49 protein-coding genes and 3 pseudogenes (2 of these 52 only partly in view) are annotated in these 57,671 nt (G+C 53.3%); 13 read left to right on the forward strand and 39 right to left on the reverse strand.

What is annotated here, in order from left to right:
- The 4 genes from AC0LWT_RS14295 to AC0LWT_RS14310 all read right to left on the reverse strand — a co-directional run.
- Positions 1 to 885, reverse strand: the beginning of a protein-coding gene (locus tag AC0LWT_RS14295) for a X2-like carbohydrate binding domain-containing protein (protein ID WP_474681929.1). 1,581 nt of this gene lie to the left of the window's left edge; the window shows 885 of its 2,466 coding nt (coding positions 1-885); its start codon is at positions 883 to 885; the stop codon falls past the left edge of the window.
- 209 nt (positions 886 to 1,094) lie between these two features.
- On the reverse strand, positions 1,095 to 2,180 hold the full coding sequence (locus AC0LWT_RS14300; RefSeq protein ID WP_474681930.1) for a response regulator: 1,086 nt from the start codon (positions 2,178 to 2,180) through the stop codon (positions 1,095 to 1,097).
- On the reverse strand, positions 2,158 to 5,238 hold the full coding sequence (locus tag AC0LWT_RS14305; RefSeq protein WP_474681931.1) for a hybrid sensor histidine kinase/response regulator: 3,081 nt from the start codon (positions 5,236 to 5,238) through the stop codon (positions 2,158 to 2,160). Before AC0LWT_RS14305 ends, AC0LWT_RS14300 begins: the two co-directional genes overlap by 23 nt.
- Before the next feature lie 80 nt (positions 5,239 to 5,318).
- The gene (locus tag AC0LWT_RS14310) at positions 5,319 to 6,236 is read right to left on the reverse strand and encodes an AraC family transcriptional regulator N-terminal domain-containing protein (protein WP_474681932.1); all 918 of its coding nucleotides are present in this window, start codon (positions 6,234 to 6,236) and stop codon (positions 5,319 to 5,321) included.
- A 207-nt stretch (positions 6,237 to 6,443) separates the two neighbouring features.
- Here AC0LWT_RS14310 and AC0LWT_RS14315 point away from each other — a divergent pair, with 207 nt between their 5' ends.
- From AC0LWT_RS14315 to AC0LWT_RS14330, 4 genes and pseudogenes are all read left to right on the forward strand, one after another.
- Positions 6,444 to 6,701 carry an Atu4866 domain-containing protein gene (locus AC0LWT_RS14315; protein ID WP_474681933.1) on the forward strand — a complete coding sequence of 86 codons (258 nt, stop codon included), beginning with the start codon at positions 6,444 to 6,446 and terminating at the stop codon, positions 6,699 to 6,701.
- Between the two features lie 31 nt (positions 6,702 to 6,732).
- A pseudogene (locus tag AC0LWT_RS14320) lies at positions 6,733 to 7,895 on the forward strand (MFS transporter).
- Positions 7,896 to 7,933: 38 nt separating this feature from the next.
- Positions 7,934 to 8,779: an SDR family NAD(P)-dependent oxidoreductase gene (locus AC0LWT_RS14325; protein WP_474681934.1), complete on the forward strand. Its 846-nt coding sequence runs from the start codon at positions 7,934 to 7,936 to the stop codon at positions 8,777 to 8,779.
- An 803-nt stretch (positions 8,780 to 9,582) separates the two neighbouring features.
- Positions 9,583 to 10,134 (forward strand): hypothetical protein, encoded by a 552-nt coding sequence (locus AC0LWT_RS14330; RefSeq protein WP_474681935.1) that lies wholly within the window; start codon positions 9,583 to 9,585, stop codon positions 10,132 to 10,134.
- 118 nt (positions 10,135 to 10,252) lie between these two features.
- Here AC0LWT_RS14330 and AC0LWT_RS14335 read toward each other — a convergent pair whose 3' ends face one another.
- On the reverse strand, positions 10,253 to 11,272 hold the full coding sequence (locus tag AC0LWT_RS14335) for a LacI family DNA-binding transcriptional regulator (RefSeq protein WP_474681936.1): 1,020 nt from the start codon (positions 11,270 to 11,272) through the stop codon (positions 10,253 to 10,255).
- Between the two features lie 156 nt (positions 11,273 to 11,428).
- Entirely contained in the window at positions 11,429 to 12,469 is a 1,041-nt protein-coding gene (locus tag AC0LWT_RS14340) for a YeiH family protein (RefSeq protein WP_474681937.1), read from the reverse strand.
- 130 nt (positions 12,470 to 12,599) lie between these two features.
- Between AC0LWT_RS14340 and AC0LWT_RS14345 the strand changes: the two genes are divergently transcribed.
- The gene (locus AC0LWT_RS14345; protein ID WP_474681938.1) at positions 12,600 to 13,493 is read left to right on the forward strand and encodes a LysR family transcriptional regulator; all 894 of its coding nucleotides are present in this window, start codon (positions 12,600 to 12,602) and stop codon (positions 13,491 to 13,493) included.
- 465 nt (positions 13,494 to 13,958) lie between these two features.
- Here AC0LWT_RS14345 and AC0LWT_RS14350 read toward each other — a convergent pair whose 3' ends face one another.
- The 8 genes from AC0LWT_RS14350 to gucD form a co-directional block, all read right to left on the reverse strand.
- Positions 13,959 to 14,846, reverse strand: coding sequence for a carbohydrate ABC transporter permease (locus AC0LWT_RS14350; protein WP_474681939.1), 888 nt, complete (start codon positions 14,844 to 14,846; stop codon positions 13,959 to 13,961).
- A 30-nt stretch (positions 14,847 to 14,876) separates the two neighbouring features.
- Positions 14,877 to 15,770, reverse strand: a complete 894-nt coding sequence (locus tag AC0LWT_RS14355; RefSeq protein WP_474681995.1) for an ABC transporter permease — start codon at positions 15,768 to 15,770, stop codon at positions 14,877 to 14,879.
- 142 nt (positions 15,771 to 15,912) lie between these two features.
- Positions 15,913 to 17,442: an extracellular solute-binding protein gene (locus AC0LWT_RS14360; protein WP_474681940.1), complete on the reverse strand. Its 1,530-nt coding sequence runs from the start codon at positions 17,440 to 17,442 to the stop codon at positions 15,913 to 15,915.
- A 40-nt stretch (positions 17,443 to 17,482) separates the two neighbouring features.
- Positions 17,483 to 18,652, reverse strand: a complete 1,170-nt coding sequence (locus tag AC0LWT_RS14365; RefSeq protein ID WP_474681941.1) for a mandelate racemase/muconate lactonizing enzyme family protein — start codon at positions 18,650 to 18,652, stop codon at positions 17,483 to 17,485.
- Positions 18,649 to 19,734 carry a glycoside hydrolase family 88/105 protein gene (locus AC0LWT_RS14370; RefSeq protein ID WP_474681942.1) on the reverse strand — a complete coding sequence of 362 codons (1,086 nt, stop codon included), beginning with the start codon at positions 19,732 to 19,734 and terminating at the stop codon, positions 18,649 to 18,651. Before AC0LWT_RS14370 ends, AC0LWT_RS14365 begins: the two co-directional genes overlap by 4 nt.
- 61 nt (positions 19,735 to 19,795) lie before the next feature.
- A complete protein-coding gene (locus AC0LWT_RS14375; protein WP_474681943.1) occupies positions 19,796 to 20,701 on the reverse strand; it encodes a dihydrodipicolinate synthase family protein in 906 nt (301 codons plus the stop codon).
- A 27-nt stretch (positions 20,702 to 20,728) separates the two neighbouring features.
- Positions 20,729 to 21,409: a GntR family transcriptional regulator gene (locus tag AC0LWT_RS14380; protein ID WP_474681944.1), complete on the reverse strand. Its 681-nt coding sequence runs from the start codon at positions 21,407 to 21,409 to the stop codon at positions 20,729 to 20,731.
- 40 nt (positions 21,410 to 21,449) lie between these two features.
- Positions 21,450 to 22,913 (reverse strand): alpha-ketoglutaric semialdehyde dehydrogenase GucD, encoded by a 1,464-nt coding sequence (gene gucD / locus AC0LWT_RS14385; RefSeq protein WP_474681996.1) that lies wholly within the window; start codon positions 22,911 to 22,913, stop codon positions 21,450 to 21,452.
- Positions 22,914 to 23,237: 324 nt separating this feature from the next.
- On the opposite strand from gucD, the pseudogene AC0LWT_RS14390 reads away from it, so the two are divergent.
- Both AC0LWT_RS14390 and AC0LWT_RS14395 read left to right on the forward strand, forming a co-directional pair.
- Positions 23,238 to 23,400: pseudogene (locus AC0LWT_RS14390) on the forward strand (IS1595 family transposase); the annotation flags it as partial.
- Between the two features lie 443 nt (positions 23,401 to 23,843).
- On the forward strand, positions 23,844 to 24,212 hold the full coding sequence (locus AC0LWT_RS14395) for a hypothetical protein (protein ID WP_474681945.1): 369 nt from the start codon (positions 23,844 to 23,846) through the stop codon (positions 24,210 to 24,212).
- A gap of 22 nt (positions 24,213 to 24,234) precedes the next feature.
- On the opposite strand, the gene AC0LWT_RS14400 is transcribed toward AC0LWT_RS14395, so the two are convergent.
- From AC0LWT_RS14400 to AC0LWT_RS14420, 5 genes are all read right to left on the reverse strand, one after another.
- Entirely contained in the window at positions 24,235 to 24,510 is a 276-nt protein-coding gene (locus AC0LWT_RS14400) for a hypothetical protein (protein WP_474681946.1), read from the reverse strand.
- 251 nt (positions 24,511 to 24,761) lie between these two features.
- Positions 24,762 to 26,186 carry a DUF1254 domain-containing protein gene (locus AC0LWT_RS14405; protein WP_474681947.1) on the reverse strand — a complete coding sequence of 475 codons (1,425 nt, stop codon included), beginning with the start codon at positions 26,184 to 26,186 and terminating at the stop codon, positions 24,762 to 24,764.
- 127 nt (positions 26,187 to 26,313) lie between these two features.
- Positions 26,314 to 27,387: a sensor histidine kinase gene (locus tag AC0LWT_RS14410; RefSeq protein ID WP_474681948.1), complete on the reverse strand. Its 1,074-nt coding sequence runs from the start codon at positions 27,385 to 27,387 to the stop codon at positions 26,314 to 26,316.
- Entirely contained in the window at positions 27,384 to 28,076 is a 693-nt protein-coding gene (locus AC0LWT_RS14415; protein ID WP_474681949.1) for a response regulator transcription factor, read from the reverse strand. Before AC0LWT_RS14415 ends, AC0LWT_RS14410 begins: the two co-directional genes overlap by 4 nt.
- A gap of 67 nt (positions 28,077 to 28,143) precedes the next feature.
- Positions 28,144 to 28,470, reverse strand: coding sequence for a metal-sensitive transcriptional regulator (locus AC0LWT_RS14420; protein ID WP_474681950.1), 327 nt, complete (start codon positions 28,468 to 28,470; stop codon positions 28,144 to 28,146).
- A gap of 144 nt (positions 28,471 to 28,614) precedes the next feature.
- Between AC0LWT_RS14420 and AC0LWT_RS14425 the strand changes: the two genes are divergently transcribed.
- Positions 28,615 to 30,228: a multicopper oxidase family protein gene (locus AC0LWT_RS14425; protein ID WP_474681951.1), complete on the forward strand. Its 1,614-nt coding sequence runs from the start codon at positions 28,615 to 28,617 to the stop codon at positions 30,226 to 30,228.
- An 85-nt stretch (positions 30,229 to 30,313) separates the two neighbouring features.
- On the opposite strand, the gene AC0LWT_RS14430 is transcribed toward AC0LWT_RS14425, so the two are convergent.
- The 12 genes and pseudogenes from AC0LWT_RS14430 to glgB form a co-directional block, all read right to left on the reverse strand.
- Positions 30,314 to 30,643, reverse strand: a complete 330-nt coding sequence (locus AC0LWT_RS14430) for a LytTR family transcriptional regulator DNA-binding domain-containing protein (protein ID WP_474681952.1) — start codon at positions 30,641 to 30,643, stop codon at positions 30,314 to 30,316.
- A gap of 26 nt (positions 30,644 to 30,669) precedes the next feature.
- A complete protein-coding gene (locus AC0LWT_RS14435) occupies positions 30,670 to 30,801 on the reverse strand; it encodes a hypothetical protein (RefSeq protein ID WP_474681953.1) in 132 nt (43 codons plus the stop codon).
- On the reverse strand, positions 30,779 to 31,321 hold the full coding sequence (locus AC0LWT_RS14440; protein WP_474681954.1) for an accessory gene regulator ArgB-like protein: 543 nt from the start codon (positions 31,319 to 31,321) through the stop codon (positions 30,779 to 30,781). The genes AC0LWT_RS14435 and AC0LWT_RS14440 overlap by 23 nt, the downstream gene beginning before the upstream one ends.
- Entirely contained in the window at positions 31,314 to 31,967 is a 654-nt protein-coding gene (locus AC0LWT_RS14445) for a hypothetical protein (RefSeq protein ID WP_474681955.1), read from the reverse strand. The genes AC0LWT_RS14440 and AC0LWT_RS14445 overlap by 8 nt, the downstream gene beginning before the upstream one ends.
- Before the next feature lie 164 nt (positions 31,968 to 32,131).
- Positions 32,132 to 33,586 (reverse strand): cardiolipin synthase, encoded by a 1,455-nt coding sequence (gene cls, locus AC0LWT_RS14450; protein WP_474681956.1) that lies wholly within the window; start codon positions 33,584 to 33,586, stop codon positions 32,132 to 32,134.
- A gap of 238 nt (positions 33,587 to 33,824) precedes the next feature.
- Positions 33,825 to 35,462 carry a hydroxysqualene dehydroxylase gene (locus AC0LWT_RS14455; RefSeq protein ID WP_474681957.1) on the reverse strand — a complete coding sequence of 546 codons (1,638 nt, stop codon included), beginning with the start codon at positions 35,460 to 35,462 and terminating at the stop codon, positions 33,825 to 33,827.
- A gap of 67 nt (positions 35,463 to 35,529) precedes the next feature.
- Positions 35,530 to 35,718: a hypothetical protein gene (locus AC0LWT_RS14460; protein ID WP_474681958.1), complete on the reverse strand. Its 189-nt coding sequence runs from the start codon at positions 35,716 to 35,718 to the stop codon at positions 35,530 to 35,532.
- A gap of 578 nt (positions 35,719 to 36,296) precedes the next feature.
- Positions 36,297 to 36,434 (reverse strand): annotated as a pseudogene (locus AC0LWT_RS14465) (Cys-every-fifth RiPP peptide CefA); the annotation flags it as partial.
- A gap of 407 nt (positions 36,435 to 36,841) precedes the next feature.
- Positions 36,842 to 38,278 (reverse strand): glycogen synthase GlgA, encoded by a 1,437-nt coding sequence (glgA, locus tag AC0LWT_RS14470; protein ID WP_474681960.1) that lies wholly within the window; start codon positions 38,276 to 38,278, stop codon positions 36,842 to 36,844.
- Positions 38,279 to 38,308: 30 nt separating this feature from the next.
- Positions 38,309 to 39,418, reverse strand: a complete 1,110-nt coding sequence (gene glgD / locus AC0LWT_RS14475; protein ID WP_474681961.1) for a glucose-1-phosphate adenylyltransferase subunit GlgD — start codon at positions 39,416 to 39,418, stop codon at positions 38,309 to 38,311.
- 7 nt (positions 39,419 to 39,425) lie between these two features.
- Positions 39,426 to 40,574 carry a glucose-1-phosphate adenylyltransferase gene (locus AC0LWT_RS14480; RefSeq protein WP_474681962.1) on the reverse strand — a complete coding sequence of 383 codons (1,149 nt, stop codon included), beginning with the start codon at positions 40,572 to 40,574 and terminating at the stop codon, positions 39,426 to 39,428.
- A complete protein-coding gene (gene glgB, locus AC0LWT_RS14485) occupies positions 40,517 to 42,514 on the reverse strand; it encodes a 1,4-alpha-glucan branching protein GlgB (RefSeq protein ID WP_474681963.1) in 1,998 nt (665 codons plus the stop codon). The genes AC0LWT_RS14480 and glgB overlap by 58 nt, the downstream gene beginning before the upstream one ends.
- A gap of 155 nt (positions 42,515 to 42,669) precedes the next feature.
- Between glgB and AC0LWT_RS14490 the strand changes: the two genes are divergently transcribed.
- Genes AC0LWT_RS14490 through AC0LWT_RS14500 form a run of 3 tightly spaced genes read left to right on the forward strand, consistent with a single transcriptional unit; the run spans position 42,670 to position 45,444 of the window.
- Positions 42,670 to 43,800, forward strand: coding sequence for a peptidylprolyl isomerase (locus tag AC0LWT_RS14490; RefSeq protein ID WP_474681964.1), 1,131 nt, complete (start codon positions 42,670 to 42,672; stop codon positions 43,798 to 43,800).
- Positions 43,801 to 43,853: 53 nt separating this feature from the next.
- Positions 43,854 to 44,720 (forward strand): class I SAM-dependent methyltransferase, encoded by an 867-nt coding sequence (locus AC0LWT_RS14495; RefSeq protein WP_474681965.1) that lies wholly within the window; start codon positions 43,854 to 43,856, stop codon positions 44,718 to 44,720.
- Between the two features lie 4 nt (positions 44,721 to 44,724).
- Entirely contained in the window at positions 44,725 to 45,444 is a 720-nt protein-coding gene (locus tag AC0LWT_RS14500; protein ID WP_474681966.1) for an RluA family pseudouridine synthase, read from the forward strand.
- Between the two features lie 46 nt (positions 45,445 to 45,490).
- On the opposite strand, the gene AC0LWT_RS14505 is transcribed toward AC0LWT_RS14500, so the two are convergent.
- Positions 45,491 to 45,901 carry a MarR family winged helix-turn-helix transcriptional regulator gene (locus AC0LWT_RS14505; RefSeq protein WP_474681967.1) on the reverse strand — a complete coding sequence of 137 codons (411 nt, stop codon included), beginning with the start codon at positions 45,899 to 45,901 and terminating at the stop codon, positions 45,491 to 45,493.
- 254 nt (positions 45,902 to 46,155) lie between these two features.
- Here AC0LWT_RS14505 and AC0LWT_RS14510 point away from each other — a divergent pair, with 254 nt between their 5' ends.
- Entirely contained in the window at positions 46,156 to 46,323 is a 168-nt protein-coding gene (locus AC0LWT_RS14510; RefSeq protein WP_474681968.1) for a hypothetical protein, read from the forward strand.
- A 31-nt stretch (positions 46,324 to 46,354) separates the two neighbouring features.
- On the opposite strand, the gene gyrA is transcribed toward AC0LWT_RS14510, so the two are convergent.
- From gyrA to AC0LWT_RS14540, 6 genes are all read right to left on the reverse strand, one after another.
- The gene (gene gyrA, locus AC0LWT_RS14515; RefSeq protein ID WP_474681970.1) at positions 46,355 to 48,793 is read right to left on the reverse strand and encodes a DNA gyrase subunit A; all 2,439 of its coding nucleotides are present in this window, start codon (positions 48,791 to 48,793) and stop codon (positions 46,355 to 46,357) included.
- A 62-nt stretch (positions 48,794 to 48,855) separates the two neighbouring features.
- Positions 48,856 to 50,829: a DNA topoisomerase IV subunit B gene (gene parE, locus AC0LWT_RS14520; RefSeq protein ID WP_474681971.1), complete on the reverse strand. Its 1,974-nt coding sequence runs from the start codon at positions 50,827 to 50,829 to the stop codon at positions 48,856 to 48,858.
- A gap of 44 nt (positions 50,830 to 50,873) precedes the next feature.
- On the reverse strand, positions 50,874 to 51,866 hold the full coding sequence (locus tag AC0LWT_RS14525; RefSeq protein ID WP_474681972.1) for a DUF2705 family protein: 993 nt from the start codon (positions 51,864 to 51,866) through the stop codon (positions 50,874 to 50,876).
- Positions 51,859 to 52,815, reverse strand: coding sequence for an ABC transporter ATP-binding protein (locus AC0LWT_RS14530; protein ID WP_474681973.1), 957 nt, complete (start codon positions 52,813 to 52,815; stop codon positions 51,859 to 51,861). The genes AC0LWT_RS14525 and AC0LWT_RS14530 overlap by 8 nt, the downstream gene beginning before the upstream one ends.
- Before the next feature lie 15 nt (positions 52,816 to 52,830).
- Positions 52,831 to 53,646: a GDSL-type esterase/lipase family protein gene (locus AC0LWT_RS14535; protein WP_474681974.1), complete on the reverse strand. Its 816-nt coding sequence runs from the start codon at positions 53,644 to 53,646 to the stop codon at positions 52,831 to 52,833.
- Positions 53,647 to 53,776: 130 nt separating this feature from the next.
- Positions 53,777 to 54,595 (reverse strand): phytanoyl-CoA dioxygenase family protein, encoded by an 819-nt coding sequence (locus AC0LWT_RS14540; RefSeq protein ID WP_474681975.1) that lies wholly within the window; start codon positions 54,593 to 54,595, stop codon positions 53,777 to 53,779.
- Positions 54,596 to 54,678: 83 nt separating this feature from the next.
- Between AC0LWT_RS14540 and AC0LWT_RS14545 the strand changes: the two genes are divergently transcribed.
- Entirely contained in the window at positions 54,679 to 55,533 is an 855-nt protein-coding gene (locus tag AC0LWT_RS14545; protein ID WP_474681976.1) for a helix-turn-helix domain-containing protein, read from the forward strand.
- Positions 55,534 to 56,166: 633 nt separating this feature from the next.
- On the opposite strand, the gene AC0LWT_RS14550 is transcribed toward AC0LWT_RS14545, so the two are convergent.
- A protein-coding gene (locus AC0LWT_RS14550) for an ABC transporter ATP-binding protein (RefSeq protein ID WP_474681977.1) crosses the window boundary here: on the reverse strand, positions 56,167 to 57,671 show its 3' portion. It continues 343 nt past the right edge of the window; 1,505 of the gene's 1,848 nt are visible here — the last part of the coding sequence; its start codon lies off the right edge, out of view — the gene reads right to left on this strand; its stop codon occupies positions 56,167 to 56,169.

A 57,671-nucleotide genomic window follows, 5' to 3' on the forward strand; every position in this document is an offset into this window, starting at 1 on the left:
GTTGTTGCCATAGGTCACAGCATTCAGATTGTTGGTCGTACCACTGCTCTGCGCTTGCCAGTCGTTTGCGTAGTTGGAGGCAGTGTAGACCTTACCACCGATCCCCACCGCGACATACTTGCCATTCCCATAAGTGACGCCAGAGAAACCGTCTATGGCGGCGCTGCCCCTGTTCTTGCCAATTGCCCACGCCTGCCAGTTAGTTCTCGAGAGAAAAGTCGAATAAATAATCCCTCCCTGACTGCCTACCACCACATACTTGTTGTTGCCGTAGGCAACGCCGGTATATCCTTCCCAATTCGTATAAGCGCCCCCGTCAGTCCAAGTCACCCCGTCATCCGAGATCACCCGTGTTGGGGACGCTCCTGTCGCAAGAAACCAGCCGTTGCCATAGGTGATGGCCATGAGCCTATCCGTTGTAACGCCTGTTATTTCTGTCCATGAAGATGCGTCGCTTGAGACCAGAATCTTTCCCGACCCTCCCACCGCCACAAACTTGCCTCCACCGAAAGCGACACCCAGAAGATTGGTGGTGCCGACTTGCTGACTTGACCATATGACCCCATCGGTTGAAGTGAGGATATACCCCCAGTTTCCCACCGCCACATATTTGCCATTCCCATAAGTAACCCCGTTAAGAATAGCGTTGGAATTGCTTCTTTGGCTGCTCCAGGTTATTCCGTCTGTGGAAGTTGCAATCGTCCCGTTTTCTCCCACCGCCACGAACATGTTGTTGACGTAAGCCACGGCGTTAAACGTATTGCGCGTGGGCAAAGGACTCCGGAGATCCCAGCCGTACGAACCGGCTGTCGCATACTGCGGAATCATGGCTCCTATGATCACGAAAGCCAGCATAATTGAAAGCCATTTTTTGAGCGCCGCCATTGTCTTTCTTCACTCCTTTTCGATTTAGCCCGATCCGGACCCGTTGCCGGGACCTGAGAAGGGGACCTGGTTGATTATGCCAACCGGCATCTCCAGTGTAACAAAGCGGTTCTCAACATTTTTACAACATTCCCTAAAAAACGACAAAAAACGGCCATCGGATAAACACCCGATAACCGTTTCCTATCGAATACAAGCACGCTTCCGCGCTAATTCTCCTCCAGCAGTATCCGCTCTTTCATGGCTTGCGCTTGACGGGCGCCGGCCCTATCGCCGATTCGTTCATGCACATCCGCCAGCAGATCGTAATATTCCTCCCGTCCCGGCTCCAGCTCAATCAGCTTGCGCAGCAGCATGACCCTGGACTCATTTCCGGCTTCGCCCAGGGAGGCAAGAAGGCCGACTATGAAGGCGGAGCGCAGCTCGAGCCGGTAGGCGTCCGCCCAGTGATAATGATCGGTCTCCAGATAGTCGCCTCCGTACAGCGCCACTGCCTTCTGCCCGCCTTCCCCGCGAAGGCCCGACTCCAGTCCTTTCAGCAGCTCTTCCAGGTCGCTAAGCATGACCGCCGGGTCGAGCCAGTACCGCTCGTCGCGGTACCGGACGATCTCCCCGTAGCCCTCCGACTTGAACATGCTCCGCAAGTAATAGAGCGACGTATGCAGCAGCTTCTGCCCCCGCTCCGCTTGATCGTTCGGCCATAAATGCTCCAGTATGGCATACTTGTAGACCGGCTGTCCCCGATGATGCCAGAGAAAAGCGAACAGCTCCTTGGTCTTGCGGGTGCGCCAGGTCAACAGACGGCCGTCCGAGGTATACAGCTCCATGCTTCCCAGCACCTTCAGCGACAACGCCGGCTTCTCTGCATCGGGCCCCTCCGGCGCGCCCTTTCTATCCGGTCCAGCCTGTTCGCCGCCTTGGCCCCGCTTTTTGGCTTGCAATTTCTCGTAGCGCGCTAGCGTTTTGAGCAGCTTATCCTTGGCGACCGGCTTGAGCAGATATCCGATCGCTTCCGTATCGTACGCATCCACCGCATACTGGTGGTAGGCTGTCACGTAGATCACTTCGGCGTCCGGACAACGGGCGAGCAGCGCCTCGGCGGCCTCCAATCCGTTCATTCCCGGCATCTCGATGTCCAGGAAAATGAGATCCGGGCGCAAGGTCTCGCATTGGCGAAGCGCTTCGGCGATCAGTTGGAATTTGCCGACGACCGCCATGCCGCCGATCTCGTTCAGCTTGATCTCCAGTACATCAAGCGCGATTTCTTCATCGTCAATCAGAATGGCTCTCCACATAATGCTCCTCCGTCAAAAAGATCGTAATTCGGGTACCGGTACCCGGGCTGCTGACAATCTCCAGCTTCCGCCCGTATCTCATTTGCAGCCGGCGGTTGACATTGCCGATCCCGATGCCGCCGGTATGCCTTTCCTCCAACTGCGCCAGCTTGTCCGCGTCCATCCCGACGCCGTCATCCTCAACGACAATCTCCACGCCGTCCGCGCTCTTGCAGACGATGATGTCCACCGTTCCTCCCTCGGGCTTCGGCCCGATGCCGTGGCGGACGGCATTCTCTACGATGGGCTGGAGGGTCAGCGGCGGCAGAAGGCTGCGCGCACTTTCGTCAATCGTATACCGGACCTGGAGCCGCTGGCCGAAGCGAAGCTGCTCAATCGCCAGGTAGGCGCGGACCAGCTCCAATTCCCGTTCCAGCGGGACCGCCTCGCCCTGGAAGATGAACGTGAACTTGGCGCGAAGATAGGTGGTCAGATGCTGAATCGTCTCACGCAGCTTGTCCACATCCTTATAGCTCAGCCCGACCAGTGCGTTCAGGCTGTTGTATAGGAAGTGCGGCGTAATCTGGGTCTGCAAAAAATCCATCTCCCGTCGCACGGCCTGCTCCGAGGAGCTTTTCATCGCCAGCAGCGACTGGACGCGGGCCTTGAGCTCCGCAATCTCGAACGGCTTCTGCAAAATATCGTTGGCCCCGGCTGCAAAGGCGGCGAGAATATCCCCCGTCTGCCCGGACGCGGTCAACATGAGCACCGGGAGCTCGGCCAACCCGTGCAGCGTCCGAATATCCCGGCAAATGTCCAGGCCGGACACGCCGGGCATCATCAGGTCCAGCAGCACCAGATCCGGCTTGCTGCTCCGAAGCGCTTCGAGCGCCTCCTCCCCGCTCCCCACCGCCGTATATGTATGCTTCATGGAGGCGATCGCGTCCATCGCCACCTTCAGGTTGGAGGGCTCGTCGTCGACGATCAGTATGTGAAAAGCCTCCCCGCCACCGTCACCGCCCACCCCGACTGCGGAGCGCAGCATCGGATTCTCCCCGAATTCCGCGTATTCGGCATATTCGGTGTAATCCGCATATTCCGCGGACGCAGCCGCCTCGTTCTCCACGCCTCCGGCAACCGCAAGCGTGAACGTGAACCGCGAGCCTCGTCCCACCTCGGATTCCACCCGCATGACGCCGCCCTGCAATTCGACAAGCTGCTTCGAGATGCTCAGCCCGAGCCCGATGCCGTCACGCGAGCGAGCGCCTTCCTCGTCGTATTGGAAGAAAGGATGAAATAGATCGCCCATGATCTCCGGCGGTATCCCCCTGCCGGTGTCACTGATCGTGACGAACAACCTCTCTCCCTGTCTCTGAGCCGATATGGACACTGTTCCATGGTCGGTGTACTTCAATCCGTTTTCCAATAAATTATGCAAAATTTGCCGCAGCCGGTTCTCATCGGCCAGAACAAGGGGCAGCCCCGGCGGCAGCTCGTTAGCGAACCGAACTCCGCTTTTGACCGGTGCGATCGACAGCGTCTCCATCACGAAGGCGGTTGAGATGTACAGGTCCACCGGCTTCGGCTGCACCCGCAGCTCGCCGTAGCGAATCCGGTTCATATCGAGAATGTCGTTCACGAGCCCGGCTAGCCGCCGTCCGATTAGATTCAGCAGCCGGATATTGTCGCGATGCCCGGACGCAAGCGGAGCGTCGGTGTTGTCGAGCAGTGATTGCGACAGATTGACGATGCCGTGCAGCGGCGTCCGAAGCTCATGCGATGTTTTGGCCAGGAATTCGTCCTTCTGCCGGTCGTAGATCAGTAATTGCTCGGCCAGCCGCTCGATCCGCAAGTAAGCCGTACGTATCCGGTCGGTCATGAGGAACGATTGCGACAATACCACCAACAGCAGCGTTACAATCATATAGTACGGGCTGTCCAGCGCCAGCTGATAGCGAGTCTGGGCAAACACCCAGCTGAAAATGAGGAAAAATGCCCCGAGCAGAATATAATAGATCCTTACACCATGATGGAGATTGCGGAAAATAAACGTAAAAATGAAACCGAAGGCCAGCATCTGCATCAGGATACCGGGCAATAGGATCGGTACCAGATACTCGTTAGGAATCACGACCAGAACAGCCATAAACACATAACAAACACGCAGAAACCCCTTCAGCCATCTGCCGGGCTTATCGTCCAGATAGAGACGCACGTAATGAATAAAGAACAGAATCGACAGCGACGGCAGGATGAAGAGCAGCTTCTGCAGCAGCGGAAAGGAGATCGTCGGCAGCAGCGAGGCCACGACAATCTCGTCATCGATACCAAAGAACAGACCCAGGGACAGACAAAACAGACTGAAAAAGATCAGGTACGGTTCCCTGCTCCATTGTCTGAACATGCCTGCGAAATAAATACCGAAAACCAGAAGCGTTGTGATGAGAATCATGTCGGCCATGCGGGCGTTGTCCCGCCGGTTCTGCACCGTATCCGTCAACCCGAACTCCGGCGCTTGCACGAGCCCGCCTTGCAGATAACGATAGCTCGCCACCTGAATGATAATCTCGATCGTATGGCTCTCGGCCTTAACCGTCCCGAAAAACGGCAGGTTGCTTGGAACAAAACGGTCAACTGCCAAAGCGGGACGCCCGGAGCCCCCAAGATCGTCGCCCGCCATATAGATGCGGCTGGACATGCGGATTTTCTTCGCTCTCAGGCTGTAAAAATCGGAATCGCTTACTTCCACCCGAAGCCGATATGTACCCGCGCCGAAGCCGCTGGCCGATACGCTGCCCTTCCAGTCGCCGGGGACGCTCAACAGCCTCCGCTGACCTTGCAGCTCCTCTTCATGACCGGCGAAGTCGCCTGGCGTCAGCAGCCGGTCCTTGTAAAATTCCCATTCCCCCCGAAGCGGAATAATTCCCTGCTGCGCAAAATCCCAATCTCTGGCGTCCAGCACGCCCGCCCGCGCCTCGGGGTAATCCGCATCGGGATGGAGCCATTCATAGATAGTGAGAGAGGTGGTTACGGCAAAGACAACGATCATGCCGATCAGCACGAACAATTGTTTTCTCATGGGGACGTGTTCCTTCCTGTTAAAAGAGAAGATTCGAAAACACCATCCACCTTTTCTCACTGGGTGGATGGTGTTTCCCATTACTTAGAGTCTTGTAAGGATATAGACTCACGAAGACGTTTGATATCACTTAATGGGGGCAGACCGAACATTCGAGCATATTCGCGGCTGAACTGGGAAGGACTTTCATAGCCCACTTGGAATCCGGCATTTGCAGCTTCCGGAATATCTGAAAGCAATAAACGGCGAGCCTCCTGCAATCTTACTTGTTTTTGATATTGCAAGGGGCTCATTGCAGTAACTTCTTTGAAATGAGAGTGCAATGAAGATGCACTCATGCTTGCAGCCGCAGCTAGCTCATCAATACGCAAAGGCTTAGCGAAATCGCGGTTAATAAGATTAATCACTTTTGCGATCCGTTGGGCATTACTGCCGGCCACGGCGAACTGTAAGACGGAAGCTCCCTGTTCATCCTGTAAAATCCGATAAAGAATTTCACGGATTATTAGAGGAGCAAGAGCAGGAATATCCTGAGGTGTATATAAAAGACGGACTAACCTCAATACAGCATCGAGAAGAGACGGACTAGTTTTACTTACCATCAGGCCGCGCCTCGAACCTTCCTTATGATTCCATTCTGTATTGAACTCCTTGATCATATCAACAATCTGATCCGTACTAAAATCCAGTTGAAGACTGAGGTAAGGATGCTGTGGAGTGGCTTGGATGATTTGTCCGGTAATCGGCAAATGTACGGAGGCAACCAGGTAGGACGCTGGATTATATCGATAACTCTCTTGACCTAGCATAATCAATTTCGATCCTTGTGCAACAATACACAATGATGGATTATAGATCGAATAGACCGGTTGAGATTCTCCATTAGAGCGAATGAACTTCAATGAAGAAATGGCTGTAGAATGCGTTCCTTCACTATAACGATCAATAATCAAAGCCAATTCTTTCTGCTGTCTAATGATCTCGTCATCCAATGCCATTTTTATCGTCACAGCCTCCTTCCTTTGCTCCGTTTTCGCTTCATTTTATTATGATTTGGAGTATTATGCAATAACTCAACAGGAATCGGCTACCGGATAACATCTCATTTGTTACATACTGAAATTACCGAAAAGCTTACTTACGCTACAGGATATTGAAAGGATGCGTTCGCAAGTAACCATAATAAATCAAAGGAGGAAATCAAAATGGAGAAAAAAAACATTGTAGAACAACAATCCTATGTCGGTATGTGGGTTACCCGGGACGGTTACATTCGTCATGAGCTTCTGCCTAACGGACGTTACGACGAGGCCCGCGGCAATAGGAAAAGCGCCTATCAAGGCAGCTATACCATGAAAGGAGATCATATCGACTATGTAGATGATACCGGATTCACTGCTGACGGAGATTTTCGGGACGGTATTTTCTACCACGGAGGCATGATTTTTTATCGGGAAAAATAAACGTTCATATCGAGAGAGGAACTAAACAAACATGTCAAGCACTTTAAAAATTTACACATTAGCGATTCTTAGTTTTTTAGTCGGAACATCGGAGTATATCATAGCGGGTATACTGGATAAAATTGCAGAGTCAATGGGTGTCTCGGTGGTGACAGCGGGTCAACTGATTACCGTATTTTCGCTCGCTTACGCTTTTGGTGCACCGTTCGTGATGGCTTTGACTGTCCGTATGGAGCGACGAAAACTTCTGCTTTACGCTCTATTCTATTTGTAATAGGAAATGGAATCGCCTATGTATTGCAGGGATATGAACTACTTATTATATCGCGGATCGTTATGGGTGTAAGCGCAGGGGTCACGGTTGTTTCCGCACTAACGATAGCGTCCAAGGTTGCCCTGCCAGGCAAGCAAGGAAGTGCTCTTGCAGCCGTGCTTATGGGCTTTACGGCTTCCTTGATTTTCGGTGTTCCGATTGGAAGAGTTATTGCCTCCGCATACGATTGGAAGGCCGTTTTCGGGGAAATCGCATTGGTTGGGCTACTGGCGATCATCATTATTTCGCTTACGATTCCGCGAATAGATGGGGAGGAACCTGTACCCTTGCGTAATCAACTCGCACTACTGAAGCAAACGAAGATGGTTATTGCTTTATCCGTTACTTTCTTCTGGATTGTTGGCTATTCCATTTTCTACTCCTACATTTCACCATTACTTATTACGGTAACCGGGATGAGCGATAGTACCTTAAGCACTGCGTTATTCGTTATTGGCATCGCCAGCTTGATCGGATCTAGGTTCGGGGGATTCGCCACGGACAAATGGGGAATTCACAGCGCCCTATTCGGAGGATTATCGATTAATGGCATAGCTCTAATTATGATCGAATTAACGATCCATTCTCCGGCTATTTTGATCCCGATGTTAATCCTTTGGTCGTTCGCGGTATGGGCTCTGGGTCCTCCGCAACAATTACACTTAATTACGCTCGCTCCTGAATCTGCGGGAATTATGCTTAGCTTAAACAATTCGGTACTTCAGCTCGCCATGGCTGCCGGTGCTGGAATCGGGGGCATTGCCGTAGAGCAAGTATCACTGTCGTCCGTCACCTGGGTTGCGGCTGCAGGAATTGCGTTTGCTATTTGGGCAGTCATCTTATCCCGCAGAAATTCCCGATCCAAAAATCCGTCCGGATGACCGGACATCAATCGATTTAACACAGGAGGTTTTTATAAGTGAAGTATCCAAAAGTTTGGTTCGTTACAGGATCATCTAAAGGTTTAGGGCTTGCACTAACACAAAAACTCTTGGCAGAAGGATATCGGGTTGCTGCAACGTCAAGAAGCCTCGATGCGCTAATAACAGCCGTAGGTACCAAAGAAACAGATTATTTTCTGCCTTTGCAGGTTGACCTTGCCCATGAGCAGGATGTTCGAACCGCCATTACATCTGTAATTAGCAAATTTGGCAATGTTGACGTTGTCGTTAATAACGCAGGCTATGGGCTGCAAGGAACGTTCGAGTCGCTGACCGACCAAGAGATACGCGCCCATTTCGACATTAACGTATTTAGCATTATGAACGTATTGCGTCATGTTATTCCGCATCTTCGGAATGCAGGCTCAGGTCACATCTTTAATATTTCCTCCATTGGCGGGTTTAGAGGTGGTTATTCCGGTTGGGGCAGCTACTCTGCCACCAAATTCGCAGTATCCGGTCTTACAGAGGCTTTGGCTGCTGAGGTGAAACCGTTCGGAATATCGGCCACCGTTATTTATCCCGGTGCTTTCCGTACCAACTTCCTAACCAAAGAATCATTGGCAATCTCACCAAATCCAATCCTTGCGTATATGGAAGCTCAGGCTTCAATTGATCGCTATCTTGAATTGTCAGGTAAACAGCAGGGGGATCCCGCAAAGGCCGCTGACGTCTTGATACAAATTGCCTCAACTTCCACTCCTCCGCTGCATCTGTTTTTAGGGCCTGATGCTTATGCAGCGGCGAATGAAAAGATAAAGAGAGTGATTCATGACTTGGAAAATAACAAGGATGTAACTCTTTCTACCTTATTTGAAGAATGATACATTGAGGAGTGCTTCCAGATTCATTCCAGAATGGCCACTCCCCCGCGCCGAAGTCCCAGCATGCGCCTACGGCCGGCTTCAGGCATGTTGCCACTCCTATTATAGCGAAAGTAATTAATCGACAAACCTGCCGACTTGCTTGGTTAAACAATTGGCGCACGCAGTGTTATCCAGCCTATAATTGCAACGAAGCTGCCGAGATATAGCCTGACTCAAAGTGCGCGAAAGGACTCATAAACATCCACTTGATGTCGGGGTTTCCCTCCTGAGGCTTCAGATCTTGACGCTAAACATACTTTGCGGGTAATTTCTTGTCGCGAAAAAAACGACAAGAGACTCCCTTGGAACGTCGAAAGCCTCTATAGATCAAAGTTCCTTTGTTGATAGTTTCTTGTCGTTAGACTATGCGGGTGACAAACGAATACATCCATCGGACAATGGATAACCGGGATCATCGGCATGGTGTGAAAAACCTGCAAATGACCAACATTGCCAGTCGTTCGCAGACAACCAGCGCGCGGTGTTGCACCGTATGACGGCGGTCGGTCGACTCTACATGCGGCCCTTGTCGGTTGAGCATGTAAAATCTGCAAAGGTCAGGGAACGGAACTCGCGCGCAGAACCGGATGTCCTGGCTGCCTTGCTGTTTGGCTGCGCGGAGAAAGCCTGCGAAAGTCGGGCTGCCCGGAAACCCCTGCGTTAGTGGCGACAGCCACAATCTGCCTTGCTGCACGAAGAAAACCTGCAAAAATACATGAATTTGCGGCCTGGGTCGCTGTCCAAGAGGAATTCCTGCAAAAGTGCAGGCTTTTCGCCGGATATATGGACACAGATTCACTTTCAGCGGAAATTCCTGCAGTTTTGCAGGTTTTTCGCCAAAACAAGCCAATTTCGGAGAAAAAGCCTGCACTTTCGCAGGCTTTCATCAGATCGGCCTGCCAAGCCGCAGCACGACACTCGCCGTGCAGCACTGCAACCCGCGCCTGGAGAGGCGCATCAGGAAAGAGCCATTTCACAACGCCTCTGACAATTCGGTCTTCATCGGGTCCGGGCTGAAGACGAAACTGAACAGCGGCAATGCCGGTTATAGGTCACGTATTCCTCTCACCTCGAATCCTACTTGTTGTCAAGCAGATAGTCATTGGACTGGTTGTCAGCCACCCATAATGAAGCCGGAATCGGCGAACAGAGAAATCGTGTTGTCGGAGACCTTCGTTCCGGGTCTTTGGATGAACGGGCGATGGCGAGCCGGCTGCACTTTGCTGCGCGATCTCACGTGTGACCGTTTAAAGCGGAAACGCCTTCTTGTCAAAAACAAAAAACACCGGGAAGTCCCGGTGCCGCAACGTTAATTTTGGTGGAGCCTAGGGGGGCTCGAACCAGGCTCGAACCCCTGACCTCATCGCTGACAGGGATGAGGTCTCCCGGTTGAGCTAAGTCCCCGTGCCGGGCAAGAGGAAGCCGCCCCAGCTAGAGGAAATCGCCGCAGGACTCTCGGATTACGAAGCTCGTGTCGAACATTTTGGTGACCGGACCTGTCGTTTTATGATGCATCAAGTTAATCAGCATCCTGACGCACTCGCCGGCCATTTCTTCAACGGGCAGATGGATCGTCGACAGCGCCGGAATCGTAAAAGGCGTCACATCGTCGTTGTCGTAGCCGATGATCTCGATCTCGTTCGGCACGCTTTTGCCGAACGCGTGCAAAGCGGCCAAAGCGCCCACGGCCATCTGGTCGCTGATGACAAACAGCGCGGACGGCTGCACGCCGCCGCCGGACAGCAGCCGCCCGGCCGCCTCGTATCCGCCGCGCTCGGAGAAATCGGCGAACGCGATATGTTCCGCCGCCACCTCCAAACCAAGCTCGGCCGCCTTTGCAAGAAAGCCGTTCATGCGCAGCCTGATCGCTCCGGAGGAGACGCTCGGCACGATGGCTCCGACCCGCCGGTGTCCGCGGCCGGCAAACAACCGGGCGACTTTCTCTCCGCTCCTGAAGCTGTCCACATGCACCGTCGAATATTTGTCCGAACTTCTCTGATACAACACAATCGGGACGCCAAGCTGCGCTTCCTCCAGAAACGCCTCGTCCTCCTCCGTCGGAATCGCGATGATCGCCCCGTTAAACCGCGTGCCCGTAATCAGACTCCGGGCCTCGTTCAATTTGGAGCCCACGTAGGGCTGTATGAGCATTTCGTACTCGTCTTCAACCTCCATAAGCGCTTCCTGGAGCCCCTTCAAAAACCGGCTGATCAGCGCCGTCCGGGTATCCAACGCCCAAAACAAAGCGATGATCGGCAGCACGGTTTCTCCGCCGCTGCGCAAACGCCGGGCGGAAATGTTCGGCCGGTAGTTAAGCTGTCTGGCAGCTTCGAAAATTTTTTGCTGCGTCGCCGGCGATATGCGATACTGCTCGCCTTTGCCGTTCAGCACGATGGAGGCGGTGCCTTGGGACACATGTGCCAACTGGGCGATTTCTTTAATTGTGGCCATCCAAATTGCCTCCGACATGTACATAGTCTTGTCGCGCACAGCGTTCTGACGCTGTGCTAATACGTTTCATTCATCTTACTCGGCAAGGTTGGCCGATGTCAACCGCCCTGCGGGAGGCACGCAAAGACGCCCGCCCCGCCCCGGCACGCCCCCTGTCTAGCTGAGCCAATAAGCCAGCACGGACAGGAGCACCGAGGCGATCGTCATCGCCGCCGCAGGGCGCAGCACTCTCGCCCCCAGACCGCGCAAGTTGACGTTTAATCCGAGCCCTGTCATCGCCATCGTCAGCATAAAAGCCGTCACGCCGGATATCCCGTTCATCGCCGATGGTGCGGCGGGAATATAAGGCGTCAGCACATAGCTGCCGAACAGGCTCATCGCCAGGAAGCCGAGGAGAAACCAGGGAAACGCGATTGGCGCGCCGGCGCTGGAATTTCCTTTGCGCTTCATCCCATACATCAGGATAAAACATAACGGCACCAGCAGACATACGCGCCCCAGCTTGGCAAGCAGCGCAAAGGTCAGAGCGTCCTGCCCGGCAGGCGCCGCCGCCAGCGCCACATGGGCGATCTCGTGAAGACTGATGCCCGACCATACGCCGTACTCAACCGGCGACAATGGCAAATACGGCCTCAGGACGGTGTAGACGACGGCAAAGACGGTGCCGATCAGCGCGACGATGCCGACTGCCAGAGCCGTATCCTCGTCTTTGGCTTTGACAATCGGCGAAACCGCGGCAATGGCTGCGGCGCCGCAAACGCCGGTTCCGATGCCGAGCAGCAGCGAAAGCGACAGATCGGCTTTGAGCCATTTGGCGAGCAGCATCGTTGCCGCAATGGCCAGGACGATCATTCCCGCATCGCGGACAAGCAGCCCTAATCCTTGGTGAAAAACATCATGGATGTTCAATTTTAATCCATAGAGCACGATGGCGCCCTGCAGCACTTTTTTGGACGAGAACTGAATCCCCGAACGAAACATCTCCGGATATCCCCATACTTGCCGAAACAAAACCGCAATCAAAATCGCGCATCCGAGCTGGCCCAAATGCAAAAGTCCCGGAAGCCGCGATAATTCAAGACCAGCCCATGCAATGACGAAAGTAAACATAATGCCGCCCAGCCACTGCCGGACGGACGCAGGCTTCACTTCTTTTATCCGCTTGATGGCGACTCTTTCTTCGGATGCTCCTGCCATATGCTTCACCTCCATTGGTTTTACATGTTCAGATTAAACCTTTTATGTACATAAGAAAAATAAATCATTATAATATTGATCATAAGTAAATATATATAATAAAATCGCGATGAACAGGCGGTTGATACAGTTGGATCAACATTTGGTCGTCTTTGTTAGGGTATGCGAGCTGGAAAGCTTTTCGAGGGCTGCAGAAGAAATGCATATGACCCAGCCGGCGGTCAGTCAATATATCCAAACGCTTGAGCGCTCGGTAGGCGTCAGGCTTCTTGATCGGAGCAATAAATTCGTACGGATGAATAAAGCCGGGCAAATCGTCTATCATCATGCCAAAGAAATTTTGGGCTTGTATTCGCGCATGCAGCGCCTGGTCGACGATTTGTCGAATACGGCAAGCGGGAATTTGACCGTCGGCGCGAGCTATACGTTCGGCGAATACGTGCTGCCGCGTATTATCGCCTCTTTGCAGCGGCAATATCCGCGCATTGTGCCGGCCGTTACGATCGGGAATACGAAGCAAATATGCGAGCTGGTGGAAAACCGGCAGTTGGACGTGGGCATCGTCGAAGGGGATTTTAATTCGAACAAGCTTTTTTCCGAGTCGTTTGCGGAGGATTCGATGTACATTTTCGCTTCCGCCGATCATCCGTTTGCGGAGCTGCAAGAGGTGCGGAAGTCTCAACTGCAGGGAGAAACCTGGATCGTTCGCGAGGTCGGATCGGGGACGAGGGAAGCCGCAGACAAAATGTTCGCCGCTTTTCAATTTGCGCCTGAGCGCCTGCTGGAATTTGGCAGCACGCAGCTTATTAAAGAATCGGTGGAAGCGGGTCTCGGGATCACCCTGCTTTCCCGCTGGGCTACGCAAAAGGAGCTTTCCCTCGGCACCCTGCGCATTCTCACAACAGCCGGCACACCGTTTACCCGCCGGTTCTCCATCATTACGCAATCGGCGGAATTCCAGACCAAAGCCATTGAAGTGTTTTGGGAGCTGGTGCGCAGCTCGGGCCGGCAAACGGACAGTTGAGCAAAAAGAAAAAGCCATGCCTTAAAAGGTATGGCACAGGCTGTTGAAAAACCTCCATGTTAGAGGAGATAGCCATAATCTGTCTGGCTTCACGAAGAAAACCTGCAAAAATACATGAATTTGCGTCCTTGATCGCTATCCACGAACAATTCCTGCAAAAGTGCAGGCTTTTCACCGAACACATAGACCTATGCTCACTTTCAGCGAAAATCCCTGCACTTTTGCAGGTTTTTCGCCAAAACAAGCCAATTCAAGAGGGAAAACCTGCACTTTCGCAGGTTTTTTCCCTGGCAAGCTGCTTCCCTGCCCAGTTGTGCAGTTCCACGACCCACACCGGGTGAGGCGAGCGTCCGGAAAAAGCGGCTGTCCTCCAAATTAGCCTCACTCGTTCCCCTAGCCCTCACAGGGTGTCGCGATTTGCCCGGGCAGCCCTCCCCGCCTTAAAGGGGCATGGGCTTATGCGAATCAGCCTTTTACCGAGCCGAGCATGACGCCTTTGGCAAAATGCTTCTGCAAAAACGGATAAACGAGCAAAATCGGGATCGTCGCAAAGACGATAACGGCCATACGGATCGTTTGCGGCTGGATCTCGGTTTCTTCGAACCCGGTGTCGCCGATCCGGCTTTGCGCCAAAATGACGATTTCGCGCAGCAGCACCTGCACGGGCCATTTGTGGCTGTCGTTGATGTACATGATCGCGCTAAAAAACTGATTCCAGTGCGCCACCGCATAAAACATCCCGAACGTAGCGATAGCCGGCATGGACAAAGGAAGCACGATGCGGAACAATACGCCGACATCCGTGCAGCCGTCGATCCTTGCGGAATCTTCGAGCCCGTCGGGGATTTGTTGGAAAAAGTTTTTCAGCACGATCAGGTTGAACGCGCTGATCGCATTCGGGATCATAAGCGACCACAGCGAATTCGTCAATCCGAGCCAGCTGACGACGAAATAGGTCGGAATCAGCCCGCCGCTAAACAGCATCGTGAACAATACGGCCATCAGAATCGTCTGCCGGCCGCGCAGCGTTTGCCGCGCCAGCGGATAGGCCATCAGACACGTCAGCAGCAAGTTGATCGCGGTGCCGAGCACGGTGATGTAGATCGAGACCAGCAAGCTGCGCAGCAGCGTATTCGTCGAGAAAATATATTTGTACGCCGATAAGGAAAATTCCTTCGGAAAAAGAATGAACCCTCCTTTGGCCGCCTCTTGAGGACTCGTAAACGAGACGGCTAAAATATAAACGAACGGCAGCACGGTGGCCAGCGCTATGGCCGCCAACACGACATAGTTCATGCAATCGAAAATTTTGTTGCCCCACGTATTGTCAACCCGAATGTGCGTCTGATTCATGCCAAACTCCCTCCCGACTTGTATTCCGTTCTAGTACACGCCTTCCTGGCCGAATCTTTTGGCCAGCCAGTTGGACCCGAGCACCAAAACGAGGCCTACCAACGATTTGAACAACCCGACGGCTGCGCTGTAGCTGTATTGCGATTGCGTCAATCCTTTTACGTACACGTACGTATCGAACACCTCGCCGACTTCGCGGTTTGTAGGAGTCAGCATCAGGAAAATGTGCTCGAACCCGGAATCGAGAAACGTTCCCATGCGCAATATGAGCAAAATGACAATCGTGCTGCGGATCGCGGGCAGCGTTATGTGCCACAACTGTCTCCAGCGGTTCGCCCCGTCGATGCGGGATGCTTCATACAATTGCACGTCCACTCCGGCTAATGCGGCCAAAAAAATAATCGTCCCCCAGCCCACCTCTTTCCAGATCGATTGCGTCACAATGACGGTTCTGAACCATTCGGGCTCCAGCAAAAATGCGATCTTGTGTCCGGTAAAGGCCGACAGCATTTCATTGACGACCCCGCCCTCCGTCGTAAGCAAAATGTAGAAGATCCCGACCACGACCACCCAGGATACAAAGTGGGGGATATACACCATCGTCTGCACGAAACGCTTGAATTTTTCCACCCTGACTTCATTCAGCATCAGCGCAAGCACGATCGGCAGCGGGAAAAAGAAAACGATATTGTACACGGCCAGCAGCAGTGTATTACGGAACAAATCCCAAAATTGCGGTTCGGTAAAAAAGCGCTCGAAATGCTTCAACCCGACCCACTGGCTGTTCGCGACGCCGATAATGGGCTTGTAATCCTGAAAAGCGATCACGACGCCGTACATCGGAACATATTTGAAAATGAGAAAATACAGCACCCCGGGCAGCAGCATTGCGTACATCCACTTGTCTCTGAGCAATTCCCTCATCAAGGGGCTGCGCTGCGAAGCCTTGCTTTTGTTACGCACGGCGCTGCTGTGGGCATGAGTTGGCGAGTCCATAGATCCTCCTCCTAGTCCGGTTGAAAATAAGAGCAGCTGCGCACATCGCGCGCTGCTCCTTGCATGGCGGTCATTTGCTTGACGCCGCAAACGATTCTTCGTACTCTTTGATCACTTTATCGCCGCCGGACTTCCGCCATTTGTCCACCTCGGCCTGCCAGCCGGCGTCGTCGATTTTGCCCATGATATACTTCGTCTCCGCATCGCGGATGATTTGGTCGAGCTCGTTGCCGCGCTCGCTGTACGTCGCCGAGTTTAAAGTAAGCGCCGGATTCGGCACCGCGTACTTGATGTTCTCTCTGGCCATTTTCGTCGCTTTCTCCGCCACCGGAATGTCTTTGAGATCGGCCACATTGTAGCCTTCGATATTGAGCAGGCCGTCGCGGTACGGCTTGACCTCGCGCTGGAACAAGTTAAAATCTTTGTACTCCGTCCGGTTTCCGTCAACTTTGACGTAATGCTTGCCCTCGATGCCTCTCATCTGCAGCGTGGACATCGGCTCGTCCAGCAGCTTGTCGAGGAAGGTCAGCACCTTTTTCAAATCCGCTTCCGTTTTTACCGCCGATTTGGGGATGGCCAGGAAGCCGAAATTCCCCGGCTCTCCCGCAATGCGCGGGTTGTCGGTGCCGCCGAACGGGGCGATATCCCACACCGCCGCAGGCAGCGTCTTGCTCATCGCAGACTGATAGCCCTGCACGTTTTGCGCGGAGACGTTCAACCGGATGCCCACGCGTCCGTCATACATCGTTTTATCGAGCTCGGTTACATCGTACACGGCAAAATCCGGGTTGATCAGCTTTTCCTCATACAGCTTTCTGAACAGCTTCAGCACGTCCATGTACGGCTTGGTCACGAATTCCGGCGTAAATTTGCCCTTGTCTTCGCCCCAACGGTTGACGCCGCCGATGCTGACGGCCAGCCTCGTAATAACGGGCTGCGTTCCGGCGTTGTAATTTTTAAAGAGCATCGTGCCGTACGTATCGTTTTTGCCGTTTTTGTCCGGATCGTCCTTTGCGAACGCTTTCATAACGTTGTACCAATCATCCAGCGTGACCGGAAACTTGAGGCCCATACTGTCGAACCAGTCTTTGCGGTATACGACCGCCGCCCGGCCGATATCCCGGTAGTTAGGGATGCCGTACACTTTGCCGTCAATTTTGATATTGTCGTAATAGCGCTTGTCCTGGGCGGCCAAATTTTTGTAGTCCTTCAAATACGGCCCGACTTCCCAGAACGCCCCGTTGCGCGCCGCGCCCAAAATGCTCGGCACATAGTTCACCTTGAGAATTTGGGGAAGATCGCCGGAAGCGATCATTACGTTTACTTTATCGTCAAAAGCAGCCTGCGGAATCCACTGAATCGACAACTTCGTATTCGTATAGCTTTCGATAGCCTGCTCCACTTCGTTGCCTTTGGCCGGAATGTCCCCGACCTGGCGCAGCGCTATGGAAATCGGGTAAGGCTTGCCGTCCGTCGACTCGGCGGACGGCTTGGCCGTTCCGGCGGAAGCCCCCTCTTTCCCCCCATTCGTGCAGCCGGCCACAAGTCCGATTGTCAGCAAGCCGGAACATGCCATTGTGAGCCATCGTTTGCCTCTCATGTTCATTTCCCCTTTTTATATAAAATGTAAAAGGCAGCGCTTACTTTTTCGTCTGGGCGGTCCGGTCCTGCAATTGATGGACGGAAACCTCGCCCCAGCTCAAATCTTCGACCCTGTAGGCGGCGATTTTATCCCAATCCAGCTCCATGCCCAGCCCCGGCAGTTCCCGCCCCGGCACGAGCAAATAGCCGTTCTCGTATTTTACCGGATGCTTGACGATATCTCCGACGTACAGCTCGGGGCCAGTCGGGTCGGACGTGTAGTTCAGATTGGCCAGCGAGCTGCCCAGGTGGGCCATGGCCGCCGTGCCGATCGAAAGCTCCTGCGTCGTTCCCATCAGGCAGCCCTTGCCCGCCACTTCGGCTGCGGCGGCCGCTTTCCTTGCGGCTGTTATGCCTCCGATAAAGATCGGCGAAATGTTGAAAATATCGACGCTGTCATGGCGGATCATCTCGTATTGATGACGGAAGCTCCACACATGCTCGCTGACCGGATAATCCGATTTGAAGCGAAAATGATGTAAGCCTTCGAAATCATTTTGCATGGCAGGGCTTTCAACCATCTGAAAATCGTACTTCGACAACCGCTTGACCGCTTGCAGCGACGCTCTCCAGTCCAGCAGATGGCTGAAATCGAGCGATTTGATCGTCACGCTGGAGCCGAATTCGCGCTTGACCCCGTCGAGGAACGCTTCGTCGGCATCGAGGTTTTTGCCTACGTACAGCCTGAACGTGTCGAACCCTTGCTGCAGCCGCTTTCGCACAACGCCTAGATTCACTTCCACTTCTTCCATAAAGCGGTGCCGGAATATCGGGAAGCACACCTTGATCCTATCCTTGATCGAACCGCCGATAAAGTCGGCCACCGAAACGTTGAGCGCTTTGCCGCAAAGATCGTAAAGCGCAGCGTCGATGCCGTTGCGGATAAAATTGCCCTTTTCGTAGTAAAAATTGGCTTCTGGGAAGTTGCTTTTTAGTTCCATGTTGATCAATGAAATGTCAAACGGATTTTTGCCGAGCAGGATGCTCTTGAGCACTGTAGTCAAATCTTTCAAATCAATCGAATAATGCGGCAGGTGGGAAAAGTCGGACATTTCGCCGATGCCTGTCAGCCCTTCGTCCGTCATAAGCTCTACGATGACATGTTTGCTTACAAAGCCCGTGTCCCGGGGCACCCCTACTACCGTCAGCCGAATATCGGATAGCTTCATTCTGGTTTCGCTCCTGTCCTATCAAAATCGTGCCGGGTTCCCTCGCACAAAGCGAGCAGCGCCAGCCCTTGGGTAAATGGCGTTATTTCATAAGGAATGCTGTTGTATGCCAGCGCGTCGGCCTTGACCGGCGTTCCGGAAGAGCCCCCGGCAACGTTGCCGGCTTCGTCCACCTGCCGGACAACGGCGGCAAGCGCCCGTACGGCCGAATCCATATGCTTGCGGTCGATGAAGCCAAGGCGGATGCCTTTCAGCAATCCGTAAGCGATCCCCGCCGTCGCCGACGTTTCCAAATACGTCGCTTCGTTATTCAAGACGGTCCGCCATAATCCGGATTCGTCCTGAAGCTGGATCAGTCTTTCAACCTGAGCGTTCAACCATTCCAGAATCGCATTCTTTTGCGGAAATTCGTCGGCAAGCAGTTCCAAAATCTCGACAATGCCGGCCGTCATCCAGGCGTTGCCCCGTCCCCAATGAACGCCGATCCATTTGCGCTGCGCGTCGTTCCAGCCGTGGTAAAACAGCTTCTCCTGCGGGTCGAACAACAGCCGGCAGTGAATATGAAGCTGTTCGGCCGCTTCCTGCAAATACCGTTCGTCCTGCAAGGCGGTTCCCCGCTGCGCCATATACAGCAGACTCATGAACAGCGTATCGGCCCACACCTGATCCGACCAGTCATTGTCGAGCACGGTGTGCTCCAGCGCCCCCGAGGCCGTTCGCGGACCGCTCTCCAGCAAATAGCCGTCGAATGTGCGAAACAGCTTGGCATATTTGCCGTCGGCGTTGCGATCGGGCAGCCGCAGCAGCATCAGCAGCAGCGAATTCGAATTGACGCATATTTTTTCGATATGCGAATCGATCCGTTCATCGATCCACGCCTTCATTCCGGCCTCGAACCGGCGATCCTCCCATACGTCCTCAGCCCGGCATACGCCGTAAAAGGCCACGCCGATGCTCCAGTCCCATCTCCGCCAGCGAATGCCTCCCGGCTGCTCCGAATATGTATGGCTCAATTCCAGCGTCCGCTCGGCGGTCAGCCGGATCAGCTTGAGCAAGCCGGTTTTATTCAGGTTAGTCGTCAACGAAAACTCCTCCTGCCGCGTAAGTATACGTCCATTAATGCGCTTTCAATTTGTTTATGCGTCAAGCATGTTTTTGCAGCCCCCAGGCTTGGATCATAGCCGCAACCTCCGCCATCTCCCTGCTCGTCAAAACGCTGATCGGCGGACGAACCGAATTCGTCGCGATGCGTCCGAGCTGGTGCATCGCTTCCTTTACGACGCTGACGTTGTTGCCGTTCCGGTTCGCCTCGCGCAGCTGCTCGAACGGTAAAATATCTTTCCAAACTTCCATCGCCTGCTTGTAGTCGCGCCTTTTCAAAGCTTCGAGCATCGCGAACGAGCGCTCCGTATCGACATTCACCATGCCGGAGGTGAAACCTTCCGCGCCCGCAGCGTAAAACGTAGGCGCCCACATCTCGGCCGTTCCGCAAATCCAGACGATATCCTCTTTAATCTCCTGCACCGCCCGGCTGAACGATGGAGGATGATTGATCGCGTACTTCACCGCGATCACATTCGGAATCGCCGCCGCCTCCGCGATCGTTTCGTGCGTAATCTGCTCGCTGCGGATGTACAGCACCATCGGCAGCGAGGTTGAAGCGGCGATCTGTTTGTAATAATCGACGACGCCCTGGGACAGCAGGTAAGGGTGCACCGGCTGATGGACCATAATTCCGTCGGCTCCCGCTTTCTCGGCGTGTACGGCCAGCTCGCAGGCCGTTCTTGCGTCATAGCCGACGCCGGCTATGACCGCGCACCGCCGGTCGACGGTTTCCGTCACAAACCGGGTCACCTGCTTCGCTTCCTGCAAAGTCAAAGCGTAAAATTCCCCGGTGTTGCCGCACGGATAAACCGCTTCGATACGGCGCTCCAGCAAAAAATCGATATTCGCTTTCAAGGAGACCCAGTCGATTTCCAGATGCTCGTCAAACGGGGTTACGTTGATCGCATTAATGCCTTTCAGCTTGCTTTTTAAAAGTTCGAACATCGAGATCATAGCCTCCTTTCAACATATTTAGGCGTTCGGGTTTGTGCTTTCCTTGACAAATACGATTGTCCGGCGAATGTGCGAGATCATCGCTTTCTCCGCACCGTCGGCGTCCCTGGCGATAATGTTGCGGTAAATTTCGTAATGTTCCTGAAAACCGCGCTCTAGCTCGTCTTTATGAGACAAAGCCTTTTTGCGGAAAGAACGGTCGAACGAGCGGATCGCTTCGATCTGCTGAAAAATATAGTTGTTTTTGGCGCACATGCGGATCAGCTTGTGAAAATGCTCGTTCAGCACAATGAGCTGCCCGGCGTCCTTCGCTTCCGTGTAGGCTCGCATCTTGTCGATCACGGCCGTCAATTGCGCGATTTCCTCGTCCGCTATTTTCAGAGCGGCCAGCCGTGCCGCCACTCCTTCCAAAGCGGAGCGGGCCCAGTTGATTTCCTCCACGGAGTTCATAATGTCCCCGGAGACGAAAGTTCCCCGCCGCGCGCTCGTCGTTACAAGCCCTTCCTGTTCCAGCCGGCGCAGCGCTTCCTTGAGCGGCGTCGTGCTGATGCCGAACTGCTTCGCCAGCTCCCTTTCCTTCAGATGATGGCCGGGCTTGTACTGCTCCGACAAAATCGCGTCCTTCAACCGCTCGTATATGACATCGCGAATGGACCGCGTTTGCGAAGCGATATCATCGTTATGTTCCTGCACATCCATACCGGGTCCCCCTTTTTTGCCGTCCTTCGTCCTATCGACGCTATGCCTTGATAAAAACCGTTTTGATCGCCGTAAAAAATTCAATCGCCGCCTGGCCCTGTTCGCGGGAATGCGAGCTGGACTGCTTCATGCCGCCGAACGGCGCCTGCAGCTCGACCCCTGCGCTTTCCGCATTGATGCGGATGAGCCCGGCATCCATGTCCTGGATAAAGGACATCATATGTTGAATATTTTGCGTAAAAATCGATGCGCTCAGCCCGAACTCCACATCGTTGGCGATATGAAGTGCCTCTTCCATGGAGTCGACCTCAATCAGCGCCAGCACCGGCCCGAATATTTCTTCTTGGGCTATCGTCATCCGGGAGTTTACTTCCCCGAATATCGTCGGCTCGATATAATGGCCGTCTTCCAATCCTTTCGGCTGCCCGCCGCCATACAGCAATACGGCGCCCTCTTCAACGCCTTTGCGGATGTAAGAGGCGACGGTATTGTATTGATTCTCGCTGGCGCAAGGGCCCATCCACGTTTGGGGGTGCATCCCGTCGCCGATTTGCAGCTGTTTCACGCGGGAAATCAGCTTGGACGCGAACGCGCCGAACACCTCTGTATGTACGATGACCCGGCTCGTCGCCGTACATTTTTGCCCGGTGGAGCGGAAGCCGCCGCTGACCGTCGCCTCCACGGCCTGATCCAGATCCGCGTCGGCCGCGATAATGATCGGATTTTTGCCGCCCATCTCAAGCTGATACTTCGCTCCGCGGGCGATGGCGCCGATGGCGACTTTTTTGCCGACCTGATTCGATCCGGTAAAAGTAATCGCGTTAATATCCCGATGATCGATAATGCCCTGTCCGATCACTGATCCTTGACCGGTTACCAGATTGACCGTGCCTGCCGGAAAACCGGCTTCATGAAAACATTCCGCCAGCTTGACCGCTGTAAGCGCCGCCTCGGTTGCAGGCTTGATGACGACGGTATTCCCGTAGACGAGCGCAGGGGCCATTTTCCAAACGGGAATCGCAATCGGAAAATTCCACGGCGTGATGACGCCGACAACTCCGAGCGGCACGCGCGTCGTAAACATCAGCGCCCCGCTGTCGGTGGAAGGAATTACATCGCCGACCTTGCGCATGCCTTCCCCGGCGTAATAGCGCAAAATCGCGACGCCTCTCGCCGTCTCCCCCTTCGCCTCCGCCAGCGTCTTGCCCATCTCCCGCGTCATCGTCTCGGCGATTTCATCCAGCCGCCGCTCCAGAACGGCCGCCGCTTTATATAAAAATTCGCCTCTCGCGGGCGCGGACAGCTTGCGCCATGACGGCTGCGCCTGCTTCGCCGCCTGCACGGCGGCATCCAGATCGTCTGCGTTCGAGCTTTGCACATAGCCGACAATCCGGCCCTTCGCGGACGGATCAAAGCTGGGCTCAACTTCGCCCGTCAAAGAAGGTACCCACTGGCCTCCGGCATAATTCAAGGCTGTGTAAACGGATTCAGTACTCAAAGGAATTCAGCCTCCTCGGAAACATCATATTTGATATCTGATATATCAGATATTATCGTAAAATTCCGCCCCCGTCTACCCCTTTCCGCAAAAAAATCTGTGGTATCTGCAAAACTCACGCAATCGGCGTATCCGACACCGCGGGCCGAAACTGCGGCGCAGCTGCCACTGCGCGGTGTTGCGCTGCATGATGGCGGTAGATCGACCAAGGACGCTCCTGTGTCATCTACAATTTCGGCCCCCTCCCCGTGAACCGCCAGGCCACAAACTCCGGACCAACAAAATTTCGAGTCGACGCTATGTGCTTGTATTGCGCCCACTAATGAAAACAAATTCTGCAGCAAAACTTTCAACGACATGTCAGGTACTTCGATGGCAGCCACATATAAGCCCAATCTCTGGCTCAAATATTTTGAACGCTCCCCAAATTCGTCGAACGGCTAAATAAAATATTCACATTTCAACCGCGTTTTACTGGAGATACATGATTATTAGCTTCGCTAAGATGAAGAATTTTGACGCATGAAATCGTTCCAAGAAGAAGAACTCATGTATCCGAGTCGATTTATCAAATCCAGCATATCAATTCGTTCCACCTCGCCTGTAGCAATGGGGTTCTGACCGCCGCCATGCGTCGGCGACACAACGCGCGCCCGGGATTCGCGCACGTTGGGGATGGATAGGTTCGAGGGTATTGCCGACCAAATACATCGATAACTACATGTTTTGGTTCCGTTCCGTTTTTTGGAGTTGCGTAAGAAACCGGAGCTTACTGACAGGCGGACGAAGGTGTTACCAGATACTTGCAAGCGGGCGATTTTTAAAACTGTATAAGAATTCCGGGCGGCCGTTTAAAAATGTAAGGTATCTGAAGGTCGCAAAATTTGGAACAAAATTCTTAAATAGTCCGTTAGTATCTCTAAAGGGAGGCGAGCAATGAGAATACTCATTTCGTTCATTCTATGTTTAGTCATGCTTTCAGGATGTGAAACAACTACAACCCATAACCCCACAGCAAAAGAAATTCTAGTTCAAACTCCTAATGCGGATATTTTCCAATTCAAAGGAATCGTTTACAGTAACGCTAACAACATAGAATGGGTGCAAAAAGCAGAACTTACAATTGGAAAAAGTATCGGGACCATTACGAAACAATATAAAGACGGTCTTCCTTTCGAAGATGAAATGGCGACCAAACTTCCTGTTGGAACCGAGATTTACGAACTATTGAAAAAAAGTGGACCCATACTCATTGTGAAATTAAACGGCGAGGAAGTAAGATATTTAGGACAAATAGAAGGATAATTTACCCAAAAAGTAACAATTTTCACAAAAACAGCGTGTTGTTTTCGGAAAAGCCGTTGGGGGTTTGGCGGGCAACCGGTTCTTTTGCCGCCAAAAAACGCCGCAGCAGCTGGTGGCGCGGCCCTGCAGCACGAAAAAGCCTGCGAAAGTGCAGGCTTTTTCCTTGAAAATGGTTTGTTTTGGCGAAAAGCCTGCAATTGTGCAGGAATTTCTGATCAAAACGAGTCAGTGCCCGTGTTTTTGCGAAAAAAACTGCACTTTTGCAGGAATGTTCCGTTACCAGCCGAGCAGCGAGCAAAAAACTGCACTTTTGCAGGCTTTCTGCGCGCTGCTCTAGGCAGATGCCACTGCCGGCGCTCGCCTGCGAGTTTTTGGTCCGGCTGACTTTCGGCGCTCCGCACCACCTGCCAGGCGGCCAGCTCGGTGCGCTAGCTCTGGCGGCTGGCGCCTTCCGGCGGCCTCGCCTTGCCACTTCCGGCGCGCCCCGCCGCCAAGCGTTCCGCCGGTAGCTCGCTCCACAGCCCCCGCGGCCCCCCCGGCGTCCGGCCGCTAAAGCCGCTTAACCGGCGGCCCCTGCGCCGGCCTGTATAGATCGACTTCCACCGGCGGCGAGTGCCATCGGCCTTTTAGAACGGGCTGCTGCGGCCAATACATGCGGAGTGTGAGGTTGAACGGTTCCGCAGGCGCCGGCAGCCAGTTCGGCTCCCGCTCATGCCCCGGCGAAGCATGCTGGATATAAATATCGAGGGAGCCGTCTTTATTGTAGTTCAGCTTTCCGAGGTGCGGAGCGACGGCATAGCGTTTTAGCGGATTTTCCACCAAAAATCCTGCGGCGTTATAGAGCGTCACCGACCAAAAAGCATTCGCCGGAGGCAGCCTGCCCGCATTGAAATGCATCACATAATTGTTGCTTCCATCCAGCGGGCTGCCGTCGCTGTCAACAGAGCTGTACGCATACACCGCATCTTCCGGAAGGTTGGCGCCAAATAAATTCATCGCCACTACCGCCCGCCGGACGTAATCTTTTCCATAAAAGCCCATGTTTTTCAGTAGCATGCTCCAGCCGTTCGTTTCGCTTTTTTTAAATAATTCATCTGAGGCAGTGCGGATCGTTTGCGGGCCGCTGCGGACGGCATTAGCCAAAGCCTGCTGCACGGTCGGGTGAAGTTTGTAAAAGTCGAAATGCGGACCCGGAATGAGCCCCATCGCTCCGAGCTCCGCCGTCATGGCATGCGACTGGATAGCCGGATAAGGCGGGTTCCGATACATCACCGACATCATCAAATTGAAAAACGTCGCCGCATCCATCGATGCGATCACATCCCTGGGAGAACGCCGCCCCAAAATAATGTGATTATGGAGCAAAGCGTCCCATTCGGGCATTCCGGCAGGGACGGAGCCGTTCAGCCTTGTTAATTCGTACTGCTCCTGGATGGCGTGCACCGCCGCATAATCCGCCGGGCCGTTCGTCTGCGTGCGCCCTGTAATCCATACCGCGTTGGTCGGGGCGGCAATTACCGGAATGCCGGCGGGAAGCGCGCCGTGCCAGCCGGGCCCTACGATTACAAACACTCGTTCACCCGTTCCTGTCGTGCGGGCTCCGACGGAAGCGAACACGTTTGACCAGGCGTCCAGCAAAGGCAGCACGTAGTAGCGGTTATCCGTATTCGGCACATGCAGCAGCAGCGGGCCCCGCGACAAATCCAGCCAGGCGGAGGAATACAGCGTATCCACGTTAGGTCTGACGACGAGTGTAAATTTTGGCGTCGCCGGCACTTTTTGATGATAAAACCGGTTCATCTGCGCCACACTTAACAACCCGCTTCTGCGGGTAATATCCATAAGCAGCAAAGGGTATCCGTATATATACGCGTGCATCGCCCAATCGTTGAGGACACGATTCGTGCCGTAAGCCGGATCATCCGAACCCGCCCCGGGAACGAAACTTCTTTCTTTGAAATAAGCGTAATCCATACATCGCCTCCTTCACGCACGCTCCGATCTGCATAAACGCACTCTTCGCAGGGGCAGCCGCAAACTTGTTCCAACCATTTTATGTAGCATAGGCTGTACGTGACAACAGGCGATATATGGAGTCGGTTTACACAGCAGGGAATTTTATCGTTACGGCGGTCCCTTTTCCTTCTTCGCTCCGGATATGTACGGAGCCTCCGTGAGCTTCCGTTAATTTTTGCACGATTGTCAGTCCGATGCCGCTGCCGCCGGATTTGCGGTCCCTGGATTTATCCACCCGGTAAAATCGTTCGAACACGAATGGCAGCTCTTGAGGACGTATGCCAATGCCGGAATCGGCAACGGTGAATACCCCATGCATCGGTTCCCTGCTCACGGCAATGACAACTTCCCCGCCGGACTTCGTAAATTTCAGGGCGTTGGACAGCAAGTTCAGCAAAATCTGCATAACCCGTTTGCGGTCCGCCTGAACAAGGCACGGGTTCGCTCCCTTCACTTTAAGCTGCACGCCTTTTTGCAAATAGGCCGCCCTTACCGATTCCACGCTCTGCAGCACGATTTCCGTCAAGTTTTCCCGGTTCATCCGCACCTGAAAATGCGGCGACTCCATTTCCGTCAGCTGCTCCAAATCCCCGACCAGATCAGCCAACCGCTCCACCTCTTCATAGCACGACTCCAGACGCTTTGGAGACGGCTCCCAGATCCCGTCCATCATCGCGGCCATATGGCTTTTGAGCGTCGTCAGCGGAGTACGCAGCTCGTGGGCGATGTCGGCGGTCATCGCTTTTCGCAGCTGCTCCTGTCTTTGCAACTGCTCCGCCAAACGATTCAACGATTGGCCGAGATCGGCAAGCTCGTCTTTTCCTCTGAGCTCCGCTCTGACATGCAGTTTTCCTTGGGCCATCTGCTCGGCCGTCTTTTTCATGTTAATAAGCGGGGCCGTGATCCGTTTGGCAACTAGCAGGCTGACGGCGGCGACAAGCACGATAACGATCGCAGACGTCCATACGACGGATTGGATAAGCGCTTCTTCAAAATGGGAGTCGAAAGCGGCCGTATCCATATTTTGCTCCATCGCCTGCTGCTGGTATAAAGAGAAATGATAGTGTGTTTGCCAAATAAACGTAAGCGTGGAAATAAGCAAAACGCCTGAAGCGATGCTAACAAAAGCGATCGTCAGACGTAAATAAAGTCCTCTCAAAGCGCGGCACCTCCCGCGAAGCGGTAACCGACACCGTAGACGGTGACGAGAAACTGCGGGTTTTTGGGATCGTCTTCGAGCTTGTAGCGAAGATTTTTGATATGCTGGTCGATCGTTCTCGCATCCCCGTCGAAATCGAAGCCAAGCACCTTTTCAATCAGCTGCTCGCGGGTAAACGTACGGTCCGGGTGGCGCGCCAATGAAATCAGGAGCCTGTATTCGTTAGGCGTCAAATTCAGCGGCCGCTCCTTTTTGAACACCTCATGGCGGCGGGTATCGATCACAAGCCCTTCCGCAAAATGGATGCTGTCGGCCAACAGCTCGGTTTCCGTGGATCTTCGGAGAATGGCTCTGACCCGGGCCACAAGCTCGCGCGGATTGAACGGCTTTGTCAAGTAGTCGTCGGCCCCCAGCGTCAATCCTTCGATGCGGTCGTCTGCCGCCACTTTTGCCGTAAGCATCAAAATAGGCACGGACGAACGCTGCCGGATTTGCCGGCATACCTGCTCTCCCATCATGTCCGGCAGCATCAGGTCCAGAATGACCAAATCGATCGAGCCTTTGGCTACATATTGCAAAGCTTCGGCGCCTGTCCCGGCTTCCTGCGTTTTGAATCCTTCATTTTCCAAATAGGACGCCACGACTTCTCTGATTTTCGCTTCGTCATCGACCATGAGTACGGTCTTCATCGTCTTCGCGCCTCATTCGCAATGATCCATGCTGCCGCGGCCAACATACGGTACCCCCCTATATATTTTATTTGATCAACTTATTCACCGTCGTTAAAAGTTCGGCTATTACGTCATGATCGCCTTCCTGCAGCCGTTCGACGACGCAGCTTTTCATATGATGCTCGAGCAGCAGCTTGCCGACGCCGTTCAAGGCGGATTGGATCGAGGCGATCTGATTCAACACATCGTCGCAATAAGTGTCCTTCTCGATCAGCCCTTTAACCCCGCGGACTTGTCCTTCGATGCGGTTCAGTCTGCTGATTAAATTCGTTTTGATTTTGTCCGAATGATGGCTCTTCCGTTCACCCGGGGAATGGCAAGATTCCGTAAGCTCCGTATGGTTTGGTTCCATGCAAACGTCCCCCTCTCTGCGATTGATTATACCAATATCCCCTATCCTATGCAAAATGCAACCGCTTCTACACAACTTCTACATATGAACGGGTTATGATGAGGTTATAAGATCCGCATGACAAAACAAGATCTGGAGGTAAACATGATTAAAGCTGTGACGAGTTTAAAATATTTGTGGATTGGCGGAGCGATTTCCGCCCTGCTTGCAGGGTGTACGAACGCCGACAAAAACATGGAGGGCATGGATCATTCCAAAATGAATCATGCCATGAATACGGAAGAGCCACGGCAGACCGGACCATCGGCAGAGAGCAAAACGAACAACAGCGAAACCTTGACGGCAAAAGAAATTACACTGACGGCAAAAGCCAGCAATCTGGAAGTGCTTCCCGGCAAAATCATCCCAGTATGGACCTACAACAATTCAGTTCCGGGACCGCAAATCCGGGTCAAACAAGGCGATGTCCTGAAGGTCAATCTGAAAAACGAGCTGTCCGCCCCCGTTACGATCCATTGGCACGGCGTGCCGGTTCCGAACAATATGGACGGAATTCCCGGCGTCACGCAAAACGCCGTACAGCCCGGGCAAACGTTTACGTATGAATTTAAAGCCGAAGTGCCCGGCACTTACTGGTACCACTCCCATCAGGACAGCGTCAATCAGGTGGATAAAGGTCTGTACGGTTCTTTGATCGTAGAGCCGAAAAACGAGGAAAAACCCGACCGCGACTACACGCTTGTTCTGGATGAGTGGATGAGCTCGGGGACATCCGGTATGGATATGTCTGGAATGGATATGTCCGGTATGGATCATTCCAAAATGAATATGGACGCCTCCAACCATGCGTCAACTGCAAATTCCCAAAGCTCTGCGGCCGCAGGGCACGATATGAGCATGTATGACCTGTACACCATCAACGGCAAATCCGGGTCCTCCATCGACAAGCTCACTGTCAAAAAGGGCGACAAAGTCCGCATCCGTTTGATCAATGCAGGCTATAAATCGCATAACATGCATTTGCACGGCCAGGAATTTAAAGTGACCGCGACAGACGGGCAGCCGATTCAAAATCCGCCGCTCATCAAGGATCAGCTCATTGCCGTCGCTCCGGGAGAACGATACGACCTTGAATTTGAAGCGGTCAACCCGGGCGTATGGTACTTGGAAGAGCACGGCAAAGAGGCTCCTGTCAAAAACATGAAAGCCCTCATTCAGTACGAGGGTTCCTCGGACTCGAAAGACCGGGCTGACGACGACAAAGATTTGCCGGTTCTGGACATTACGAAATACGGCAAAGCGGCCAAGGCCAAATTCACACTGGACCAGAAATACAACCTGGATTACACGATGGACCTGGGGACGAACGAGCATCAGGGCAACCCCGTATACACGATCAATAACAAGGCGTACCCGAATACCGACGCGATTCAAGTAAAAACAGGGGATTTGGTCAAAGTTCGCCTCACCAATACATCCAAATCCGACGATCACCCGATGCATTTGCACGGCCATTTCTTTCAAATATTGAGCAAGGACGGCAAGCCGCTGGAAGGATCGCCGATCATCAAAGACACGCTGAACGTGAAACCGGGCGAAGAATACGTCGTCGCTTTCGAAGCGGACAATCCCGGCAACTGGATGTTCCACTGCCACGATCTGCATCATGCCGCCGCGGGCATGGTCACGAGCGTCAACTACCTGGATTACAAAACGGATTTCGTCCCCGATCCTAAGGCGGGGAACATGCCGGAGTAATCTTGGCCATCCGGCTTCGCCCCCAGCAAGCAAAAATCCCCTCCGTTCGCTTCTGCCCGGAGGGGATTTTGTTTGCACCATCGTATTATTCGCTCCGATCCGTTCGGTCTTTCATTTGCCGGAGCAAGCGCTGCAAGTTTTTGGCGGAAACCGGCACAAAGTCATTGTTTTCGAAATATACGGATTGGCGGTCTTCGTTGTAGCCTTTCAGCTGATTCAAATGAACAATGTAGGACCGGTCCACACGTTCAAAGCCTGCCTGCTGGAATGCGGAAAGAATCTGCTCGAATGACGTGGGATATAGATAATATGCAGTTTCCGTATGTACAGTAATTGCATTCCTATGTATAGTAAAATACAAAATATCCGATTCTTCCAGCTCATACACAGATCCATCCTCACGCAGAACTCGCATTCTTCTTTCCAACTCCAATAGTGAATTTAATTCTTCGCCTGTCTCAGTTCTTGCGGTACTTTCGGTGAAGCAAAGCACGGTTTGTTTCTTTTTTGAATCCCTTTGGCAGAACGAGTCAGCATATCGGATATTTTTTTAGCTATCGCCGCTTTCATCATGACCACCTCCTTTCGCAGGCAGTAAAGTTAAAGACTGAATTAAAAACGACAGTGCCAGCAGCCAACTTCCCGCGGCAAAATTGACGGCAACTATGCAGAACGAAATCAGTTTAAGCCGGGGATGCGCCGCTTTTTCGACGCTCGTTTCCGAATCGATGTTAGGCGCAAAAAGCAGGACCAAAAGCACGCTCGCGAGGTTGGCTATCATCGTCAGCGAAGAATGGTACAGCGGCACATGGGGCACGATCGTAAAAATCGCGACACTGACAAGATTGCACCCCCACGTCGTCCGCACATGCCTGCCGCCCGAGAAATACCGCAGCACATTGACGGCGACGAGGCACAGCAGCGTCTCCTTCAGCTTGCCGCTCAGCCAACCGATCAAAAGCGATTCCACGACGATCAACGTGGTATTGATGTAAATGATAAGCGCATATCGGAGCACTTCGACAGAGCTCGTCTGCTCCGGATTTGCACGCTTGATCGCAGTTGCGGCGCGGGCGGCAAGACTATCAATCATCGCTTAGCTCCCTTCTGTTCGCCCAGGACAATAAGGCCAGCAAAGCAAATCCGAGCGAGACCGGAATGATGAAAAACAATTTGCTCATATGCGCCTGTACAAAATAGTAAATCAGTGTGATAGGGATGACCGCCGGCACGTACAGCAGAAGAATATGCCTGTTTTTGCCGCGAAGCGCAATCGAGCCGTGATTGCTGTGAGGTACGAAAGAGAAGCCTTTGTTTCTTAAGTGGATCAACTTGCCGATGAGACAGGCGATGATTGCAGATATAAGCTGCAACAAATATGTCGTCGCCTGATTAGGGCCGGGTTCGTTATGTATAAAGCCGAGCACATTCATGAAAAAGTACAAGCCTGTCTGAATGAGCAAATAAGCGATAAAACCGGTTGCGGCCATCACCGCGGCATAAAACACATGAACCCTGAACATCAGCCAAAGGAACAAGAACGTCAACACCAGCTGCAGAAGTATATCCAGAGTGAAATATCCGTACATCTCGCGGAGGGAGAAACTGATAAAGCTGGCAATGATACTGGCGAAAACGATCGACGAAACATAAATGTCAAATTTAAAAAGCTTGAACATCAAATAATACATCGCTGAAGTTTCAATAACGCTTAGCAGCATAAAAAAAAGGAAGACCATCTATAACTCTCCCAATTATCGGTAATTAAGTTCTAATATTTACTATAATGCGAAATGCAAAGATTGACAATATAGGAATTAAAAAAAATAAACAGCGCCCAACGCATAATTTCCGCTGCGCACTGTTCGGTTCGTACGCTATTCATACCTGCGGGCCCCCTCGCTTACAATATCGGCGAGATCAGCTTGGAAATCGATTCAAGAAAACGGATGCGCAGCGAGCGCTTTTCGTATTCTTCGAGCGTCAATTCCAGGCAGCCTTCCATGTCTTTCCAAAAAATATGTTCGAGCGATGTCGCCGTCTCCGCATCGTATATCAATGCGCTCGTTTCGAAGTTCAGCCGCAGACTGCGAATGTCCAGGTTCGCCGTCCCGACGGAGGCGACCCGGCCGTCGACGACGATCGTTTTGGCGTGCAGGAAGCCGTTATCGTACAAGTAGCATTTGACCCCCGCCTGCAGCAGCTCCCCGGCAAAATACAGCGAAGCCCAATGCACGAACAAGTGGTCCGCTTTTTGCGGGATCATAATTCTTACGTCGATTCCCGACAGCGCGGCGATCCGCAAAGCGTTCAGCAAGCTTTCCTCGGGAATGAAATACGGAGTTTGCACGAGAATGCGGCGTTTGGCCGAATGAATCATTTTCAAAAACGTATGGACAAAATGCGGCCACTTCTCATTCGGTCCGCTGGCGATAATTTGCATCGGCACCCGGCCGGACGCCTCCTGTTCCGTCCTCTCGGGGAAGTACGCCGGTTCCATATCGATCTTGGACGCCGACGCCAGATTCCAGTCCAGAACGAACCTGGCCTGCAGCGCCAGAACGACGCTTCCCGACAACCGCAAATGCGTATCCCGCCAAAAGCCGAACCGCCGGTCCAGACCCAAATATTCGTCGCCGATGTTAAAGCCGCCCGTATAACCGACGATACCGTCTATTACAACCAGCTTGCGGTGATTGCGGTAATTGACGCGGTAATTGAGATAAGGAATGCGGGACGGGAAAAAAGCCGCCACCTCTCCGCCCGCTTCCCTCAGCTCCCGAAAAAAAGCGTCCTGCAGCGAGCGCGAACCGATATCGTCATACAGCAATCTGACCCGAACTCCTTCGCCGGCTTTTCTTGCCAGCGCCGCGACCACTTTTTTGCCCAGCTGATCGGGCTTTATAATATAGTACTGCAGATGAATATGATCTTGCGCTTGTGCGATCCGGTCCAGCAAATCGTCGAATTTGGACACGCCGTCCGTAAAAATGCGAACTTGATTGTCGTGCGTAATAAAAGAATCGTTCGTCGCTACGTTCAAGTAAACCAACTCGCTGTACGGCTGCACCTCGGGAAGATCGCGAAGCAGCAAGCCGTCCTTCAATTGCTGCGACTGCTCAGTGATCACTGTCTGCACCCTCTCCAGCATCGACTGGTTCCATTTGTACAATTTTCTGCGGCTCAAATTTTGCCCGAAAATAAAGTACAAGACAAATCCGAGAATGGGGATGAAGAGCAGCACCATTAACCATGACCAGGTTGCCGCCACATTGCGCCGCTCCAGGAATACAATAGTCAAAGCGAGCAGGATGTTGATCACAATAAAACCTGTAGGCAGATGGGAAAGCACATTCATAGGAACACTCCATATCTCCCGTGACCGGATAAAGCGCTGAAGCTTTTTCACGAATCGCCGAGGAATCGTTTAAGCAAGTTAAATTCTATTATACCTAATTGTTTCTTGACTGAAAATAAACGCGGCTCATGACAAAAAAAGGAGCTCTATCGCAGCGGATAGCACTCCTTTATGTCGGAACCTAGCGGTTCGTGCGCTTGCCCGGGAAATAGCCGGACGGCCCTATTTCCCCGCTTCGTCAGCCAACGATTTTCCCGTCCCACGGCAAGCCTTGCCGGTACCGGTCGCGATCGTTTTTGCGCCATGCCGACAGCACTAAGGGATCGTACATCTCCCATATTTCGCATGGATCGGCATCGGAGCAGCTGGCTTCGAGAATCGCATTGACAGCCCGTCTTGCGGCCTCATTCGCGCTCTCCATCGTCGCCAAATCGGTGTTGGTCCGCACGTAATCCGCCGCCAGATACAAGTTCGGAATCGCCGTATACGCGTTGGGCCGCAAATACCAGGTGTTGACCTTGTTCACGAGCAGCGGCTCCAGATTGATCGTTTCATGCGGATTCGGAAACTGAATGTCCGAGTCCAAAAACCAGTCCACGAGCTGATCGTCGGACAGCACAACGGATCCGCCGGCATTCAAGCTTTTTTTCGTCTGCTCCCAGACCTCGTTCTTGATTTCCTCCTTAGTGCAGCGCATCGCCGGCTTCCCGTACAAAATTCCCGGCGTATGCCAGTCCGAAATGTCCACCGACAGCACGTCTTTGACCAGGCCGTTACCATATTCGGCCAAATCCACGTCCGGCCAAAATTGGGCCTGTGAAACCGACGTAAGCGCCCAAGGGCTGTCCATATGAATGACATGGCCGCGAATGACCGGTACGTCCCGGTTCAAATAAAATTGAATCCCGTTCATCCAATCCACAGACTCCGCAAGCTTCTTGATGCCTGACAGCGTCGCATCGGCCTGCAGCATCTCGCTTGTAATCAGCTGCGCCATCACTTCTACGGGCAGCGCGGAAATAAAATAGTCGCCCGTCACCATCGTCGTGGCGCCGCCCTGCGTAACCGCTGCGCCCGTAATGATTCCGCCCGCACAGTGAATGTAATCGACCTTGGCGTCCAGGTGGTACTCCACTCCGTTCGAGGTCAAATATTCGAGCCACGGCTGAATCCACACCTCATTGGTCGGGCCGCACAGCAGCCGGTCCGCGCTGGAGCCCGGCGTCACCATATCCATCATCAGCGTGGCCCCGACCGTGCCGATTGTGCCTGTATTGGCCTCGTGCGCCTTGGCCGCGACCAAAATCCGCGTCAGCCCCGTGAACACCTTGCGGAACGCCTCTGACTGCTTATCGGCCTCAATGAAATCCCACCAAGCGATCTGCTGGTATTCCAACTTCCTGCGCTCGTCGCAGCTGGTCATCACCTGCCACAGCCTGGACACATACTGCTCCACGTCGTAATCGCTAAGACCGAGGCCGTTGTCAAACAAAGATTTGATCAGCGTCTTCCAATCCTGGAACGTCCGCGGAAATTCCGCCATGAACGGCAGCATAGCCCGGTCAAAGAAAGCCAGTCCCAACTGCGAGCCCTCCACCAAATTGTCGAAAACGCCCTGCGGATTGTCCCCGTAAGGAATCCGCTTCATCGTATCGGTAATATGTTTGTAAAACTTCGGAAAAAAGCGGAACCCGTGCTCGCCGGGCAAATCCCGCCTGCCTTCCGTACCCGAATTCGGCATCGGCATGCTCCGCGCCTTGCCGCCGGGTATCGATTTCATTTCGTATACGGCAACCTGAAAGCCGCGCTCCATCAATTCATGAGCCGCGCTCATTCCGGCTACTCCGCCGCCAAGGATGACTACCTTGAGACTCATCCTGCCTGCTCCCCCTGCCCTTTGGAATTGAACTCCGAACGAATACAGCGCTCTCCGGGGATGAAGGCTATTTTTTTATCAGGCACAGCTTCCGCAAATAATAGACGCCGCCTACTTTGATGACTTCATCGGAGTAGCCTTCGATCAAAGCTCCGGCATCCTCCAGCTCCCCGTCAAACCATACTTCGACTGTAGTCTGAAACAACATGCATAGGTACAGGTCAGCGTCTGTCGAACATACTTCTGTCCGGCGCATCGTACACTACCGCCTCCCGTCTTTATTTTCATCCGGCATTGTATTTATCGTCATGACCCGAAGATTTATAAAGACCCTTGGGCGCAAAAAAGTAACCTTAATAAATCAATCTGCCGAGGGAAAGTCGTGACACTCTGCGCAACACCCTGTTCGAGCAGCCTGAGAGGGGCACAGCCGCTTTTCCCCGCCCCACACCTCTCCTGGACGGGTTCCGGCACTGAAGTGGGGGGACATCGCGGCTTGGCAAGGAGAAAGCCTGCAAAAGTGCAGGTTTTTTCCGCAAAAGTGGTTCATTTTGGCGAAAAGCCTGCGATTGTGCAGGAATTTTCGATGGAAATGAATCTGAGCCCATATTCGCGGCGAAAAGCCTGCACAATTGCAGGAATATCTCGTGGCTAGCGTATCCGTCGAGCAAAAACTGTACTTTTGCAGGTTTTCTTCGCGCCACCAGGCAGATTGTGCAACTGGTTATGGCGTGAGGGGTTCTGGGCAGCCTGAAATGCACAGGATTGTTTCGGTGTTAGCGTACCCACGAGCAAAAAGCTGCACTCTCGCAGGTTTTCTACGCGCTACAAGCCTCAGTGTTTACAAATCTCGGTGCTCCAAACCTCCGTGTCGCAAGCCTCAATGCTACAAGCCTTCGTGCCGCAAACCTCCGCGCCGCAAGCCTCAATGCTACAAGCCTTCGCACCGCAAACCTCCGCTCTGCAAGTCTCTGTACTACAACCTCCCTACCGCAAACCTCCGCTCTGCAAGTCTCTGTACTACAACCTCCCTACCGCAAACCTCCGCTCTGCGAGTCACTATACTACAACCTCCATGCCGCAAACCTCCGCTCTGCAAGCGGAGGCGCTCTCTCCTCCAGACACTATATGCCGTTAAATGTTGTGTTCGATTTGGGGAAGCAGCGTTCAGCCGGAGTAGAGCGTGCATTTACAGCAGATCTTTAGCGGTGCCGGTTGCATTTGGGGCAATGGAATCGCCGAATTCGGTTCCGGATGGAGGCGGCCGTGACTGCATTTCGCACCGCACGCAGCTCCCAGCTCGCGGTGTTGCGCGGTATGACGGCAGCCGGTCGGCAAAAAAAACCGGAACCCCCTTAAGGGCTTCCGGTTTTGGGCGTTTAACGGCTGCGGATCGTTTCTTTGTACAGCGCGATGTACTGCTGTGCGGACTTTTTCCAGCTGAAGTCGCATTTTTTCATGTTTTGCTGGATGCGCAGCCACGCTTCGCGATCGTTCTGGTAGAAGAACACAGCCCGCCTGATCGTATGAAGCATGTCATGAGCGTTATAATTGGTGAATGTGAAGCCCGTTCCTTCGCCGGTGAATTCATTGTAGGGCAGCACCGTGTCCTTCAGGCCGCCGGTTTCCCGGACAATCGGCACCGAGCGGTAGCGCAGCGCGATCAGTTGGCCGATACCGCACGGCTCGAACTGCGACGGCATAAGGAACAGATCGGATGCCGCGTACAGCCCACGAGCCATCGTCTCGTCAAAATAAATGAGCGCCGCAACTTTGTCCGGGTTCGCTTCCGCGGCGTGGCGGAACATTTGCTCGTAGCCGTAATCGCCCGTTCCCAGTACGACGAGTTGAATGTCGAGCGACAATATTTCCTGGAGCACGTGCTGGATCAGATCCAGCCCTTTTTGCTGTACGAGCCTGGTGACCAGCGCAATCATCGGCGTATCCCCGTTGACCGGAAGCCCGAGCCGCTCCTGTAAAGCCAGCTTGTTTTGCTGCTTCTTGGGCAAAGAATCGCGGTAATTGACAGCCAGATGCGGGTCATTCATCGGATCGAACGTTTCATAGTCGATGCCGTTGACGATGCCGGTCAGCTGATGCTTCCGGTGCCGCAGCAAACTGTCCAAATATTCGCCGTAATACGGAGTTTGAATCTCCTCGGCGTAGGTTTGGCTTACCGTCGTAATCTGGTCTGCGTAAAGGAGTCCGCCTTTCAAAAAGCTTGCTCCGCCATGCAGCTCGAGTGCCGTACCGGTGAAATGGTCGTCGCTTAGGCCGAACAAATCTTTCAAGAGCGATTGGCTGAAAACGCCCTGATATTTCAAGTTATGAATCGTCGTGATCGTTTTGATCGGGGCAAAAAAAGGCAGATGGCTGTAATGAGCCTTCAGCAGCACCGGAATCATACCCGTCTGCCAATCGTGGCAGTGGATCAGATCAGGTTGAAAATTGAGAACCGGCAGCGCTTCGATGACGCTCCGGCAGAAGAAGGCGAACCGTTCCGCCTCGTCGCCGTACCCGTACAGCCCCGAACGAAGAAAATAATATTCGTTATCCACAAAGTAGAAGGTAACGCCGTCTGCCTGAAGCACATCGATGCCGATGAACTGCTTTCTCCAGCCTACATAGATGTCGAACACCGCTGCGGATTCCATCTGCTCCTTATATTTCGGCGGGATGCTTCCGTATTTCGGCAAAATGACCCGCACGTCAAGCCCTTGGCGCGCAAGCTCCTTCGGCAGCGAGCCGATGACGTCAGCAAGGCCGCCTGTTTTGGCAAAAGGCACCGCTTCGGATGCGGCAAACAATATTTTCATCGTCCCACTCCTCTGAGGATTTGTAAAAGCTTAAATCACCTTCGTTTTGGCTGCGATAAACGGAGCTTTGTTGTCTCCGGTAAGCACCCGACCTCTGCTGATAAAGACGTCCTTATCGAGAATGGAGTTCTCGATGATTACATTTTCCTCGATCTCGCAGTTTTGCAAAATGATGCTGTTTTTCACATAAGCGCCTTTGCGGATTTTTACGCCGCGGAACAATATGCTGTTCTCCACTTTGCCCTCGACAACGCAGCCGTTGGCGATCAGCGCATTTTTGACCGCTGCGCTTTCCAAATATTTGGCCGGCGGCTCATCCTTAACTTTCGTATAAATCAGATTTTTCTGGAAAAACAGCTCCCGCCATACGGCCGGATTGAGCAGCTGCATGCTGTGCTTGTAATAGCCCTGGATCGAATTCACGACGCCGACGTGCCCTTCGAATTTATAGCCGTAAACGCTCAGCTTGTCGATGTTTTTCATGATGCCGTCACGCACGAGATGATCGTATCCTTGCGCCAGGCAGGACTCGACCATATCCAGCAGCAGCGCTTTGCTCATGATGTACATTTCCATCGAGATGTTGTTCGTGCGCAGCCGCCCGGTATGATCCTCGATCAGCGTGATCTGCCCGTTCTCCTTGACGGCAAGCCGGCGGAATTTTCCTTGCACATCCTCATCCGTCTGCTTGTAAATGACGGTAATGTCCGCTTGCGATTCCTGATGAAAACGCACCGCATCCACATAATTGATGTTGCACACCATATGGCTCCGCGAAATGATGACGAGTTCTTCTTTTCCCCGGTAAAAATAGTCGCGGTGGCTGTAAAATTGATACAAATCGCCGCGGGAAATGCCTGTCGGCTCATCCAAAACGGAAGGCAGCACGAACAACCCCCCGCGCTTGCGGTCGAGATCCCACTCCTTGCCCGACCCGAGATGATCCATCAAAGATCTATATTTATGCTGCGTGAATACGGCGACATTATCGATGCCCGAATTCACCATGCTCGAAAGTGTAAAATCAATCAGGCGGTATCTCCCGGCAAAAGGCACGGAAGCGGCACAGCGGTAATACGTCAGTTCCTCCAAATCGTCAGGTTCATTCACTAAATTGATGACGCCCATCACATGCTTCATATCGAAATCATCCTTTCTGATTTGTATTCGCAGGAACCCGTTCATTACCGCCGATCAGAACGATTTCGCCGTTGCCGTCGACCTTCGCGCCGTCCTCCACTACCGTATTCTCGCCAATGATGGCTTTGTTGATCGTCACATTGCTGCCGATCTTCGCATTCGGCATAATGACCGAATCGCGGATGCTGCTGCCTTCGCCGACCTGTACCCCGTAAAACAGCACCGAATGATCGACATCGCCGAAAATCGCGCATCCTTCGTTCACCAGCGACCTGCGCACGGTGGCCGTCGGAGCGACATACTGCGCCGGCTGGTAAGGACTCAAGGAATATACCCGCCAATCTTTATCGTTAAGGTTTAAACCGTTGTCGTCGTCGAGCAGATCCATATTCGCTTCCCACAGGCTGTCGATCGTCCCTACGTCCTTCCAGTAGCCTTCGAAAGGGTAAGCGAACATGCGCGCCTGTTCCTTCAGCATCATCGGAATGATGTCTTTGCCGAAATCTTTGCTGGAGTCCGGGTTCGCTTCATCCCGCGTCAAATAATCTTTAAGCACTTTCCAGTTGAATATATAAATGCCCATCGAAGCCAGATTGCTTTTGGCTTCCTTCGGCTTTTCCGCAAACTCCGTAATCGCCTGCTGCTCATCCACGCTCATGATGCCGAAGCGGCTCGTTTCCTCCCACTTCACCTCAATGACCGCGATTGTGGCATCGGCTTTCTTTTGCTTATGGTACTTGAGCATCAAATCGTAGTCCATTTTATAAATGTGGTCACCGGAGATGACCAGCACATATTCCGGATCGTACTGCTCGATAAATCCGATATTGCGGTATATCGCATTGGCCGTGCCTTTATACCAGTCGCCGCCCTTCTGTTCCATGAACGGGGGCAACACGGTGACGCCGCCGTATTTGCGGTCCAAATCCCAGGAGCTTCCGATCCCGATGTACGAGTTCAGCACCAGGGGCTGATACTGGGTCAGCACGCCTACCGTGTCGATCCCCGAATTCGTACAATTGCTTAGGGTGAAATCAATGATCCGGTACTTTCCGCCGAAATGTACGGCAGGCTTTGCCAGATTGTTCGTCAGTACGCCTAATCTCCGGCCTTCCCCGCCGGCGAGGAGCATGGCAACGCATTCTTTGCTTCGCATTGTTGAATTCCCCCTATTCCTTCTGCATTGTCGATTTGGACTGCGTCTACACACTTGATATAGATAGCGGCTAGCGGCGGTAAACGGAGCGCCAAGCTGTTCGGAAAACCATGCCACGGCTCAGGCTTGCTGGCCAGCAGCTCCGAATTGCTTTGACCCGAACCGCCGTAGCTGACCGAATCGCTGTTGAACACTTCCTTGTACGCGCCTTGCCGCGGAACGCCGATCCGGTAATCCGGATGGACGACCGGGGTAAAATTGCACACAAAGATGAGGTCATCCGCGGGACTTGCGCCTTTGCGAATAAAGGCGACTACGCTCTGGCTTTGATCGTGGGGGTTGATCCACTGAAATCCGTCCGGACTGTGATCCAGCTCCCACAAGGCGGGCTCATCCAGGTAAAACCGGTTCAGCTCCTTGACGTAATGCTGCATGCTGCGGTGCATGTCGTAATGCTCCAGCAGGAACCAATCCAGTTCTTCTAAATCTTTCCATTCATCGAATTGCCCGAATTCCCCGCCCATGAAAAGCAGCTTTTTACCGGGATGTCCGAGCATGTAACCGTAAAAGGCGCGCAGATTGGCGAACTTTTGCCAGTAATCTCCCGGCATTTTATGCAATAATGAACGCTTGCCATGAACGACTTCGTCATGGGACAGCGGCAAAATGTAATTTTCGGAGAACGTGTACATGAAAGAAAAAGTGATCAAATTATGATGATAGCGCCGGTGAATCGGATCCAGCTTCATATAGCGAAGCATGTCGTTCATCCAGCCCATATTCCATTTGTAGTTAAAGCCCAGACCTCCGTCGTGAACCGGGGCGGTGACGAGCGGCCAATCCGTGGAATCCTCCGCCATCATGAGCGCATGAGGGTAATAGGAGAACACCACCTGATTCAGCTTGCGGAGAAACTCGACCGCTTCCGGATTGTCCGTACCGCCGTACTGATTGTAGATCGGCTCTTCGGACCACCTGCCGAAATTGAGGTGCAGCATGCTCGCCACCGCATCGACCCGTATCCCATCCATATGATACATGTCCATCCAAAATACCGCGTTGGAGATCAAAAAGCTGATGACTTCCGGTCTGCCGAAGTCGAACGTCAGCGTTCCCCACTCCAGCTTCTCGGCTTTTCGCGAATCCTGATATTCGTACAGCGGCGCGCCGTCAAACTGGCGCAAACCGTGATCGTCCTTGCAAAAGTGTCCCGGCACCCAGTCCATAATGACGCCGATACCCCGCTGATGGCAGCGGTCCACAAAATACATGAAATCTTTCGGAGTTCCGTGCCTGCTGGTCACCGAGTAATATCCGGTCGCCTGATATCCCCACGAGCGGTCGAAGGGGTGCTCCGCCAGCGGCATCAGCTCGATATGGGTATACCCCATCTCGGCGGCGTAATCGACGAGCTCCTCGGCCAATTGCCTGTACGTGTACAAATCCTCGCTGTGCCGGTCCTTTTTGCGCCATGTTCCCAGGTGGACTTCGTAAATGGACAGCGGCTTGTTGTAGGCCGATCCGTCCTGCTTGCGCTTTTGCCAAGCCTCATCCTGCCATTCGTAGCCTTGCAGATCGCAGACCCTTGAAGCGGTTCCCGGACGAATCTCCGAGTAAAAGGCATAGGGATCGGCTTTGAGCACAATCCGGCCGTTCGCGGAGTGAATCTCGTATTTGTAATGATCGCCTTCCCGCGCTTCGGGCACGAACAGCATCCAGACGCCGAGCGTGCTGAGCCGCTCCATGACATGGCTGCCAGAACTCCAGCCGTTGAAATCGCCGAGAATGCAGATCCTGCGGGCGTGCGGCGCCCAAACCGCGAACCTGACTCCTTCCTGTCCGGGCGTGCGGCTTACATGCGCCCCCAAAAGCTTGTAGCTGTGGTAAAGGGATCCTTCGTGAAGCAAAAATAAATCTTCTGAACTGGGTATCTCTTTCATCTTCACCATATCCCTCCCTGATTCAGCCTGCTTCCATAGAGTACAAATACTACAAAAATCAAGGAATTCCTTTAATCGCAAATAAGAAAAAAGGAAAATGCGCTCCTCCCGGTGAAATGTATAAATAGATCGAGCTGAAAGGTGGAAAATAGACAATGAATGACAAAATGAAAGGGCTGATCGTCGGGTTGACGATCGGTTCCCTGTTGAGCGGGACCGCTGCATTTGCAGCAGGCAGCCAAATTGAAGTTGCCTTCCGAAATCTCAAGTATATGTTCGATGGCGTGGAAAAAGCACCCGCAGAAGGAAAAGGATTTATTTATGAGGGCTCCACTTACGTTCCGCTGCGTTTTGTCAGCGAAGCGTTGGGAAAACCCGTGGAATGGGATGAAGCGAACGAAACGATCTGGGTCGGCAAAAACCCGAGCCATGTGGCAGCGACGTACAAAGGCGGACAAGTGACGGAAGGCGAACTGGACAAGTTCATCGCCGTGCTGGCCTTCCTGCAGCCGCAAGGCGCCGGGGATGCAAACGACCGCAGCTACCGGGAGTATATGGTCAAGCAATTGATTCAGTTGAAAATTTGGGCAAGCAAAGCTTCCGAAGCGGAAGCCGCCGACGCCAAGACAGAAGCGGATAAGCAAATTGCCCTTTGGAAAACCAAGGAATCCGAACAGCAATTTGTTGATGCGCTGACCGCTGCCAAGCTGACCGAAGCGGATGTAAGCGGCTTTTTGACGACTCATTTCAATGCGCAAAACGCCGCTGCTTCCAGTATCTCAGATGCGGAGGCAAAAGCCAAGTTTGACGCAAATTTAGCCGCCGACAAGGATACGTATACAACGGCCTCCGTCCGCCATATTCTGATCGCGACGATCGATACAAGCAGTCCTGACCGGAAAGCGCTGCGCACGAAGGAAGAAGCGCTCGCCCGCGCCAAGGAAGTACAGCAGAAACTGAAGAACGGCGGCGACTTCACAGCGCTGGCTAAGGAATACTCCGACGACCCCGGTTCCAAAAACAAAGGGGGATTGTACGAGAACGCGCAAGTAAGCGGCTGGGTGGCGAACTTTAAAAAAGCGGCCGTCGAGCTGGAAGTCGGCAAGCTCAGCGATCCGGTCGAGAGCGAATTCGGATACCACGTCATGAAAGTGGAAGCGCGGAACGTCAAAACATTCGACGACGTGAAAGCCGATCTTCGCAAACAATTGGCCAATGAAAAAATGCAGCAGTTTGCCCAAAAAGAACTTCCTGCGCTGATTGAAAAGATCGATTTAAGTCAATAAATGGTGTACAATGGATGTTTGACAAGTATACAAGTTGAAGGATGGATTACAGCATGTTTTTTGCAAAAGATTGGGCCGATTACGAACTCCTCGACACCGGCGGAGGCGAGAAACTGGAGCGCTGGGGCACTTACGTGCTGAGAAGGCCGGACCCGCAAATCATCTGGCCTTTGGAAAATGAAACGAAGTCCTGGCTGCAGGCGGACGCCCGTTATCACCGCAGCTCCAGCGGAGGCGGACAATGGGAGAACCGCACCGAGCTGCCCGAGCGCTGGACGATTACATACGACCAGAAGCTGACGTTCTACATCAAGCCGACCGGTTTCAAGCATACGGGCTTGTTTCCCGAGCAGGCGGTCAACTGGAAATGGATGATCGAGAAAATTCAAGGCGCAGGCCGCCCGATCAAGGTGCTGAACCTGTTCGCCTACACGGGCGGCGCCTCCCTCGCCTGCGCATATGCGGGCGCCGAGGTATGCCACGTTGACGCCTCCAAAGGCGTCGTGCAGTGGGCGAAGGAGAACCTGCACCTCTCCGGACTCGGCAGCCGCCCCGTTCGGTTCATTACGGACGACGTATTCAAATTCGTGCAGCGGGAGCAGCGCCGGGGCAGCAAATACGATGCCATCATTATGGACCCGCCATCCTACGGGCGCGGGCCGAACGGCGAAACGTGGAAGCTGGAGGACGATCTGTTCCCGTTCATCCAGACGTGCATGTCGATTTTGACAGACAAGCCGCTTTTTATGCTCGTGAATTCCTACACGACCGGCATTTCCGCAACCGTGCTGCACAACATTTTGACGATGGCGATGAAGCAGAGGCACGGCGGTACGATTTCCAGCGGCGAAATCGGCCTGCCTATCACCCATTCCGGGCTCATGCTGCCCTGCGGCATCCTCGGACGCTGGGAGGCGTGAGCCGTTGGCCGGACCGATCGAAGAAGCGGACGCTGCGCAAATTCCGATTCTGTATGAAGACAACCACGTGCTCGTCGTGGTGAAGCCCGTCAATATGCCGACGCAGGAGGACGACTCGCGCGACCTGGATTTGCTCAGCGCGCTGAAGGCCGACCTGAAGCGCCGCCACAACAAGCCGGGCAACGTATACCTCGGGCTCGTGCACCGGCTTGACCGTCCCGTTGGCGGCGTCATGGTATTCGCCAAAACGTCAAAAGCCGCGTCCCGGTTATCGGACGCGGTGCGGACCCGGCAGCTCGACAAGACGTACGTCGCTGTCGTGCACGGCACGCCGTCAGTTCCGCAGGCTACGCTGCGGAACTGGCTGCGCAAAGACACGCGGACGAATACCGTCAGCGTGGTCAAACAAGGCCAGCCGGACGCCAAGGAGGCCGTGCTGGACTACAGGCTGCTCGGCAGCCGGGACGGTTTCAGCTTGATCCGGATCAAGCTGCACACCGGGCGGCCGCACCAGATCCGCGTCCAGCTCGCGGCGGCGGGCTGCCCGCTGTACGGCGACCAGCGCTATGGCGCCGCCGTGAACAAGCCCGGCCAGCAGCTTGCGCTCTGGTCGACGGAGCTTGCCTTTGAGCATCCGACGCTCAAAGAGACGCTGCGCTTCCGCTCGCTGCCGCCGGACGAGCGGCCGTGGCGGGAGTTTGCAAGCCTCTTCTCAGAGGACTAGCTTGCGCACTCCCGCCCTGCACCTGCGTGCGCGTGCGCCTGCGGCGTCAGCCGGCGACTTTGCCGAGCAAATAAATAAGCAGTTTCTGATTATGGGCGGAAACGCGGCTAAGGTAAGAATCCAGCATTTCTTCGCGGATTCGAATCCCTCTCGCGCATTCCGCCTTTCCTTTGTCCGTCACGTTGACCCATACGATCCGGCGGTCATGCTCATCCCGCTCGCGTACGATCAACTCGTTTTTTTCCATCCGGTCCAGAAGCGTCGTTACGGCGGCCGGCGTCGTCGCCAAATGCTCGATCAGGTCGGACGGCTTCATGCGCTCGCTGTTCAAAAGCAGTTCCAACACATTCAGTTGTCCTTCCGTCAACGTCGGCGAAAGCCCTGTCTCCATTTGCGTCTTCAACTCTTTTGACAGCCTCACCCATAATTTCCCGAATTCCTCTGAATACACAGTCATCAACTCGCTTCCTAAAAAGCCCCTGATTTCAGTATACCATGATGTGAAAACGGTTTAAAGGTTAACGGCATTAATATTTTCAGACAATGTCCGCGCGCTCCCTTGGGACATGCTGTCGAATACGATTGAAATATCGGCGATCTGCGCCGCGGTTAACATAATGGCTGACTCCGACATATACTGAGGCGTAAGGCAAGAGTAGGCATCCGTCTACTCCCGTTGTTATTTGCTACCGCGAAAAGGAGTGATTCAGGGTGGAAGCTTGGAAACAGGAAATTGGCAAAAAGGCGCTGGATGCCGGTCTAATTAAAGACCCACAGTGGCTGGATCGATTGGATGAACCGATGCCGCTGTGGGTCGTGTTGGAAGTGGCGTTTCAGCTTATCGAAAAGCTGGATCCGCCCACTGTCAGCTATGACTGAGAAATTTCGGCAGCGCGCCGAACCTGAGCCGCTACAGCGGCGCTCTTAACAAATCGATGATCGCATCCGTTTTCGTCACAGGCACAAGCTGCTTGCCCGTCGATTTGCGGTCTTCCAGAGGCGCGGTTTCCGTGGAAAAGCGCACTTTCTCACCGCTGCTCATCAAAGCTGTGACAACGTAATCCATCTTGACGATAAACGTGCGGACCAAGGCCGTGCCGTTCGGTCTGACCCGCTTGCCCTCCTTGAATTCGAAGGTCGGAATGCCTTTGCCTCCGCGTCCTTGCAGCGGATAATCCACGACCAGGGAACGTTTGGCGTAACCGAGGTCGGAGATGACAAGCACTTCTCCCTCATCGCCATATATCCATTCCGCCGAGACGACTTCATCGTCTTGCTTGAGCTGTATGCCGCGCACGCCAGCGGCCGAGCGGCCCATCGGGTTCACTTCCTCTTCGCGGAAGCGGATGCTCATTCCCTGCTTGGTGACAAGCAGTATTTCCTTCGTATTGTCGCTCAGATGAACATGCAGCACTTCATCCTGCTCATTCAGCTTGCAGGCTACGATACCGTTCGAGCGGTTCGTCATGTACTCCTTCAGTTCCGTCCGTTTGACCTGTCCTTTGCGCGTTACGAAGACGAGCGATTTGCCCGGGTCGTCGAATCCTTTCACCGGAATCACGCTGACGATCCGGTCTTCCTTGGAAGTCGGAATGACGTTGACGATCGCCGTCCCGTTCTCCTTCCACTTGTACTCCGGCACCTGATGGACAGGCAGCAGGAAGTACTGTCCTTTTTGCGTAAAAATGAGCAGGCTTTCGATCGTATTCACGTCAAGCAGGAAGCGGACGTAATCGCCTTCCTTCAGTCCTGTGCTTTCCAGCTCGCCGCCGGAGCGCGTGAACGACAGCTTGCTTGTCCGCTTCAAATATCCTTCGTTCGACAGCGTCACGAACACGTCCTCCGGAGTGACCATCACTTCCAGATTGACCTTCAGCTCTTCCACTTCGCCCTGAATCTCGGAGCGGCGGTCGATGCCGTATTTTTTGCGGATATCGCCGATTTCGTCCTTGATCACGCCCAGCAATTTTTTCAGGCTGCCCAAAATGCCGCGCAAATACGCGATCGTTTTTTCCACATCGCGAAGCTCTTTTTCCAGCGCTGTAATTTCCAGATTCGTCAAACGGTATAATTGCAGGACGAGAATCGCGTCCGCCTGCCGCTCCGTAAATCCGAACTGGGCCACGAGGTTGTTTTGCGCATCCTGGCGGTTTTTGGAAGCCTTGATGGCGGCGATGACCTCGTCGAGGATGTTCAGCGCCTTCACGAGCCCTTCCAGCACATGAGCGCGGTCTTCGGCTTTCTCCAGCTCATACTGCGAGCGGTGCGTGACGACTTCCTTCTGGTGCTCGATATACGCCGCCAGCATTTCCTTAATGCCGAGCTGGCGAGGCGCTTTATTGACGATCGCGACCATATTGAAATTGTAGGTCACTTGCAGATCGGTTTTTTTCAGCAAATAAGCGAGAATGCCCTGCGCATCCGCATCTTTTTTCAGCTCGACGACGATTCTCAGCCCGTTGCGACCGCTTTCGTCGCGCACCTCGGCGATGCCTTCGACCTTTTTCTCCAGACGGATGTTCTCCATCGCCGTAACAAGCCGGGATTTCACTACTTGATACGGAATTTCCGTAATAACGATCTGCTGTTTGCCGCCGCGCAAATCCTCGATCGCGGTTTTGGAGCGGACATAAATGCGCCCCTTCCCGGTGCGGTACGCTTCACGGATGCCTTCCTCGCCCATAATGATGCCGCCCGTCGGGAAATCCGGGCCTTTGACGATGCCCATCAATTCCTCGATCGTAATGTCCGGATTATCGATCATGGCGATGCAGGCGTCGATCACTTCGCGCAAATTGTGCGTCGGAATTTCCGTGGCGAAGCCAGACGAAATGCCGCTGACCCCGTTCACCAGCAGATTGGGATAACGGGCGGGGAGTACGACCGGCTCCTTCGTCGAATTGTCGAAGTTGTCCTTGAACAAAACCGTCCGCTTCTCGATATCGCGCAGCAGTTCCATCGCGATCTCCGACAATCGCGCTTCCGTGTAGCGCATCGCCGCCGCCGGATCGTCGTCCAGCGAACCCCAGTTGCCGTGGCCGTCGATGAGCGTATGGCCCATCTTCCATGGCTGCGCCATCCGCACCATGCCCTCGTAAATCGAGGAATCGCCGTGAGGATGGTAGTTCCCCATCACGTCGCCGACGGTTTTGGCCGATTTGCGGTACGGCTTGTCCGGCGTATTGCCCGCATCGTACATCGCGTACAAAATGCGCCGCTGCACGGGCTTCAGCCCATCGCGGACATCGGGAATCGCACGGTCCTGAATAATATATTTGGAGTACCTGCCGAAGCGGTCGCCGACGACCTCTTCCAAAAACGCAGGCAAAAACTGTTCTAATGTGCTCAACGCTCGGTCACCACTCTTTATGATCTATACGGAAATCGGCGCGATTCGCAGCCGCTCCCGTCTTACTCTTCGAATTCGGTAAAATCGACATTCTCGATGATCCATCGCTTGCGCGGGTCGACTTTGTCGCCCATGAGCGTCGATACCCGCCGCTCCGCTTTCGCGGCATCCTCGATCTGAACTTGCAGCAGCGTGCGCGACTCGGGATTCATCGTCGTTTCCCACAGCTGCTCCGGATTCATCTCGCCGAGACCTTTGTAGCGCTGAAGCTCGCTGTTTTTGCCGAGCTCCTTCATGACGATCTGCAGCTGCTCGTCGGTCCAGGCATAGCGCTGCGCCGCGCTTTTGCCGCCTTTTTTGGTCACCTTGTAAAGCGGAGGCTGGGCGATATACACTCTTCCCGTATCGATCAGCGGCTTCATATACCGGTAAAAGAACGTCAGCAGCAGCACTTGAATGTGCGCGCCGTCCGTATCGGCGTCCGTCATAATAATGATTTTGCCGTAATTCGATTCTTCAGGATCAAATTCCGGGCCGATCCCCGCTCCGATGGCGGAAATGATCGCCTTGTACTCATCGTTTTTCATCACATCGAGAAGCTTGGCTTTCTCGGGATTCATCGGCTTGCCCTTCAGAGGCAGTATCGCCTGATGCTTGGAATCGCGTCCCTGCTTGGCCGATCCTCCGGCCGAATCCCCTTCCACGATGAACAGCTCGTTGCGTTCAAAATCTTTCGACTGCGCCGGCGTCAGCTTGCCGTTCAGGTTCGAGCTCTCGCTCTTCCCCTTCTTGCCGCTGCGGATTTCTTCGCGCGCTTTGCGCGCCGCTTCACGGGCTTTGGCGGCTTGCACCGCTTTCTTCAGCATCATCTGCGCGACCTGCGGGTTTTCCTCCAGGAAAACCGCCATTTTATCCGCGACGACCGCGTCCACCGCGCTGCGCGCTGCGGCGCTGCCGAGCTGGTCTTTCGTCTGGCCGACGAATTCGACATCGCCCATCTTGATGTTGATAACGGCCATCATTCCTTCACGCAGGTCCGTACCGTCCAAATTTTTCTCTTTTTCCTTGAGCAGCCCCGCTTTGCGGGCGTATTCATTCATCACGCGCGTGTAAGCGGTCTTGAAGCCGGTTTCGTGCGTGCCGCCGCCGCGCGTCGGAATCGAGTTGACAAACGAAGCGATCGTTTCCGTATAGCCGTCGTTGTACTGCAGCGCAACCTCGACTTCGATTTCATCCTTCTCCGCCGCGAAGTGAATCACCTCATGCAGCACCGTCTTCTCTTCGTTCAAAAACTGCACGAACTGGCTCGCGCCGCCCTCGTACTGGAACGTCTCCTGCTTGTCGGTTCTTTCATCCTTCAAATTCACCTGCAAGCCCGAGTTCAAAAACGCGATCTCCTGCAAACGCTCGGCAATCGTATCATAGTTGACCGCGGTTCCGCCCTGGAACACCCGCTTGTCCGGCTTGAACGTGATCTTCGTTCCCGTACGGTTCGTATTGCCGGTCACGATCAAGCCGGTAACCGGCTCGCCCACATGCTCGACACCGGCATCGTCGACCCAATACTCGAACCGCTGCTTATGGATTTTGCCGTCGCGGTAAATTTCCACTTCCAGCCACTCGGACAGCGCGTTCGTCACGGAAGCGCCCACGCCGTGAAGCCCGCCCGACTTCTTGTAGCCCGCTCCGCCGAACTTGCCTCCTGCATGCAGCATCGTAAATACGACCTGCGGCGTAGGAATTCCCGTTTTGTGCATGCCGGTAGGAATGCCCCTGCCGTTGTCCTGCACCGTAACGGATTGATCCTTATGTATCGTTACATGGATCTTGGAACAATGCTTGGCGAGATGCTCGTCAACCGCGTTATCCACGATCTCCCAAATCAGATGATGCAGGCCCGACGAGCTGGTGCTGCCGATGTACATCCCCGGCCTTTTGCGCACCGCAACGAGTCCTTCCAGCACCTGAATATCATCCGCGCCATAATCCGACGCCGGGGCGCTCTGATTTGTCATTATATCTAGCTGCTCGGTCATCGAAGCCCTCCTTCATGTTTTTCCGTCAAAATAGTTCGTCAGCATTAATTCAATACATCTTTTCGCGTGAATACGGTAAATGAAACGATCAGGGAAGCGATCGCCCAGACGCTTAGTACGGTAAGCGAGAAAGCCAAATCCATCCCTTTTATCGGAGGAAGCGATCCTGTCAAATAATCGGTTAACTCCAGATTAACCATGAATAAATATTTGGCCGTTTCCCATGATGATACCATATTGGAAAGAATGGTGCCGGAAATAAGTACAGCCAGCATGACACCCATACCTGCCGCCGTTGAACGGATCAGCACGGACAGCATAAGCGACATCAAAGCGACGACCAGGGACGAGAACCAGACAAGCCCGAACTCCATCAACAGAAAGAACCATTGGTCGACCGCCCTGACAAGGCTGAAATCCACATTCGAACCGCTGAGCTGAATCCCGATAAAAACCGGCAGCGACCATCCATTGTAGCCGAAAACAACCCCGGAAATCAAATAGCACAGCACGCCCGTTGCCAAAACAGTCAGCGATGTAAAGAAGACGACGGTGATTAACTTACTCAATAGGATTTTCCAACGCCTTACCGGTCTTGTCAACAATAATTTAATCGTCCCCGTAGAATGCTCCGATGATACGATGTCCGCGGAAATGACCATAATGATCAGCGGAATGAACAATCCGACCGCATTTTTAACAAATTCGCGGGTAAAAGTGACCGCATTGGGCGAGTTAGGGTCGACATTTTTTTCTAAATAATAATTGGCGACCTGAATCTGCACCTTGAGCTGCTGCTTCCACTCGTCCGGCGTGCGGGCGCTGCTCAGCCGCTTTTCCCAATCGGCGATTTTTTGCCGCTGGTCCGCTCTCCAATCAGTAGTGCCGAACTGCTTCTGCGTATTTTCGGCAACGCGCATTTGCGCATACGTAAACATCGGAATCAATGCCAGTAAAATGAGGATGATGACGTAAAACCGTTTCTTTTTGATCATCTTGATGCATTCGTTTTTGACCAGCGCGTACATGCTACTCAATTCTTTCACCCTCCGTCAGGCTCAAGAACAAATCTTCGAGCGTAGGATTTTTGATTTCTACGGAATAAAGGCTGATTCCTGCTTGAATGAGTTCACGGCTAAGCTGGGGAACGTCCTCTTGATTCATCTGCACGGCGATGAACTTCATGCCGTCGCCCGCTTCCTGGCCTTCCGGCGACGCGTTTTCCTCGATCGCTTGCACCAAGGGCGAAGCGGCAAAAATCCGCTCGGCCGCATCTCCCGGACGAACCGTCCACACCACCTTGCCGCCCTGCGCGACCAAGTCTTCGACGGCCCCTACCTTGATCACTTGACCATGGCTGATGATCGCCACTCTATCGCACATTTGCTGAATTTCACTCAGCAGATGGCTCGAAACGAACAGGCTCAGGCCGCCTTCCGCCAATCGTTTGATGAACTCTCTCATTTCCTTGATTCCCTGCGGGTCCAGGCCATTCGTAGGCTCGTCCAAAATAAGCAGGCTCGGACGGCCAAGAAGCGCCTGGGCGATGCCGAGACGCTGGCGCATGCCCAGCGAGTACGTGCGCACCTTGTCGTGAATGCGCTGATCCATGCTGACAATTTCCACGACCTCGGCAATCCGTTTTTTATCCACATCCGGCAGCATCCCCGCGAAATGCTCCAGGTTTTCCCAGCCCGTCAAATACGGGTAAAGCTCCGGATTTTCGACAATGCAGCCGACATGCCGCAGCGCCTGATCGTGCTCTTTGTGGACATCGTAACCGCAAATTTGAATCGAGCCTTCCGTCGGACGGATCAAATCGACCAGCATGCGTATCGTCGTCGTTTTGCCTGAACCGTTAGGCCCCAAAAAGCCGAAAATTTCTCCGGCATATACGTCAAAGGATATCCCTTTTATGATCTCTTTATTTTTAATCCGTTTTTTTACGTTTTTCACAGACAATACCGTATTTGGACCAGGCGTCATTTCCCGTTCATCCCCCTACTTCAAAATTTGCACAATGCGGTCGGCAATACGATCGTAACCGTCCCCATTCGGATGAAAATGATCGGCTGAAGAAATATATTTGAGCAAGTTTTGCTCGAACAGGTCATATGTAGGCACAAGCACCATATTTTTGTATCGGTTCGTCATCTCAAACACATTGTTGTTCCACTTCTGGACAATCAGCGAGCCTTTCCGTTCCGGATCCAGATCGAGAAAAGGATGATACAAACCGACGTAGAGCATGACGGCGTTCGGATTCGCTTTATGGATGGCTTCTACGATGCCGTTCATTCTGTCCAGCGCGGGACCTACTCTTGCTGCCGCCGCTTCCGGGTTGAACTCCTGCGGATCTTCGGAGAAAATCCCGTTCCCTCCGTCAAAAAGGTCATTGCCGCCTATCGTCAGCAGCACGATATCCGCTTGCGCGATCGCATCCTGCGTCTTTTTCAATTCCAAATCTTTCAGCAACTGGCCGCTCCCATATCCTGGAATCGCCAGATTGTTCAATACAAAAACAGGCTTGCCGCTCTGCTGTTCCAGCTTCTCGCGAACGCGGCCGACATAGCCCTTGCCCGTATTGTCGCCTGTTCCGGCAGTCAATGAATCCCCCAGAGCGACGATCTGCAGTTTGTTTTTGGAGTCGATATACGTTTCCTTGCCGCTTTGCGGCGCAGAGATCGCATATTCGCTTGAGCCCGCTTTCGGAAACAAAATTTGATTAACCGCATAAATAAAGCCGACAACAAAAACGACCGTTGCTATCGTGGCCGAAAGCCCTACAATCCCCCAAATCCATCTGGATGATTTCAAAAAAAGTCCCTCCTGCGAATAAATGGCTTATTTCACTCTAAGAGTAAAGCTTCTTGCCGCATTTTGCAAACTTCTGTCAAGAGCGACAAAACCCTCTCTGCCGGGACAGAGAGGGTTTACGCGAAGCGGCTTAATGCACGCCGCCCGATGCATATTCAGTTCCGCAAGGCCCCCCGGCTTCATTGATTTCCAGCCGGATCTCGGAGCCGTCGTGCCTATAGATCGGGTAGTACCAATGAGCGATTTTTTGCGCTGAGATGCCCGTATAGTGACAAATAAACGCCCGGCGGAAGCGGTCCTGCGACGTATTCGGGTACGATCCGTGAATCATGCTGCCGTTAAAAAACAGCACATCCCCCGCCTCCAAACTCAGCGGGATCGCTTGGCGCCCTTCCGGCACGTCCACCTCTTCCTTCGTGAAGGACTGCTTCGGATCGGCATCGTGCGGGCATAACACGTCTAGCGTGTTCGTTTGCGGGACGACGAACAATCCCCCGTTCTCCTCGTCTGCGGCATCCACGGCAGTCCATGCGGCTATGCATGTGCCCGGCTCCACCTGCAAATAAAAGTTGTCCTGATGCAGCGCCTGCCCCTTCGCGCCCGGAGGCTTGAAATAAAACATGCTTTGCGCGGCAATCGGTTCTTCCTTCAGCAAATCCGCTAAAATATTCATGACTCTCGGATCAAGCATGTATGCCATCGAAAGATCATCGACCTTGTGCGGATGCATCATCCGCGGGTACATTTTCAAAATATCGTTCCCCGCTTCCTCGCGCGAAACCGGTTTAAAACAGCCGGGAATCGGCCCCGCAGCATGCAGCTTCATAAAGTGGTCCCGCAGCTTCTCCGCTTCCCCCGCAAAAAGCCCTCTTACAACCACATAACCTTCCCGATAAAATTGCTCCACCTGGTCTGGTGCCAACACGCCTCCAAGAGCTTTAGATTCCAAATTTAAAGCCTCCATTCCTTGTTGTCATTGTGTTTTTCACAATTCTATTTTAAAATGAAAACGCCAAAGGAGGAATGCATACAATGGCTAATAACCTTGATGATTCTGCTATTCATAAAGAAACACCGAGCCCTTCCCCCGGCGTTTTCGTAGCCGGACATTTCAAGGAACAGCCGGGCTACCTCGTTCATCGTTCCGGCGGCACCAGAGACTGGCTGCTCACCTACACCTTGGCGGGAACCGGCGCTTTTCAAATCAACCAAACTACGTACACCGTCCAAGAAGGCGATATCGCGATGTTGACGCCCGGAACTCCTCATCACTACTACACCCCACAGGATACCGTATGGGAATTTATGTGGGTTCATTTCATTCCGTCGCCATCGTGGTCATCGCTGCTGCGCCTTCCTCAAGCCGCCAAAGGGCTGCTTTTCGTCCAGTTGGAGCTAAAGCGGATACGTGAGCGCATCGCCGCCGCCTTTCAAAGATTGCTCCAAGACAGCTTGGAAACGGAAGCCGGAACACTCCGCATGCAGCTGTCCATGAATGCACTCGAAGAAATGGTGCTGCTCCTTGCTCAGGCAAGCGGTTCCGATAATAATCGGGCGCTTGATCCCCGTGTAACGCAAGTGATGGACCTGCTGAACCTGCAAATGAGCGAACCGCACACCATTGAATCTCTTGCAGCAAAAGTCGCGCTTTCCCCATCCCGGCTATCCCATCTTTTCAAAGAACAGGTAGGAGAATCCATTATGGAAACTTTGCAAAAAATCAGACTGCGCCACGCAGCACGCCTCCTGGAGTACACAACCCGGCAAATATCGGACATCGCAGGAGATGTAGGCTATCGCGATCCCTACTACTTCACCAAATTGTTCACAGGACTCTACGGAAAAAGCCCCACCAAATATCGAACCAACCTGCACAAGCGCGGCTAATAACTTAGAGGCTCCAGCCGCGCTCTCTTCCATCCATCTCACCAGCTACCTTATTCCCACTATCCCTTTTGCTCAGGCTCATCTATTTGCTGCTTTTCTCACATGGCCGTGTTCCCGCCAGCTACTCATATTCCCACATCCCTTCTACTCAGCTCATCTTTTGATGCCTTTCACATACTGCCGCGTTCTCGCCAGCTGCCCTTATTTCCACTATCCCTTTTGCTCAGGCTCAGTAATGGCTTGCTTTCGCCCCAGACTGCATTAGCAAGTCTGCTTGCAACTTTCCTGCTTGATCGGCTGTACTGACTTCACTGTCAAACTTCCTCATGAACGAAGGGGATAGTGGTCATAAGCGTCATCAAAAGATATAGCGCTCTGGATTACTCACCTCATAATATATAACCGCTAACGCATAACCGGCACATTGCGCGCAAAAGCCTGCTAAAATACATCTTTTTCGCTCCTTCATGCGCTTGTCTAAGATTATTCCTGCAATTCCGCAGGTTTTACCGCTCAAACTCCAGCTCAGCCCGGTCTCTCAAGCCGCTTTACACACGACTGACTTTCTTCGGCGATAAAACCGTATAAAAAAACTGCCCGATCGCCAAAGCAACCGGGCAGCATTAAGAAGTGTTAACCTGCATCCTGTAAAAATTTGTACTGGGCCTGGATAAGGCCGTAATATATTTTTCGCTCGTTCATCAATTCATCGTGATTGCCGCTTTCCATCATTCGGCCGTGGTCGAGGACGATGATTTTGTCGGCATTGCGAATGGTCGAGAGTCGGTGCGCGACGATGAACGACGTTCTTCCGGCGAGCAAGGTTTTGAGCGCTTCCTGGATTTTGAGCTCGGTTTCCGTATCGATGCTTGCCGTCGCTTCATCGAGAATAAGTATGCGCGGGTTCGCCAGCAATGCGCGAGCGAAGGAAATCAGCTGCCTTTGCCCCATGGAGAGCACGTTGCCCCGTTCCTGGACTTCGGTTTCATAGCCTTGAGGCAAAGCCGCTATAAAATCGTGCGCGTGGACGGCTTTAGCCGCTCTTTCCACTTCTTCATCCGTAGCGTCCAGCCGTCCGAAGCGGATGTTGTCGCGGATCGTGCCGGAGAAAATAAACGTATCCTGCAGCACGATGCCGACCTGGGAACGCAAGCTTTGGATCGTTACTTCGCGGATATCCTGCCCGTCGATAAGAACGCGGCCCTCCACCGGATCGTAAAACCGGCACAGCAAGTTCATGATCGTGCTTTTTCCCGATCCGGTATGGCCTACAAGCGCAATCGACTGGCCCGCTTTTACATCCAGGTTGATGCCTTTCAAAGCAGGTCTGCCGGGCTCATATTCGAACACCAAATTTTCGAATTTCACGTTTCCGGCAATGTCCGGCAGTTCTTTGGCGCCGGGAAGTTCCGCTACGGAAGGCTTTTCATCGATATATTCGAAGATTCGCTCGGAAGAGGCCATTGCCACCAACAGTTGGGAATACATTTGTCCCAAGCGGGTAATCGGCTCCCAAAAATATCCGATGTACGTTGCGAAAGCGACCAATAAGCCTACCGAGATTTCTTTGGATTGAATCATGTGGGCGCCTAGCCAAAACAAGATGCAGTAGCCGATCGCTCCCGTAATTTCGATAATCGGCCCGAAGCTTTGATTCAGCATTGAGGCGCGGTTCCACGATAGGCGGTTCACCATGTTCATGTTACGAAAAAAGTTAATATTTTCTTTTTCCTGCGTATACGCCTGGGTAACCCGAATGCCTTGAATGCATTCGTTCAAATGTGAGTTTAAACGCGACTGCTTGATCGTGACATCCTGCCACGCCCGGCGGATTTTCAGGCGCAATTTGGTCGAAATGAGAAACATCAGAGGGACGGTTACGATGATCGCCGCGCCCAATTTGAAATTATAAGAAAGCAGAATGATCATAATGCCGCAAAGCTGAACGCAGTCGATCAGCAAATTGACGACGCCGTTCGTGAACAGATCCTGCAAAGAGTTCACGTAATTCGTCACCCGAACCAAAACCGAGCCCGCAGGACGCGTGTCGAAAAAGCGAAACGAAAGCTTTTGGATATGGCTGAACAGATCGTGCCGGAGATCGTAGATGACGCGCTGGCCGATCATATTCGTGTAAC

The sequence above is a fragment of the Paenibacillus sp. sgz302164 genome (assembly GCF_056120505.1).

Bases quoted from the DNA above. Each gene is read 5' to 3' on its own strand.
- AC0LWT_RS14300 (WP_474681930.1), bottom strand. From the start codon at position 2,180: ATGTGGAGAGCCATTCTGATTGACGATGAAGAAATCGCGCTTGATGTA.
- AC0LWT_RS14305 (WP_474681931.1), bottom strand. From the start codon at position 5,238: ATGAGAAAACAATTGTTCGTGCTGATCGGCATGATCGTTGTCTTTGCC.
- AC0LWT_RS14310 (WP_474681932.1), bottom strand. From the start codon at position 6,236: ATGGCATTGGATGACGAGATCATTAGACAGCAGAAAGAATTGGCTTTG.
- AC0LWT_RS14315 (WP_474681933.1), top strand. From the start codon at position 6,444: ATGGAGAAAAAAAACATTGTAGAACAACAATCCTATGTCGGTATGTGG.
- AC0LWT_RS14335 (WP_474681936.1), bottom strand. From the start codon at position 11,272: ATGGCCACAATTAAAGAAATCGCCCAGTTGGCACATGTGTCCCAAGGC.
- AC0LWT_RS14340 (WP_474681937.1), bottom strand. From the start codon at position 12,469: ATGGCAGGAGCATCCGAAGAAAGAGTCGCCATCAAGCGGATAAAAGAA.
- AC0LWT_RS14350 (WP_474681939.1), bottom strand. From the start codon at position 14,846: ATGAATCAGACGCACATTCGGGTTGACAATACGTGGGGCAACAAAATT.
- AC0LWT_RS14355 (WP_474681995.1), bottom strand. From the start codon at position 15,770: ATGAGGGAATTGCTCAGAGACAAGTGGATGTACGCAATGCTGCTGCCC.
- AC0LWT_RS14360 (WP_474681940.1), bottom strand. From the start codon at position 17,442: ATGAGAGGCAAACGATGGCTCACAATGGCATGTTCCGGCTTGCTGACA.
- AC0LWT_RS14365 (WP_474681941.1), bottom strand. From the start codon at position 18,652: ATGAAGCTATCCGATATTCGGCTGACGGTAGTAGGGGTGCCCCGGGAC.
- AC0LWT_RS14375 (WP_474681943.1), bottom strand. From the start codon at position 20,701: ATGTTCGAACTTTTAAAAAGCAAGCTGAAAGGCATTAATGCGATCAAC.
- AC0LWT_RS14380 (WP_474681944.1), bottom strand. From the start codon at position 21,409: ATGGATGTGCAGGAACATAACGATGATATCGCTTCGCAAACGCGGTCC.
- AC0LWT_RS14395 (WP_474681945.1), top strand. From the start codon at position 23,844: ATGAGAATACTCATTTCGTTCATTCTATGTTTAGTCATGCTTTCAGGA.
- AC0LWT_RS14405 (WP_474681947.1), bottom strand. From the start codon at position 26,186: ATGGATTACGCTTATTTCAAAGAAAGAAGTTTCGTTCCCGGGGCGGGT.
- AC0LWT_RS14415 (WP_474681949.1), bottom strand. From the start codon at position 28,076: ATGAAGACCGTACTCATGGTCGATGACGAAGCGAAAATCAGAGAAGTC.
- AC0LWT_RS14420 (WP_474681950.1), bottom strand. From the start codon at position 28,470: ATGGAACCAAACCATACGGAGCTTACGGAATCTTGCCATTCCCCGGGT.
- AC0LWT_RS14425 (WP_474681951.1), top strand. From the start codon at position 28,615: ATGATTAAAGCTGTGACGAGTTTAAAATATTTGTGGATTGGCGGAGCG.
- AC0LWT_RS14430 (WP_474681952.1), bottom strand. From the start codon at position 30,643: ATGCGAGTTCTGCGTGAGGATGGATCTGTGTATGAGCTGGAAGAATCG.
- AC0LWT_RS14435 (WP_474681953.1), bottom strand. From the start codon at position 30,801: ATGATGAAAGCGGCGATAGCTAAAAAAATATCCGATATGCTGACTCGT.
- AC0LWT_RS14440 (WP_474681954.1), bottom strand. From the start codon at position 31,321: ATGATTGATAGTCTTGCCGCCCGCGCCGCAACTGCGATCAAGCGTGCA.
- AC0LWT_RS14445 (WP_474681955.1), bottom strand. From the start codon at position 31,967: ATGGTCTTCCTTTTTTTTATGCTGCTAAGCGTTATTGAAACTTCAGCG.
- cls (WP_474681956.1), bottom strand. From the start codon at position 33,586: ATGAATGTGCTTTCCCATCTGCCTACAGGTTTTATTGTGATCAACATC.
- AC0LWT_RS14455 (WP_474681957.1), bottom strand. From the start codon at position 35,462: ATGAGTCTCAAGGTAGTCATCCTTGGCGGCGGAGTAGCCGGAATGAGC.
- AC0LWT_RS14460 (WP_474681958.1), bottom strand. From the start codon at position 35,718: ATGCGCCGGACAGAAGTATGTTCGACAGACGCTGACCTGTACCTATGC.
- glgA (WP_474681960.1), bottom strand. From the start codon at position 38,278: ATGAAAATATTGTTTGCCGCATCCGAAGCGGTGCCTTTTGCCAAAACA.
- glgD (WP_474681961.1), bottom strand. From the start codon at position 39,418: ATGAAGCATGTGATGGGCGTCATCAATTTAGTGAATGAACCTGACGAT.
- AC0LWT_RS14480 (WP_474681962.1), bottom strand. From the start codon at position 40,574: ATGCGAAGCAAAGAATGCGTTGCCATGCTCCTCGCCGGCGGGGAAGGC.
- glgB (WP_474681963.1), bottom strand. From the start codon at position 42,514: ATGAAAGAGATACCCAGTTCAGAAGATTTATTTTTGCTTCACGAAGGA.
- AC0LWT_RS14490 (WP_474681964.1), top strand. From the start codon at position 42,670: ATGAATGACAAAATGAAAGGGCTGATCGTCGGGTTGACGATCGGTTCC.
- AC0LWT_RS14495 (WP_474681965.1), top strand. From the start codon at position 43,854: ATGTTTTTTGCAAAAGATTGGGCCGATTACGAACTCCTCGACACCGGC.
- AC0LWT_RS14505 (WP_474681967.1), bottom strand. From the start codon at position 45,901: ATGACTGTGTATTCAGAGGAATTCGGGAAATTATGGGTGAGGCTGTCA.
- parE (WP_474681971.1), bottom strand. From the start codon at position 50,829: ATGACCGAGCAGCTAGATATAATGACAAATCAGAGCGCCCCGGCGTCG.
- AC0LWT_RS14530 (WP_474681973.1), bottom strand. From the start codon at position 52,815: ATGACGCCTGGTCCAAATACGGTATTGTCTGTGAAAAACGTAAAAAAA.
- AC0LWT_RS14545 (WP_474681976.1), top strand. From the start codon at position 54,679: ATGGCTAATAACCTTGATGATTCTGCTATTCATAAAGAAACACCGAGC.